The 57,671-nt window shown below is 58.9% G+C and carries 46 protein-coding genes (2 of these 46 running past the window's edge); 19 read left to right on the top strand and 27 right to left on the bottom strand.

Features of this window, described 5'->3' with window-relative positions; translation table 11 throughout:
- The 5 genes from HDF09_RS00275 to HDF09_RS00295 form a co-directional block, all read right to left on the bottom strand.
- On the bottom strand, positions 1-819 hold the 5' end (the start) of the coding sequence (locus HDF09_RS00275) for a beta-glucosidase family protein (protein WP_183760159.1). 1,401 nt of this gene lie to the left of the window's left edge; only the first 819 of its 2,220 coding nucleotides appear in the window; the start codon lies at positions 817-819; its stop codon lies off the left edge, out of view.
- 183 nt (positions 820-1,002) lie between these two features.
- A complete protein-coding gene (locus HDF09_RS00280) occupies positions 1,003-1,425 on the bottom strand; it encodes a VOC family protein (protein ID WP_260180830.1) in 423 nt (140 codons plus the stop codon).
- A gap of 52 nt (positions 1,426-1,477) precedes the next feature.
- Complete coding sequence (locus HDF09_RS00285; RefSeq protein WP_183760163.1) at positions 1,478-1,816, bottom strand: hypothetical protein; 339 nt, start codon at positions 1,814-1,816, stop codon at positions 1,478-1,480.
- A gap of 137 nt (positions 1,817-1,953) precedes the next feature.
- Positions 1,954-3,420: an ATP-binding protein gene (locus tag HDF09_RS00290; RefSeq protein WP_183760166.1), complete on the bottom strand. Its 1,467-nt coding sequence runs from the start codon at positions 3,418-3,420 to the stop codon at positions 1,954-1,956.
- A 22-nt stretch (positions 3,421-3,442) separates the two neighbouring features.
- Positions 3,443-5,089 (bottom strand): response regulator, encoded by a 1,647-nt coding sequence (locus tag HDF09_RS00295; protein WP_183760168.1) that lies wholly within the window; start codon positions 5,087-5,089, stop codon positions 3,443-3,445.
- Between the two features lie 240 nt (positions 5,090-5,329).
- On the opposite strand from HDF09_RS00295, the gene HDF09_RS00300 reads away from it, so the two are divergent.
- Positions 5,330-5,986, top strand: a complete 657-nt coding sequence (locus HDF09_RS00300) for a response regulator transcription factor (protein ID WP_183760170.1) — start codon at positions 5,330-5,332, stop codon at positions 5,984-5,986.
- Between the two features lie 57 nt (positions 5,987-6,043).
- Here the strand turns inward: HDF09_RS00300 and HDF09_RS00305 are convergent, their stop codons facing one another.
- The 3 genes from HDF09_RS00305 to HDF09_RS00315 form a co-directional block, all read right to left on the bottom strand.
- Complete coding sequence (locus HDF09_RS00305) at positions 6,044-6,472, bottom strand: hypothetical protein (RefSeq protein WP_183760172.1); 429 nt, start codon at positions 6,470-6,472, stop codon at positions 6,044-6,046.
- Between the two features lie 217 nt (positions 6,473-6,689).
- The gene (pruA, locus tag HDF09_RS00310; protein ID WP_183760174.1) at positions 6,690-8,330 is read right to left on the bottom strand and encodes an L-glutamate gamma-semialdehyde dehydrogenase; all 1,641 of its coding nucleotides are present in this window, start codon (positions 8,328-8,330) and stop codon (positions 6,690-6,692) included.
- Between the two features lie 135 nt (positions 8,331-8,465).
- The gene (locus HDF09_RS00315) at positions 8,466-12,035 is read right to left on the bottom strand and encodes a trifunctional glycoside hydrolase family 18/polysaccharide deacetylase/glycosyltransferase family 2 protein (RefSeq protein ID WP_183760176.1); all 3,570 of its coding nucleotides are present in this window, start codon (positions 12,033-12,035) and stop codon (positions 8,466-8,468) included.
- A 115-nt stretch (positions 12,036-12,150) separates the two neighbouring features.
- On the opposite strand from HDF09_RS00315, the gene HDF09_RS00320 reads away from it, so the two are divergent.
- The 5 genes from HDF09_RS00320 (at position 12,151) to HDF09_RS00340 (ending at position 16,765) form a co-directional block, all read left to right on the top strand.
- Positions 12,151-13,599, top strand: a complete 1,449-nt coding sequence (locus HDF09_RS00320; RefSeq protein WP_183760178.1) for an ArnT family glycosyltransferase — start codon at positions 12,151-12,153, stop codon at positions 13,597-13,599.
- Positions 13,600-13,604: 5 nt separating this feature from the next.
- On the top strand, positions 13,605-14,831 hold the full coding sequence (locus HDF09_RS00325; protein ID WP_183760180.1) for an ATP-grasp domain-containing protein: 1,227 nt from the start codon (positions 13,605-13,607) through the stop codon (positions 14,829-14,831).
- Positions 14,832-14,949: 118 nt separating this feature from the next.
- On the top strand, positions 14,950-15,276 hold the full coding sequence (locus tag HDF09_RS00330; RefSeq protein WP_311718241.1) for a PilZ domain-containing protein: 327 nt from the start codon (positions 14,950-14,952) through the stop codon (positions 15,274-15,276).
- Positions 15,277-15,279: 3 nt separating this feature from the next.
- The gene (locus HDF09_RS00335; protein ID WP_183760182.1) at positions 15,280-16,065 is read left to right on the top strand and encodes a response regulator transcription factor; all 786 of its coding nucleotides are present in this window, start codon (positions 15,280-15,282) and stop codon (positions 16,063-16,065) included.
- A 310-nt stretch (positions 16,066-16,375) separates the two neighbouring features.
- The gene (locus tag HDF09_RS00340) at positions 16,376-16,765 is read left to right on the top strand and encodes a hypothetical protein (protein ID WP_183760184.1); all 390 of its coding nucleotides are present in this window, start codon (positions 16,376-16,378) and stop codon (positions 16,763-16,765) included.
- Between the two features lie 44 nt (positions 16,766-16,809).
- Here the strand turns inward: HDF09_RS00340 and HDF09_RS00345 are convergent, their stop codons facing one another.
- Positions 16,810-17,367 (bottom strand): DinB family protein, encoded by a 558-nt coding sequence (locus HDF09_RS00345; RefSeq protein ID WP_221269971.1) that lies wholly within the window; start codon positions 17,365-17,367, stop codon positions 16,810-16,812.
- 513 nt (positions 17,368-17,880) lie between these two features.
- Between HDF09_RS00345 and HDF09_RS00350 the strand changes: the two genes are divergently transcribed.
- Positions 17,881-18,648, top strand: a complete 768-nt coding sequence (locus HDF09_RS00350) for a phenylalanine 4-monooxygenase (protein ID WP_183760186.1) — start codon at positions 17,881-17,883, stop codon at positions 18,646-18,648.
- A gap of 125 nt (positions 18,649-18,773) precedes the next feature.
- On the opposite strand, the gene HDF09_RS00355 is transcribed toward HDF09_RS00350, so the two are convergent.
- Complete coding sequence (locus tag HDF09_RS00355) at positions 18,774-19,280, bottom strand: hypothetical protein (protein ID WP_183760188.1); 507 nt, start codon at positions 19,278-19,280, stop codon at positions 18,774-18,776.
- A gap of 499 nt (positions 19,281-19,779) precedes the next feature.
- Here HDF09_RS00355 and HDF09_RS00360 point away from each other — a divergent pair, with 499 nt between their 5' ends.
- Positions 19,780-20,628, top strand: a complete 849-nt coding sequence (locus HDF09_RS00360; RefSeq protein ID WP_221269972.1) for a PEP-CTERM sorting domain-containing protein — start codon at positions 19,780-19,782, stop codon at positions 20,626-20,628.
- A gap of 27 nt (positions 20,629-20,655) precedes the next feature.
- Here HDF09_RS00360 and cobA read toward each other — a convergent pair whose 3' ends face one another.
- The 5 genes from cobA to HDF09_RS00385 all read right to left on the bottom strand — a co-directional run bounded on the left by cobA (position 20,656) and on the right by HDF09_RS00385 (position 28,905).
- Complete coding sequence (gene cobA / locus HDF09_RS00365) at positions 20,656-21,384, bottom strand: uroporphyrinogen-III C-methyltransferase (protein ID WP_183760191.1); 729 nt, start codon at positions 21,382-21,384, stop codon at positions 20,656-20,658.
- Positions 21,381-22,022, bottom strand: coding sequence for a precorrin-2 dehydrogenase/sirohydrochlorin ferrochelatase family protein (locus HDF09_RS00370; RefSeq protein ID WP_183760193.1), 642 nt, complete (start codon positions 22,020-22,022; stop codon positions 21,381-21,383). Before HDF09_RS00370 ends, cobA begins: the two co-directional genes overlap by 4 nt.
- A gap of 9 nt (positions 22,023-22,031) precedes the next feature.
- A complete protein-coding gene (locus tag HDF09_RS00375) occupies positions 22,032-23,756 on the bottom strand; it encodes a nitrite/sulfite reductase (protein ID WP_183760195.1) in 1,725 nt (574 codons plus the stop codon).
- 250 nt (positions 23,757-24,006) lie between these two features.
- The gene (gene phoU, locus HDF09_RS00380; RefSeq protein ID WP_183760197.1) at positions 24,007-24,681 is read right to left on the bottom strand and encodes a phosphate signaling complex protein PhoU; all 675 of its coding nucleotides are present in this window, start codon (positions 24,679-24,681) and stop codon (positions 24,007-24,009) included.
- Between the two features lie 117 nt (positions 24,682-24,798).
- Positions 24,799-28,905, bottom strand: a complete 4,107-nt coding sequence (locus HDF09_RS00385; protein WP_183760199.1) for a sodium:solute symporter family transporter — start codon at positions 28,903-28,905, stop codon at positions 24,799-24,801.
- A 124-nt stretch (positions 28,906-29,029) separates the two neighbouring features.
- Between HDF09_RS00385 and HDF09_RS00390 the strand changes: the two genes are divergently transcribed.
- Positions 29,030-29,326: a BadF/BadG/BcrA/BcrD ATPase family protein gene (locus HDF09_RS00390; RefSeq protein WP_183760201.1), complete on the top strand. Its 297-nt coding sequence runs from the start codon at positions 29,030-29,032 to the stop codon at positions 29,324-29,326.
- Entirely contained in the window at positions 29,275-29,949 is a 675-nt protein-coding gene (locus tag HDF09_RS00395) for an N-acetylglucosamine kinase (RefSeq protein ID WP_183760203.1), read from the top strand. The genes HDF09_RS00390 and HDF09_RS00395 overlap by 52 nt, the downstream gene beginning before the upstream one ends.
- 32 nt (positions 29,950-29,981) lie before the next feature.
- On the opposite strand, the gene HDF09_RS00400 is transcribed toward HDF09_RS00395, so the two are convergent.
- Positions 29,982-31,325, bottom strand: a complete 1,344-nt coding sequence (locus tag HDF09_RS00400; protein WP_183760205.1) for an Hsp70 family protein — start codon at positions 31,323-31,325, stop codon at positions 29,982-29,984.
- A 58-nt stretch (positions 31,326-31,383) separates the two neighbouring features.
- Positions 31,384-33,588 carry a beta-N-acetylhexosaminidase gene (locus HDF09_RS00405; protein ID WP_260180832.1) on the bottom strand — a complete coding sequence of 735 codons (2,205 nt, stop codon included), beginning with the start codon at positions 33,586-33,588 and terminating at the stop codon, positions 31,384-31,386.
- Between the two features lie 249 nt (positions 33,589-33,837).
- Here HDF09_RS00405 and HDF09_RS00410 point away from each other — a divergent pair, with 249 nt between their 5' ends.
- Positions 33,838-35,697 carry a hypothetical protein gene (locus HDF09_RS00410; protein WP_260180833.1) on the top strand — a complete coding sequence of 620 codons (1,860 nt, stop codon included), beginning with the start codon at positions 33,838-33,840 and terminating at the stop codon, positions 35,695-35,697.
- A 418-nt stretch (positions 35,698-36,115) separates the two neighbouring features.
- On the opposite strand, the gene msrB is transcribed toward HDF09_RS00410, so the two are convergent.
- On the bottom strand, positions 36,116-36,679 hold the full coding sequence (gene msrB / locus HDF09_RS00415) for a peptide-methionine (R)-S-oxide reductase MsrB (protein WP_260180835.1): 564 nt from the start codon (positions 36,677-36,679) through the stop codon (positions 36,116-36,118).
- Positions 36,680-36,874: 195 nt separating this feature from the next.
- Between msrB and uxaC the strand changes: the two genes are divergently transcribed.
- From uxaC to HDF09_RS00435, 4 genes are all read left to right on the top strand, one after another.
- Positions 36,875-38,278 (top strand): glucuronate isomerase, encoded by a 1,404-nt coding sequence (uxaC, locus tag HDF09_RS00420; protein ID WP_183760211.1) that lies wholly within the window; start codon positions 36,875-36,877, stop codon positions 38,276-38,278.
- A 382-nt stretch (positions 38,279-38,660) separates the two neighbouring features.
- Positions 38,661-39,896, top strand: a complete 1,236-nt coding sequence (locus HDF09_RS00425; RefSeq protein WP_260180836.1) for a nickel-dependent putative hexonate epimerase — start codon at positions 38,661-38,663, stop codon at positions 39,894-39,896.
- 43 nt (positions 39,897-39,939) lie between these two features.
- Positions 39,940-40,446: a gluconokinase gene (locus HDF09_RS00430; protein ID WP_183760215.1), complete on the top strand. Its 507-nt coding sequence runs from the start codon at positions 39,940-39,942 to the stop codon at positions 40,444-40,446.
- Positions 40,447-40,479: 33 nt separating this feature from the next.
- The gene (locus HDF09_RS00435; protein ID WP_183760217.1) at positions 40,480-41,256 is read left to right on the top strand and encodes an SDR family NAD(P)-dependent oxidoreductase; all 777 of its coding nucleotides are present in this window, start codon (positions 40,480-40,482) and stop codon (positions 41,254-41,256) included.
- A 556-nt stretch (positions 41,257-41,812) separates the two neighbouring features.
- Here HDF09_RS00435 and HDF09_RS00440 read toward each other — a convergent pair.
- The 5 genes from HDF09_RS00440 to larE form a co-directional block, all read right to left on the bottom strand.
- Complete coding sequence (locus HDF09_RS00440; RefSeq protein WP_183760219.1) at positions 41,813-42,064, bottom strand: hypothetical protein; 252 nt, start codon at positions 42,062-42,064, stop codon at positions 41,813-41,815.
- Between the two features lie 59 nt (positions 42,065-42,123).
- Positions 42,124-42,885, bottom strand: coding sequence for a nickel pincer cofactor biosynthesis protein LarB (larB, locus tag HDF09_RS00445; protein WP_183760222.1), 762 nt, complete (start codon positions 42,883-42,885; stop codon positions 42,124-42,126).
- 723 nt (positions 42,886-43,608) lie between these two features.
- Positions 43,609-44,616: an aldo/keto reductase gene (locus tag HDF09_RS00450; protein WP_183760224.1), complete on the bottom strand. Its 1,008-nt coding sequence runs from the start codon at positions 44,614-44,616 to the stop codon at positions 43,609-43,611.
- Between the two features lie 69 nt (positions 44,617-44,685).
- A complete protein-coding gene (gene larC / locus HDF09_RS00455; protein ID WP_183760226.1) occupies positions 44,686-46,044 on the bottom strand; it encodes a nickel pincer cofactor biosynthesis protein LarC in 1,359 nt (452 codons plus the stop codon).
- Positions 46,045-46,049: 5 nt separating this feature from the next.
- Positions 46,050-46,910, bottom strand: a complete 861-nt coding sequence (gene larE, locus HDF09_RS00460; RefSeq protein WP_183763005.1) for an ATP-dependent sacrificial sulfur transferase LarE — start codon at positions 46,908-46,910, stop codon at positions 46,050-46,052.
- A gap of 271 nt (positions 46,911-47,181) precedes the next feature.
- Between larE and glgX the strand changes: the two genes are divergently transcribed.
- The gene (glgX, locus tag HDF09_RS00465) at positions 47,182-49,317 is read left to right on the top strand and encodes a glycogen debranching protein GlgX (RefSeq protein WP_183760228.1); all 2,136 of its coding nucleotides are present in this window, start codon (positions 47,182-47,184) and stop codon (positions 49,315-49,317) included.
- A gap of 171 nt (positions 49,318-49,488) precedes the next feature.
- Here the strand turns inward: glgX and HDF09_RS00470 are convergent, their stop codons facing one another.
- Positions 49,489-53,292 (bottom strand): alpha-amylase family glycosyl hydrolase, encoded by a 3,804-nt coding sequence (locus HDF09_RS00470; RefSeq protein WP_183760230.1) that lies wholly within the window; start codon positions 53,290-53,292, stop codon positions 49,489-49,491.
- Between the two features lie 352 nt (positions 53,293-53,644).
- On the opposite strand from HDF09_RS00470, the gene HDF09_RS00475 reads away from it, so the two are divergent.
- Positions 53,645-54,139: a hypothetical protein gene (locus HDF09_RS00475; protein ID WP_183760232.1), complete on the top strand. Its 495-nt coding sequence runs from the start codon at positions 53,645-53,647 to the stop codon at positions 54,137-54,139.
- A gap of 98 nt (positions 54,140-54,237) precedes the next feature.
- On the opposite strand, the gene HDF09_RS00480 is transcribed toward HDF09_RS00475, so the two are convergent.
- From HDF09_RS00480 to HDF09_RS00490, 3 genes are all read right to left on the bottom strand, one after another.
- Positions 54,238-55,128, bottom strand: coding sequence for an HvfC/BufC N-terminal domain-containing protein (locus tag HDF09_RS00480; RefSeq protein ID WP_183760234.1), 891 nt, complete (start codon positions 55,126-55,128; stop codon positions 54,238-54,240).
- Entirely contained in the window at positions 55,125-56,018 is an 894-nt protein-coding gene (bufB, locus tag HDF09_RS00485) for an MNIO family bufferin maturase (RefSeq protein ID WP_260180837.1), read from the bottom strand. The genes HDF09_RS00480 and bufB overlap by 4 nt, the downstream gene beginning before the upstream one ends.
- A 78-nt stretch (positions 56,019-56,096) precedes the next feature.
- Complete coding sequence (locus tag HDF09_RS00490; protein ID WP_179638355.1) at positions 56,097-56,381, bottom strand: hypothetical protein; 285 nt, start codon at positions 56,379-56,381, stop codon at positions 56,097-56,099.
- A gap of 311 nt (positions 56,382-56,692) precedes the next feature.
- Between HDF09_RS00490 and HDF09_RS00495 the strand changes: the two genes are divergently transcribed.
- Both HDF09_RS00495 and HDF09_RS00500 read left to right on the top strand, forming a co-directional pair.
- Positions 56,693-57,271 carry a peroxiredoxin family protein gene (locus HDF09_RS00495; protein ID WP_183760236.1) on the top strand — a complete coding sequence of 193 codons (579 nt, stop codon included), beginning with the start codon at positions 56,693-56,695 and terminating at the stop codon, positions 57,269-57,271.
- A 153-nt stretch (positions 57,272-57,424) separates the two neighbouring features.
- Positions 57,425-57,671: the 5' portion of a DoxX family protein gene (locus HDF09_RS00500; RefSeq protein ID WP_183760238.1), read on the top strand. The gene runs 227 nt beyond the window's last position; 247 of the gene's 474 nt are visible here — the first part of the coding sequence; it begins with the start codon at positions 57,425-57,427; its stop codon lies beyond the right edge, outside the window.

A 57,671-nucleotide genomic window follows, 5' to 3' on the forward strand; every position in this document is an offset into this window, starting at 1 on the left:
CTTCAAGACTTCGTTGAGCAGATAGTCGTTCTCGCAGGCATGGTCGCCCTCATAGAGGTTGTAAGAGCACATCACCGCCGACGGCTCCGCGATCCCAATCGACACCTCGAAGGCAAGCATGTCCGACTCGCGCAGTGCCTTCTTGTCGAGCAGCGCATTGACGACGGTGCGCCCAGTCTCCTGATCGTTCAGAGCATAGTGCTTGATGTCGCTCATCACATGCTGCGAGAAGACGCCCTTCTCAAGATTGCCCGTCATCGTCCCGGAAAGAATCGGATCTTCCCCTGCGTACTCGAAGTTGCGGCCGTTGCGCGGTTCGCGGGTGATATTCACACCGCCGCCGATCGTCATATTGCTGCCCCACGCGCGAAGCTCGCGGCCAATCACGGAGCCATAAAGAAAAGCCGACTCCGGATCCCAGCTTGAGGCAGCGCCAAGCGTCGAAGGCAGGAGCGTCGCATAACGCGACTGATACGCCGCCATGCGAGCCCCGACCGCGGAGTCCGCAAGATCGATCCCCGGAATCCCAAGCCGCTCGATTCCCTCCATATAACCTGCAGCGAAGTTCGACTTTGCCGGAATCGGGTCACCCGCGCGCAGCACCCCCCAGCCAGTCCCGTGAACCATCCGAATCTTTTCATCAAGAGTCATCTGACCTACCACCATATCGGCGCGCTCATCCGGTGAGAGGCTCTCATTCATCCAAGACATCTTCGAGGTGGCAGGCGTGGTCTGGGCATGTGCCGCCATCGAACTAAACGACACTGCAGTCACCGCCGCAAAGACCGACAAAACGCTGAACCGCTGAAAAAATAACATTCATGCTCCTTCAAGCTAGGTGAGGCTCGTAGTCATAAAACGGACGATCGCTTGTTCATAGACCTTAGAGAGTCTATACGAACTAAAACGATATAGTAAAAGGATTTTCGCACTTTTCCGGGTCGGCGGTTCTCTCTGCGAGGCAAGCAGGACGATTCGCATCTTCGACCCAAGCCCAGTCGATCACTTCGCAAAGAGTTGATTGATGTCAGCGAATGCCTTGAACTCGAGCGCATTGCCCGCAGGGTCAAGAAAGAACATCGTCGCCTGCTCGCCCACCTCGCCCTTGAAGCGAATGTACGGCTCGATCACAAACTCAACCCCTGCACGACGAAGCCGCTTCGCAAGGTTCTCCCACGTCTCCATCGGAAGCACCACGCCGAAGTGTGGAACCGGAACGTCATGTCCGTCGACAGGATTATGGTGAGCCTTGTCCTTCGAAGAGCCAGGCTTCAGATGCGCCACGATCTGATGGCCAAAGAGATCGAAGTCGATCCACTGCGACGAGCTGCGGCCCTCCACACAGCCAAGGGTCGTTCCATAAAAACTACGCGCAGCGTCCAGATCGTCGACGGGAAAGGCGATGTGAAAAGGTGTCAGCGGCAAGGTGATCTCCTGCATCGATCATACGACGCAACTGACCAGCCGCCGTGAAAGACTAGCCGCGATGGAATCCCTGGTCGTAGCCGCGCAGATAAGCTCTCCGAAAGGCATCGCGGTAAGGCTCATACGGCCCCAGCGCCGAGTCGTAGCCAGGAGTGCTGTGAAACTTCCGATCATGCTGCGGATGATAGCCGAATCCGTTGTAAGCATCGCGCCCCCCGTCTTCAGTGCCCGAGCGAAATCCCACTTGATCGGCCCGCTCGATCAACGGCGGAACGCTGTTGTAGCCGGCAGGCGGCGGGGGCGGCGCGTAGTAAGCCGTGTGTGACGCGCATCCGGCCGTCAAGAGACAAGCGGCGGTGACAACAGGCAGAGCAAGATAAGAGAGTTTCATAGCGTCCTCACGATGCGGTTCGCGCGCAACCATTATTGACGCGCGCGTTCGAAGGAGTAAACGCTACTCAGCGAAAAATGTTGCCGTCGGAAAGAGGCACAGCGTATCCGCGTTTTTTATTCGCTATCGCCGGTTTTTTATTCGCTGTCGCTGGGCAGGCGCACGACAAACTCTGTACTTCCGGGTTCAGAACTGAATCGGATCACGCCGTTGTATTGATCCACGATGCGCTGCACGATGCCCAGACCGATCCCCGTGCCAACGCCCACCGGCTTGGTCGTGTAGAAGGGATCGAAGATGTGCTCCTGGCTCTCCAGCGGAATGCCCGAGCCGTTGTCACTCACACTGATGCAGAGGTCCATGTGCGGCTTCTTCGCGTCCCCTTTCGAACTCTCCGCCCAGGTATGTACGCTGATCCGCCCATGCTGCGGCACCGCGTCGATCGCATTGTCCAGCAGGTTCGTCCAGATCTGATTCAGCCCCGTGCACTCGCTATGAAGCGGAGGTAGATCCGTCGCGAAGTTCTTCTCGAGCACGATCTCTTTCTCGCGTAGCTTGTGCCCCAGGATAATCAGCGTCGCATGAATGCTGTTGTTGATGTCGATCGTCTGCTTCTGGCCCTTGCCTTCATAGGCGTAAGACTTCACCGCATGCACCAGATCCGTAACGCGCCCGATGCTCTCTTCGATGGTGCCGACCAACTGCATGCTCGAGGCCATCGCCTCTAGCCAGCCCAGCGCCTCTCCTAGCAATGGACCCTCAAAGCCGCTCTTCATGCGTTCGAGCTCCGTGGCGGTCACGCCGATCGAGACCAGCGTAGGAGCCATCTTCCACGCGTTTTCGATATTGGCCGACTCCATCCACTCCGCCAATGCCTCCTCGGCGTCGCTCTGGTCCAGCGAGTTCATCATCAGCGGCTGCTTCAACGCAAGCGCCTGCTTCTGCATGTCGACTATGCAGTGCTTCTGCTCCCTGGTGAGATCGCGCTCCTTGAACTTTAGAGAGAGTTCATGCATTCGCATCAGGTTGTCGCGCAGTTGCGAGGCGGCACGGCGCGCAGCGGAGCCGGGATTGTTCAACTCATGCATCAACCCCGCGGCCAGCGTCCCCAGCGACGCCATCTTCTCCTGTTGAACCGTTGTGCTCTGCAGCTTTTGAAAACGGTAGGCCATGTTGCCCAGAATTGCCTTCCGAACCTGAGGGCACGTCGTCATTAACTCCCAGAACTGCTCTTCGTCGAGCTCCAGCAGGTGACTTGGCGCCGCCGCTTCCACACTGCCGGAGTTAGGAACATTCGTGAGCAGCGCCATCTCCCCAAAGGTGCTGCCCGCTTCAATCTTGGCCAGAATCATGTTGTCCTGTTCGGCAGTCTTCTGATGCACCCGAAGCTCGCCCTCCAGCAAGATCCAGAAGCAATGCGCCAACTCGCCCTGCCGCGTGATCACTTCGCCCTTATCGATGTGGAAGTCCCGCACGCCAGCAAGACAATGCAGCTGGTCATCTTGCAGCGATGACAACGTGGGGACCTTGCGCAAAAGCGCAATCAGATCCTCACTGACTTTTTCCACGACGTGACTTTGGACGGTTTGGGTTTGTTCGCTCATCGGGTTATTGGTTGGTTGCCTTTCAAAGCGTAGCTAAATACTGGTGCACAAACTGAATTGCGATCGAACCTTCGCCAACGGCGGAAGCGCATCGTTTGACCGAGTTGAATCGTACATCGCCTGCAACAAAGATGCCGGGAACGCTCGTCTCCAGCAGATACGGGTCGCGCTCCAGCTTCCACGACTTGGGCGACTGCGCCTTCAGGTCGGGACCGGCAAGAATGAATCCCTTGCTGTCTCGACAAAGCTCCTCCGGCATCCAGTCCGTCTTCGGCGCCGCGCCGATAAAGATAAACAGGGAACTGGCCTGCCGAGCCTCTTCGCCGCGAGGTGTCTTCAGAGTCAGACACTCCAGGTGACTCTCGCCCCCCATCGCAATCACCTCGGTGCCGGTCTCGACCGTGATGTTCGGAGTCGCCTCAATCTGGTCGATCAGGTACTTCGACATGCTGTTCTCAAGCGACTTCCCGCGGACCAGCATGTGAACATGATCGGCGTAACGGGAGAAATGCATAGCCGCCTGGCCCGCCGAGTTCGCCCCGCCCACAATGTAGACCGCCTCTTCCTTGCACGACATCGCCTCGGTCAGCGCCGCGCCATAGTAGACGCCCGCTCCGCTGAGCTTATCGGCCCCAGGCACATCCAGCTTGCAGTAGTCGACCCCCGTAGCCAGCAGGCACACATGGCAGGTCACCTCCTGCCCGTCGGCCATTGTCAGAATGCGGTACTGATTCTCCGACCGGATGCAGGAGACCTTCTGCGTCAAAAACTCCGCCCCCAGCCGGTTCGCCTGCAGGAAAGCCCGCTTGGCCAGCTCCTCCCCGCTGAGTCCCTCCGGAAAGCCGAGGTAGTTCTCAATCTTCGAGCTCGAACCCGCCTGCCCACCAGGAGCCGCTGCCTCGATCACAAGTGTACGCAGCCCCTCAGAGGCCCCATACACGCCCGCCGCAAGCCCCGCAGGCCCCGCGCCTACCACCACCACGTCGTAGAACTCCTGCTGCGCCTGCGTCCGAAGCCCGACCTTATTGGCCATCTCCGTCGAAGTTGGCTGTACCAGCGCGGTCCCGTCGCCAAACAGGATGACCGGCAGCTTGGCGTCGTCGATGCCCTTCTCCTTCAGCAGAGCCAGCGCATCCGGATTCGTCTCCGGATTCAACCATTGGTACGGAATGCGGTTCCGCGAAAGAAAGTCCCGCACTGCATGGTCCAACGCCGACCAGCGCACCCCCACCACCCGGATCCCCTCAAACGGAGGCTTGTACCCCTCCTTCCAGCTCCCCAGCAGGTCGTCCAGCACCGGATAGAGCTTCTCCTCCGGCGGATCCCAGGGCTTATTCAGGTAGTAGTGAATCTTGGCCGAATTGATGGCCCGAATCGCCGCTTCCGTATCGGCATACGCGGTCAGCAGAACGCGTTTTGCATTCGGGTAGATACACATGGCCTGCTGAAGAAAATCAACCCCGGTCATCCCAGGCATACGCTGGTCGGAGAGGAACAGTGCAACCGTGTCTTTTCTTTCCTTGAGCTGGCGGCAGATATCCAGGGCCGCAGCGCCGGAGGCAGCACGGACGATGCGGTAGTCCTGGCCGTAGTGCCGACGCAGATCCTGGACCACCGCTTCCAGAACGCTGGTGTCGTCATCGATAGCTAGCAAAATTGGCTTAGGCATATCCCTTTATACTGCGTTGACGTGGTTAGAGACACCCCACGTACAATTCGATTAGATCGAAGCCCACAAGTTTCAGAAAGTTAGGCCCCCGGAACGACCCTGTTCTGCCTCGAAAGTGCCATCGACAGCCCAAGTTGTCCGAATTGTAGACATTGCCTCCTCCCCGCTGCAATCCACCGATAAGGGAATAGCCAGAGGGATTGCGGGTCGTTTGCGCCCGGCAGGAGATCACACACACCTATGAACCGAATTATTCTCGCTGACAACCAGGCTATCTTTCGTGCAGGCGCAGCCAGAATGCTGTCGCTCGAAGAAGACATGCGGATCGTCGCCCAGTGCGAAGACGCGCCAAAGCTCCTGATCGCAATCGACGGGCTGCGCGGCTCGATCGTCCTTCTCTCCTCCAGTCTGCGTGTCGAACTGAAAGATCTTCTCGCCCGCACCCAGACCGCAGGCAGCCGCACCGTTCTGGTGGCCGAGAACTCAGAGCTTGTCCCGGAAGAGATCGCCACGCTCTTCGACGGAATCCTCCATCGCAACGTCGGCGGCAGCGTGCTGGTCGACTGCATTCGCCGGGTCGCTCGCGGCCAGCGCTTTGTGCAGCGGGCCAACGTCACCACCATGCAAAACTCCGACAGCGTCGGCGCCCGCGTCCGCGACCGGCTGACCCCGAAAGAGATGCAGATCGTCGCGCTGATCGTTCAGGGCTGCAAGAACAAAGACATTGCCCAGCAGCTCGGAACCAAGGAGCAGGTCATCAAGAACTACCTCCGCAGCATCTACGACAAGTCAGGCGTCTCCGACCGGCTCGAACTCGCCCTCTTCACCATCCACCACCGCGTCCTGGCCGAAGCCGCAGCCAAGGCCGGTCACCTCATCCAGATGAAGTCAGCCTGACGGCCGCAGAATAATCAGCAGAACAACGTCAAGTTGCAGCAGTAGGCTTTGCAAAGCCTAATTGCCTTTTTCTTGTTCTTCAATTCGCTTTTTGAACTCATCAATATCTAGGCGCGTTTGACTATGAAACGGCTTGTTCTTAGATACAGACCAGAGTTCATTATTAGCTTGGTCGCGTACAGAGAAAACTACGGGGGTAGGTGATACGTCTATATCATTGCCTGGTGGGGTGGGTCTGCCATTGGTGTTTGTTGTGAACCGAAGGACCAAATCGGCGTCCTTTGCGTCCTTCAAGATTTTGAATCGCCCCCACTTACTTAATTCATCGTAGGCTCGGTCTGCAATCTCTGAGTGGCCCGTTTGATTGTCAATGTACACGGTTTTTGCAGCTATCACGCTGGTCGGGAGCGGAGCAAGTTTGTCCTTCGCATGAATCGGGGACACGACGAGAACGAGGGCAAGTGCTACTGTGCTTGCTGCTTTCATGCGATCTCTCCTCAGAGAACTATATTCCACAGATTTGTGCAGCACACTCACTGAAACCACATAGCAGGCGATATCATTGGGGCCCGTCATGACCAAGGCACAGATACCAAACTCGATTCCGTACACCGCGCCACAGTGCGGACAGCGGGAGTAGTCGCGGTCTAACTGGACGTGGTCTCGCGGTGGATTTCCTTCTCACAGGTCCCAGGCCCCGTCTTTACATACCCATCTGATCCGCCTGCTTCTCCTCCGCCGCACTAGCATGCCCAATCTTCTCCGCAATGCTCTTGGCCTGCGTAAACAGCAGCAGATAGTCCGGACCGCCAGCCTTCGAATCCGTCCCGCTCATATTGAATCCGCCAAACGGATGTGCCCCCACCATCGCGCCCGTGCACTTCCGGTTGAAGTACAGATTGCCAACGTGGAACTCCTCCCGCGCCCGATCCAGCTTCTCCCGCGAACCCGTATAAATAGCCCCTGTAAGCCCATACTCCGTGTTGTTCGCAATCGTCAGCGCATCGTCGAAGCTCTTCGACTTGATCACCGCCAACACCGGCCCAAAGATCTCCTCGAGCGCAATCCGTGCCGTCGGAGCCACATCCGCAATCACCGTCGGAGCGATGTAATACCCACCCCCCGGCGTCTCAATTGCGTGGCCGCCGTTCAACACCGTGCCTTCCTTTTTGCCGATCTCGATGTAGTCCAGCGTCTTGCGATAAGCCTTCTCGCTGATCACCGGCCCGGTATAAACGTTCTCCGCCGGATCCCCCGTCTTGATCTTCGCCACCCGCTCCTGCAGCCGATCGCAGAACACGTCATAGATATCCGCCGCAACGATCGCCCGCGAACAAGCCGAGCACTTCTGCCCGTTGAACCCAAACGCGCTGGCAACCACACCATCCACCGCAGCGTCCAGATCGCAGTCCCCCTCCACGATGATCGAGTCCTTCCCGCCCATCTCCAGAATCGTCCGCTTGATGAACACCTGTCCCGGCTGTGTCTTCGCCGCGCGCTCATGAATCTCCAGCCCCACCGCCTTCGACCCCGTAAACGCAATGAACCGAGTCTGCGGATGCGCAACAACCGCACTGCCAAACTCCGGCCCTTCCCCCGGGCAGAGGTTCACAACCCCATCCGGCAGCCCAGCCTCTTCCAGCAACTCAAAAAACTTCGCAGCAATCGTCGGAGCATCCACCGAAGGCTTCAAAATCACAGTATTTCCGGTCACAATCGAAGCCGCCGTCATCCCCGCCATAATCGCGAAAGGGAAGTTCCATGGCGGAATCACCGCACCCACCCCCAGCGGAACATACCTCAGCTGGTTGCGCTCGCCAGGAAACTGAATCGGCGTCTTCGCCTCACTCAGCCGCAGCGCCTCGCGCCCATAGAACTCCAGAAAGTCGATCGTCTCACCCACATCCGCGTCCGCCTCGCCCCAGTTCTTTCCTACCTCGAACGTCAGCCACGCGCAGAACTCAAAGCTCCGCTCACGAATCAGCTCCGCCGCACGAAACAGCAGCGCAGCCCGTTCAGCCACAGGCACCTTGCTCCAGCTCAAAAACGCCGTCTGCGCCGCCTTCATCGCGCCTTCCACATGCTCGGCAGCCGCCCGCTGATGGATTCCAATCACCTCCGCCGGCCGCGCCGGGTTCTTCGAGACGATCTTCCCCTCAGTCTTCAAGCGCTTTCCGCCGATGACGATGTCATACTCGCGGCCAAGCTCGCTCTCGACCCGGGTCAGCGCCTCCTCCATCCTGCGCTTGTTCTCAGCCGTCGAAAAGTCGACAAAAGGCTCGTTGGAAAATGGTGTCTTCGGCAAAGTCGCCGGGGCGGAGTGGGTGAGATTCATAGTAGCCATAGCGCGTCGATTCTAGCGCGAGTCGTACTCCCTCGTCGCTCGTGAGATAGGGATAATCACAGTGCGTCTCCTATTGGATGCACTGCACAAAGAGTTCGATGGAGCTGCCAGCTTCGGGCAAACGCCCAAAACCAGCTAAGCTCCTTCCGTAAGCTTCTCCGTCGCCTTCGACATCTGCGCCGTCCGCTCCAGCTTGTCCCAGTTGAACGGCTTGCCGTCGATGGCGCGCTTGACCGTCTTAAACAACACCACAGAAAACAGCTGCCGATAGGTAAACCGCTGAATCCAGATATGGAACAGCAGCCACCCATCGCCCTTGCTTGCCGGATGCTTCCGCTCCAGCGCAAACGCCAGCGCCGAAGCCGCGAAATCGATCACCAGGAACGCCGCAAAGAAGGCCAGCAGCTTGTAGAAACTATCCGTCGAGGCCGTCTCCGGATGAAAATGTTTATCGATGATGTAGTGAAACACCCCAACCACAAACATCAGGTCGATCAGCGGCGACACCAGCGGCAGAATAATCTGGAAGATCAGAATATTTGGCAGCGCAAATAAACCCATCGCCCTATGTTTGCTGATCGCACCCTTGTGCTTATAGATCGCCTGCAAGATCCCGAACGACCACCGGAACCTCTGCCGCGTCAACCCATCCGCATCCACCGGAGCCTCAGTAAACGCCAACGCCTGGTCCTCATAAATAACGCAGTATCCCTGCTCCAGCAGATTCATCGTCAGGTCAGCGTCTTCAGCCACCGTATTCGAGTGGTACCCTCCGCCAGCCTTCACCGGCGCCGTTCGCCACGCTCCAATCGCCCCCGGAACCACCATCACCACATCGAACAGATCCAGCGCGCGCCGCTCGAAGTTCTGGCTCGTGATGTACTCCAGCGCCTGCCACCGAGTCCAGAGATTCACCCGATTGCCCACCTTCGCATTGCCTGCCACCGCCCCGATCTTCGGATTGGCAAAGTGCGGCACCAGCCGCGCAATCGCATCATGCGCAATCACGCCATCGGCATCGATGCCGACATAGATCTCCTCGTCTATCCGCTCCAGCGCATAGTTCAGCGCATCCGCTTTGCCCCCGTTTGGCTTGCTCATCACCGTCAGCCGCCCCGAGGCGATATCCGCCGGATAAGCATCACGCGCCACATCGAACGTGTTGTCCTTCGACCCGTCGTCGATCACGATGATGCGAATGTTCTTGTAAGTCGACATCATCACCGAACGAATCGTTCGAACGATCACCTTCTCTTCGTTGTACGCCGGGATCAACACCGCAACCCTCGGCTGATACTCCGGCGTCGCAAAGTTCTTCCTCTTGCGGAAGCGGTCGATGATCGCAAACACGCCGATGATGATCAACCGCGCACTCATCAAAACATCGCCGACAAAAAACACAGCCACAACCAGATAGTGCAAAAAACTGTAGAAAAAGAACGTAAGCGAGTCAGCGCGAGCCTGCCAGCGCTGGCGAGGCGTCAGCTCCGGCATCACCTCGGCGCGCGTCTTGCCCACCAGCTCCGACACCGGAACAATCTCATACCCCTTGGCCTTCAACGCTTCGATCAGCACCGGCAGCGCCGCAATCGTTGCCGAACGGTCGCCCCCTCCATCGTGCAGCAGAATCACCGAGCCGCGATTCCACGGCCTCGTCTTCATGTCCTCGATCTGTTGAAAGACGCTGTCGGTAATCTCCTGCGGAGACTTGCGCGGATGCTCATCCCAGTCATTCGTGTCGATCTTGTTGCCCACGATCACATAGCCAAGCCCCTGAATCTTCTCCACCGGCGCAGCCTGGTCGTTCGTATCCGGCTCCTGATCGATCGAGTAAGGCGGACGGAAGTAAAGCGGCTGTACCCCAAGCTTCGAAGCAAACAACCGCTCCGTCAGGTTCAACTCCAGATCCACCTGCCGGTTCGAGATTTCGCTGATGTCCGGATGCGACCACGTATGATTGCCGATCTCGTGGCCCTCGCGAAACACCCGCTGCATCACGCCAACGTAGTCCTCGGCCACCTCGCCGATCATGAAGAACGTACCCTTCACGTTGTACTTCTTCAGGATGTCCAGAATCTTCGGCGTCCATTCCGGATCGGGCCCGTCGTCAAAGCTCAGCGCAACCTTCTTGTCGTTATACCCGTACTGCTCGACCGTATACGAGAGCGGATAAGACGACATCGACTCCTGCGTCACCATCCGGTACTCCAGTGGCACCGAGTCGTCATCGTCCAGCGTCACCACGCGATTGCCCGATTGGGGTTTGCGCGTCACGCGAAGAATGTCGCCCTGACCCTCCGTATCGACGTCATACCCAGGCTCAACCTGCGCCAACTCCTTCACCGGGTCCACCTGCAGCGGATGGTCCCATATCTTCCACATGGAATTGTCTTCCTGCCCAAGCCGCCACAGCGCGTACGTCTGAATCCCCAGCATTCGCGCAGCGCGCATCTGGTTCAGGATCGTGACCGAGTCGAGAAACCACACCTGATGACGAACCTGGGCGTCCTCATCGTCGTACGCAAAGTGCACGTTCATCGAGTCGTCGTCGAGATCGATCTGAGAGTCCGAGTCCGACGCCGCCTGCCACGCATCCTGCGTCGAAAGATCATGCGCAGACAGGACCTTTTCAGCGGCAGGCTGCTGCTTCTTCGCGTGCGCCTTCCTGGCCCCCGGTTTGCCCACAGGCTCCGGTGGTGGCAGCGCCGTCGTCCAGTCATAGCCGTAGTTGCCCAGCGCACAGATAATCTTGTCCTTCGGAACCGTCTTCAGCACGTTCTTCAAGTTGTCGATAAACCAGTCCTGCGACGCGATCGGTCCCGGCCCGCTATCGGTCTGGTGCTCGTCATAGTTCATCAGCAGCAGACCATCTGAGTGGTCCGCCATGAACTTCAGATCCCAGTCATCGTCGCCCACCGGCGTGTTCACATACAGCCGCAGATTACGCGGATGGAAGTCGGCGTACAGCGCCGCAATCAACGACCGGAAGCCGGGCTGCGCGTTCGTGGGAATCTCTTCGAAGTCCAGCGAAAGCCCGCGATAGCTCGGGTTCCCAGCCAGAAAACTATGGATCTGTTGAACGAAAGAAGCCCGCCCGGTATCGCTCGAAAGAAACCCGCCCACCTCCGGCGCCCATAGTCCCCTCTTCGCGTCGTAGTTATTCACCAGCGGAAAGATATCCAGGTTCACATGGTTGGCTGCCACCGTTCGCGCTACCTTGCCCTCGCGATCCACCTGGTGCACTCCGCCGCGGTCCACCACGTCGTACGCACGATTATCCTGCGTATAAGAGACCACCTCGCCCGTCGTGTTGACCACATGCAGCCACTCCGGAAACAGCAGGTCCACCTGGGCAATATGCTGCTTCAGCGAAGAGTAGCTCGCCGGATCGTCCTCCACGTAATACGCTGCACGCAGACCTTCGCCCGAGTTCAACGGAACGTCTCCCGGCTTCACATCCGTCTTCCGGTGGGCCGATCGATGCAGCTTCTGCCCCGGCTTCAACTGCGGAGTCGTCTGGTTCGCCAGAGCCCGGTAGTTGCGCTTCTGCGCCCGCAGAAACAGCTCCGGCAGAGGCTTCATCCGCATCAGCCCAATGACGAAGATGGTCCCCAGCACAAGTCCCAGCAGGGCGAGTACATCAAAAATTCGGCGCAGCCGCTTCCAGCGCTTGCGTTGTGGATCGTAGAAGACTTGTCTATTCATTGAGGAGTACTGGCGACTCTGCGCATGCGGCTATGTCCCATCGTATGCAGGCGAAACCCCCGAGTCAACGCGTCCCGCGAGAACCTTCGCCCCCGAGCAGTATGATGCAAAAGACATGACCAAAGGAAGGTTGAAGACGGTTCTCTGGGCGGTGCTCCCGCTCGCAGCAGGGCTCGCCTTGCGTCTTTGGTATGTGCTGCATGCAGGCCGCATCGAAGGCGACGCGCTCATCTATGGAGGCATCGCCAAAAACTGGCTGAGATACGGCATCTACGGGTTCACCCTCGGCACAGACCTCCCGAAGCCAACGCTGATCCGCCTCCCAGGCTACCCCCTCTTTCTCGCCCTCTGCTTTCGCATCTTCGGCTTCGACCGCTACGTCGCCATCATGTACCTCCAGTGCGCGATCGACCTCGGCACCTGTCTCCTGATCTCCGCGCTCTCAGGCCGACTCTTCGGCCGCCGCTCCGCCAAAGCCGCTCTATGGCTCGCAGCCCTCTGCCCCTTCACCGCCATCTATGCCGCGGCTCCGCTCACCGAGACCCTCACCCTCTTCACCATCGCCCTCACCTTTTACAGCCTCGAGCGTTGGCAAAGCGCCAGCGCACCGTTCAACCGCTGGCTCCTCGCGATCACCGCCGCCATGGCCTACTCCGTTCTGCTGCGTCCCGAGCAGGGCCTCCTCCCCGCCACCGTCATCCCCGCGATGGCCTGGATCGTCTGGCAAAAGTCCGTCAGGCAAAAGCCGGTCTGGCAAAAGTCCGCACGCCGGCTCTCTCTCCTCTGCTTCCGCCCTGTCGCAATCGCAGCCCTCTGCGTCGTCTTGCCGCTCGCGCCCTGGGCCATCAGAAACTGGCGCACCTTCCACGTCATCCAGCCACTCGCCCCACGCAGCGCCACCGACCCCGGCGAGACCGTCCCCACAGGCTTTCAGCGCTGGTATCGCACCTGGGCCATCGACTTCGCCTCCACTGAGCAGGTCTACTGGAACTACGACAGCACCGACCTCAACATCGACGATCTCCCCACCCGAGCCTTCGACTCCGAAGACCAATACCAGCGCACCGCCGAGCTACTCTCCGACTACAACCAGAACGCCAACGCCACCCCCGCCTTCGATCAGCGCTTCCGTGCCCTCGCCGAGCAGCGCATTCACACCCACCCGCTGCGCTGCTACATCGCTCTCCCCGCAGCCCGCCTGGCCAACATGCTCTTCCGCCCCCGCCCCGAGATGATGCAGATCGGCCTCGACTGGTGGAACTGGCACGAGTACCGCGGCAAGACCCTCCTCGCCTACGCCTCCGCAGCCCTGAACCTCGCCTACTTCCTCCTCGGAGCCATCGGCCTCTGGCTCTGGCGCAGTCGCGGCTGGCGTCCCTACACCGCGCTGGCCTCTGCGATGGTCGGCTTCGTCGTTCTCCGATGTGCCTTGCTCCTCACCCTCGACAACTCCGAGCCCCGCTACACTCTCGAGCTATTCCCCCTCTTCATCGTCTGGGCAAGCTGCGTCTTCCGCTCCCACACCGATCAGCCAGCCTTACCAAGAAAACAACAGCTACACTAGCTCCCATGCTGCAGCCCTATCGCGACCGCTTCAACGCGCAGTTCACCTCAGCCGGATACGAAGACCTCCTCGCCCAGCTGAACCGCCGCACCCGAACCACCATCGACTTCCGCGTCGCCGAAACCCCCTGCTTCTTCCCCAGCTCCCTCATGCAAGAGCTCGCCCAGACCGGCGCCCAGCTCACCCACCAGCTCCTCGACAACCCCGCCTACCTGCAGGCCTCCGAGCAGTGCGTCCCCGCGCAGTACCGCATGCCCAACCAGAACCCGCAGCCCAACTTCATGACCGTAGACTTCGGCCTGACGCGCAACCCCGACGGCACCCTCAGCCCAAAGCTCGTCGAACTCCAGGCCTTCCCCTCCATCTACGGCTATCAGGACATCCTCTCCCGCCAGTACCTCGCAACCTACAACCTCGACCCCGCGCTCACCTGGCACCTCGGCGGCCTCAACGAGCAGACCTACTGGCAGCTCCTCAGCAAAATCATCCTCAACCACCACGCCTCCGAAAACGTAGTCCTCCTCGAGATCGACCCCGACCACCAGAAGACCCTCCCCGACTTCCACATCTACGAGGACAAGCTGGGCATCGCCACCGTCGACATCACCACCCTCATCAAACGCGGCAACCGCCTCTTCTACCATCGCAACGGCCGCGACATCCCCATCCACCGCATCTACAACCGCGCCATCGTCGACGAGCTCGAGCGCAAGCAGATATCTCTCCCCTTCGACTACCGCGACGACCTCCAGGTCGAGTGGGCCGGCCATCCCAACTGGTACTTCCGCATCAGCAAGTTCTCGCTCCCCTATCTCGACCACCCCTCCGTCCCCAAGGCCGTCTTCCTCAACGACTGGGACGCCCGCCGCACTTCCGCCGGCCTCCCCTTAGACCTTCCCGAAGACCGCCAAAAGCTCCTCCTCAAGCCCCTCTACTCCTTCGCAGGGAAGGGAATTCAGTTCGCCCCCACCGACGACGACCTCAACGCCATCGCACCCGACCAGCGCCATCTCTATCTCTTGCAGCAGCGCATCGCCTTCGAGCCCGTCATCCAAACTCCCCACGGCCCCACCCAGGCCGAGATCCGCATCATGTACCTCTGGCCCGACGGCGAAGCCCTCCAACCCGCCATCGCTCTCGTCCGCCTCGGACGCGGTCTTATGATGGGCGTCGACCACAATCGCAACCAGTTATGGGTAGGCAGTTCCGCCGCCCTGTGCCCGCCGGTGTAACCCTCTACTCACAAAAAAGCTGGCGCTTGGGAAAAGGTGGGGTAAACTCCACAGTGTCAGTCATTGGCGGGTTTGCGTATCCATGTCCTATCTGCAATCCAGGTCCGGAGGAGGTCGAGTGGCTCAGTGGCAGATGCCAAATGGGGAAAATCCAGTTCGCACCGCAGTACGTTTCCCGATGAGACTTCCCATAAGGGTGCTGACAGAGAACGGCGAACTGGAAGCCATGACCGAGAACATCTCGGCCAACGGGCTGCTCTTTGTAAGTGATCAGTTACCGCGGGTGGATAGCAGAATCGAGTTCACGATCGCAATGCCCGCTGCCGTCATGGGTGCCGCAAACGATGTCACCATACACTGCATTGGCCGCGTCGTACGCCACTATTTGCAGAATGGAACGAAGAAAGCCGCCGCTGTGATCGACGAATATTCTCTAAAGGCTTGATCTATGACAGTAGTCAATTTTGACCCAATCCGAAGCAACGAAGACCTGCCGGAAGAGGACTCAACTCCCTCCGCAGGAATTCGTGTCATCCTCGCAGACTCGCAGGCCATCTATCGCGTGGGAATGAAGAAAGTCTTCGCGCTCGAAGACGACATCCGCGTCGTCGCTCAGGTGGAAACGCTCCAGAACCTCTACGCCGCTCTCCAGCGCTACCCCACCGACGTCGTTCTCCTCGAAGGCCAGCTCATCTCCGGAACCATCGACGCCATCCCCGAGCTCGTCCGTCAGGCCCCCGAAGCCAAGCTCATCGTCCAGGTCACCGAATCCGACGAGTCCAACACCGTCGAGCTCTACCGCCGCGGTGTTCGCGGTGTCGTGCCCCGCTCCATCTCCCCCGACCTCCTCGTTAAATGCGTCCGCAAGATCGCAGAAGGTGAGACCTGGATCGACAACCAGTCCATCAGCTGGGTCATCGAGGCCTACCGCTCCCAGGCCACCAGCCTCACCGACCCCAAGGTCCAGCCCAAGCTCTCCAAAAAAGAGCTCGCCATCATCAGCTGCATCACCCGCGGCATGCGCAACAAAGAGATCGCCTACCAGATCGGCACCACCGAGCAGGTCATCAAGAACTACCTGCGCAAGGTCTACGACAAGCTCGGCGTCTCCGACCGGCTCGAGCTGGCTCTCTACTGCCTCCACCACGAGCTGCTGAAAAAATATCTCGTCGACGCCGAAGGTCAGATGGCCCCCCACACCGAGCCCTCGCAACCCCTCCGCGCCAAGATGTAACTGCTCTCGCTACCGCAGTTGAAGTAGCTGCGACTTGTTGTTGCATCTGCTTCTTTTGCTATTGCAATTGCCGCTGCTCGTTTTTCTTAACCCAACCCAAACCCACGTCATCCTGAGCGAAGGTTGCTCTCGGCTTTTTGTGAGCAACGCAGTCGAAGGATCCCTGTATTTGTCTTTGCCGTTGCTGTTGTTCTTGCCTTTGCCGTTGTCTGCTTCTCCTCGTCTTCCAGAAGACCCGCATTTGCCCTCGCCGCCGCTTGTCCCCATAGATCTCGCCTGAAGATGGCGTTCCGCCAGCACGGAGACCAAAATGAACCCGAAACAGATCACGCCACAATCGTTATTAGTGGAGCTAGACCGAAGCTGCTTCTTGGTGGGTGTCATCCTGGTAAGCTCCTGGTTCTTCGCGGCGTTCTCTTACTTCTTGTCGAGGAGAACAGGAACCGATTGGTTTAGTCGGTCGGGTTCGGTGATGTGCCTGGTGGGCGCGGCCTCTACGTTCAGGCTCGCCGGGTTCTTGCAGCAAAAGCTCGCGACTGCGCTGAAACAAGGCTTCGCATCCGTAGAAAGAGAGATCGAGCTTATCCTGGACCCGCCCCATCGCTATCAACTGGTGTTGTACGTTGGTTATGCTACGGGCATCGTCGGCACAGTGATCTGGGGCTACGGCGACATGCTGCCTCGACTCCTGGCAAAGTAACAAGAGTGCCTCGCGGAAAAGTCTTCAAGTGAACCCACGCGATCTTACTTCTGTCCCTGGTTAGCCTGTCTTTCGCTGCTTGGGGGAACGATGCCTTTCAAACGTAAATAGGTGACCATGTTCCCGTAGTGTTCATCGGTGTGTGCTGTGTTGATTGAAAGGACAGAAAGCTTGGCCACATCGAAGTTCATCATCTTCACCATCTGACTGCCCTGCGCGTCAGTCATACCGGCAAACGCCTTGTTGCAGTAAGCCACGCCTTCCTTCAGCGCTGCCACAAGGTCTGCCTTCGAGGTCTTGGTTTTTTCGATCGCTTTCACGGGATTCGGTTCGCCGAGAGCCGTCGAGCAAAAAAGGTACTGGGCATCCGCCACGTGGCCGACTAATTGGCCAAAACTGCGAACATCCGGCGTTGGCTTGAAAGAGTAGTTTTCTTCCGGCATCTTCTCGGCGGCAGCAACTACTTCGCCGCTGACCACTCCATAAAACCCTTTTTCGCTGGCTGTGATTGGATTAGGCGGTGCGGTCGCCGGCGTCTGTGCGAGTACAGCAACGCAGGTGACCATCAATGCGACGAGCACACAACAAACTCTCTTACTCATGTAGACCTCCCTGATCTTTCATATACTGATTTGCCAGATCCTGATTTGCCAGATCATAGACACCGGCTGAACATAACTTCATCAACTGGAAACATCCACCAGGAACACAAGCGGCTGATTCGTGGGAAGTGACGTCCTTCAGCAGACGCCTACCTCAACCCGGGCAATCCTCTGTCAAGCCCCATGACCCCATAACCCATTCCCCCACAAGCAGATCCCCATGGCGCATTAGTTCCCCTCTACAGCTATACTCAAAGCAGAAAGAAAAAAGCCCCGGCCCAGGTCGGGGTTTGCCCTTTGCCATAAAAAGCTAACTAGCTGAATCAAAGTATTTTAGGAGCAACCCGTTTGGAATGAATGCTTTGCGAGCGTATACCGCCTGTAAGCCATTGAATCAAAGCGTTTTACTCCCAAAATACCCCCACCCCCGGGGGGTACCCCGTATCCAAAGCAACACAAGCGACGTCATAAAGATGTATCCTTCTGCTGGCATAAGGAGCCGAGAAACAACCCATGGGAATCGCAACCTCAACGCTGAATCTGGCCCAAGGCAAACTGAATGTGGCCGCGCCCTACCTCATCGAACAGACCTGGGCCGACTACACCCCCGAGCAGCACGCCATCTGGAGCGAACTCGTAACCCGCCGCATGCCCCAGCTCCGCCAGCACGCCTGCCAGGAGTATCTCGACGGCTTCCAGCAGATCGGCCTCCGCGAAGACCAGCTCCCCAACCTCACCGAGGTCAGCGCCCTCCTCCAGCCCCGCACCGGCTGGCAGTCCACCCCCGTAAGCGGCTTCCTCCCCGCAGACGCCTTCTTCGAGATGCTCGCCGCCCGCATGTTCCCCACCACCACCTGGCTCCGCTCGCGCGACTCCATGGAGTACACCCCGGAACCTGACATCTTCCACGACGTCTTCGGCCACGTCCCCATGCACGCCCACCCAGTCTTCGCAGACTTTCTTGAAAGTTACGGAAAGATCTGCGCCCGTCTCACCGAGCCCCAGGCCCTCGAGCGCATGGGTCGCCTCTTCTGGTTCACCGTCGAGTTCGGCCTCATCCGCCAGAACGGCGAGATCAAGGTCTACGGCAGCGGCCTCATCTCCTCCCACGGAGAGTGCACCCGGGTCCTTGCCGGAGGATGCGAGGTCAAAGACTTCGACCTCGACGCCGTACTCAACCAGGAGTTCCAGACCAGCGAGATGCAGCCCGTACTCTACGCCGTCGAATCCTTCGACCAAATCTACGAAGCCACCAAACAGGCCGAAGGCCGCCTGGGCTGAAACCGCCTCGGACCCGACCATCCGGGAACAGCTGAGGAGAAACCGGATGGCAGTTGAGATTAAAAAAGAACGGCTGCGGACTCTATAGCGCGCAGCCGTTCTTTTATGAGTCGATTGACTAACCGTTACCGGTGTCCGCCACCACCATGACCGCCACCGCCGCCGTGGAATCCTCCACTGCCACCGTGGAACCCGCCGCCGCCACCACCGCCGTGGAATCCGCCACCACCGCCAAATCCACCACCGTAACCGCCATGGTATCCACCGCCGTAACCTCCACGGTATCCACCGCCATAGCCTCCACGGTATCCTACGCCGCCGCGGTAACCGTAGCCGCCGCGATAGCCGTAGCCGCCCCAGCCGCCGCGGTAGCCATAGTAGCCGCCGCGGAACCACGGGCCGGCGCCGATGAAGATGCCGCCGCTAAACCACGATGGACCGTAGTAGCCATAAGGAGCGCAGGCGTAGGGATAGTAGCCGTAGTACCCGTACGAGCAGACCGGAGCCCCATAGCCGTAGCCCTCATAAACAGGGCCACCGATGCCGACACCGACTGAGACCTGGGCGTGGGAGTAAGCCGCTGCCGGAACAATCAGCAAGGCGAGCAGAGCGAAATAGCGTAGAAAGCGCATCTTTAAATCTCCTGAGCAAAGCCCAGTACGCCGTCAGGCGTCAGTGGCTGTGCAGGATCCAGTCCTTTTGAAGAGGCCCGGCATCCTGATGTGTAAGAACGCAAAACGGGAAAAAATGTTGTGCCTATGCGTCAAATCTTGTGCTGTACGTCAATTTTGGTGGTCGACTTGCAATGAATTGCGTAACGGCGACCCGACCTGCCATCTTCGTCGGGCCGACGCCAACTGACAGCCTGACGTCACTACGCCTGCCCCATCCGTGGTGAAAAAGCGTCGACGTCAACAAGAATTCCCATTTGGTAAACAAAAAAGAGAGAAAAAGAGAAAACAATTCGCTAGTGCAGGGTAATATATTCCCAACTGTGCAAAGATTTGGCTTGAATACTGCAACTTCCAGCAGGTTGAACGTGCCTTCTATTTTGGTCCACTGATTGCACTAGCATCAACGTTCGTCCAACAAGGCATTATTTGGATGGACGAGAACTTTCTTAGGGGATTTATGCGTCGCTTTGCCTATCTTTTGCTTCTGGTGATCTTTGTAAGTGTCTCTGCCTCATGCGTAAGCGCATCGACCGACTGCGAGCGTTGGTTTGTCGCCTATCGCCAGGAGCTGGCGCACTCCCGCCAGATCCAGCGTATCGCTGCTGCAAAGCACCGCGCCAAGCTCTACGCTCAGCGCAAGATCCAGCCTCAGCCGAAGCCAAAGCTGATTCCCGCTGTCGCACCGGGCCCTCGCATGACTCGCCCACAGACGCTCCACCGAATCAACCTGGCTTGTGGTGTTCTACCCGACGGCGGCAGCGATGGGCCGCTCCTTGCAGAGGAGACACCAGGCCCTCTCCACACCGAACTCCCTCTCAGTGAGGGTATCGATCTCCTGCCAACCGGATTGGGCGAGCCGATCGCCTCCAACAACGTCCCACCGCCTCCTTCCTATGGAGGTGTCTCCCCCGAGCTTCCGCAGGGCGGCCCACCCGTCTATACGCCAGTCTTCGGCGGAGGAGGCCTGCCTCCCGGCACTCCAGGCAAGGGAGCAACAGCACCGCCAAACTCTCCTGGCACCCCAGGAACCCCCACCTCTCCAGGCACCCCGGGAGCCCCCGGAACCCCAGGAACTCCGGGCGCACCAGGAACACCCGGTACCCCAGGAACACCCGGCACCCCGGGGACACCAGGAACTCCGGGCACCCCGGGAACACCCGATACCCCAGGAACTCCAGGAACCCCTGGGACTCCCGGCACGCCTGCTCCACCGGTCCCGGTTGTTCCAGAGCCTTCCAGCTACGTCCTCGTCCTGACGGGAGTGATCGGCGCAGCTGGTGTAATTCGTCGCAGATTCAAAGCCTAGGAATGTCTCTTAGCCTATTGTGACCTGCTACGGCACTTGAATAGCATTGCCGATCAGCAGGATCACAGGAGCAGGACCCACCGCGCTATCGTCAAGCTGGGCAAGAGTTGTACTGTAAACATGCTCATCCGCCGCAGTTGCCTTGCTGATCGCAACACAAGGCGTCTCACCGGCGATTCCTGAAGAAATAAGATCCTCTGCCAGCGCACGAAACCTGCGGCCCGGCATATAGATCACCAGCGTAGCGTCCTCCGGCAGAGCCTTCGCCCACTTCGGCGTCAGCTCCAGCTTCTCCGCCGCATGGTGCGCTGTAGCGAGAATCAGCTTTGAAGCTGCGCTGCGATCTGTCAGCGGCGTCTTGAGTCTAGCGGCCGCAGCAAACGCAGTCGTAATGCCGGGGACGATCTCAAACGGAATCTTCGCCCCACGCAGTGCGCCGATCTCCTCGCCCGCGCGCCCAAAGATCAACGGATCGCCGGACTTCAGCCGCAACACGGATCGGCCCGCCTGCGCCGCCCCCAGCATAAGAACGTGAATCTCGGCCTGCGTAATGCGCGGCTGCCCACACCGTTTCCCAACCGAGATAACTTCCGCCCCCCCATGGGCCAGCGACAGGATCTCAGCTGAGACCAGATCATCAGGCAGAATCAGATCAGCTGTTTCAAGTAGGCGAAGAACCCGAAGCGTAAGCAGGTTCGGGTCACCGGGACCGGCACCTGCTAGATAGACGGTTCCAGGCTGAGCAGCAGCGTTCACGATTTCTTCTCGGGTAATGGATTCTTCAAAGCATGTTCGCGGGCAAGCAGGCGAGAGGGGCAGGCCTCATAGCCGCACACCTCACGCTGTGCGAGCTGGTGAAGCAGCCACTTCCGCTCTTCATTCAGCGGCTCCGTCTGTGTTACCTCGCGGCGCAGATTCCCGAGGTCGGTCAGCCAGTCGCCGACGTCCAGCGGTAGTTGTCCATTGATCTCTTTGCGCAGCCTCTGTGCCAGCGCCGGGCTAGCCCCTGCGGTCGAAATAGCGATCTGCAGATCACCACGCCGCACGACAGAAGGAAAGTAAAAGTCGCAAAACGGCGGATCGTCCACCGCATTGCAGAGGATGTCTTTCTCGGTCGCCTCTCGGAAGACGGCTCTATTCACCACAGGATTATCGGTTGCGGCAACCACCAGGAACTGCCCCAGTAAATCGCCTTCGACATAATCTCGGCGCAGCCACTCGATCTCGCCTGCCGCCGCCATCTCAACAACACGAGGACGGGCCTCCGGCGCAATCACCATCACCTTGGCGTGAGCGGCCAACAGCGAGTCGATCTTCGCTTCAGCAAGATTGCCTGCTCCAATCACGACGCATGGTCGGCCGGCAATCTTCAGAAAGATAGGAAAGAGATCCATGGAACTAGGCTACTCTCCCGGCGCGTGGCGGCCGGCGCCGACCGGCGGAGCATCGCGTTCCACTGGATCGATCACTGTACCCGCAAGCTGGGCGCGCAGGCTATCGTCATCAGTGCGCGCAAAGTAAGCTCGCAGATCTTCTTCCGGCTGACGAGCCTCAAGATACCCCCGCAACAACCGCTCAATAGCATCCGGGACATCGTCCGCCGCAGCACGATAACCTAATGGTCGCGCAGTCCGAGCGAACTTACCCACCGCTCCTCCCACGCAGAAATAGAAGGCGTCCACCAATCTCCCGTCCTTCTTGATCTTCTTGCCCTCAAGCCCAATGTCAGCGATCCAGTGCTGTCCGCAGCTGTTGGTGCAGCCTGTAACGTGAAGCTTGATCTGCTGGTCGAAGCCCGGCAGGCGCTCTTCCATCTCACTGACCAGCCACTTCGAAAAGCCCTTCGTCTCAGCAATCGCCAGCTTGCAAAACTCCGTGCCGGTGCAGGCGATCGCTCCCCGCCAGAAGGCTGAAACATCCACGTGCAGCTCCAATCCATTCAGCGCCAACACCAGATCGGTCGTCTTCTCGTTCGGCACATTGACGATGAGGATATTCTGCATAATCGTCGTGCGAAGTTCTCCGCTTCCATACTGGTCTGCCAACTCCGCCAGCTGATGGAGTTGCTCCCCCGAGAGGCGGCCACGCAATACGCTCGCGCCCACCGACGACCAACCAGCCTGACGCTGCGGCGCGACGCCGATATGATCACGATAAACATCATCAGGAATCACGTCCGCGGTGACCGGGCTCGGATCCAATTTGTAACCCAGCTTGGCCTCTAATGCCTCCAGAAAAGACTCCGCAGTCCAACCATGCCGCATAAACAGATACTTGATGCGAGCGCGAGTGCGGTTCTCACGCAGCTCCTGTTGTTCGCGAAAGATCTCGGCCGTGGCATGCACAGCCGCATACGCCTGATCCTGCCCAATAAACACAGGGATACGCACCGCAAGGTGAGGTTCCGTCGACAGGCCTCCACCCACCCGCAACGTATAGCCAATCTCTTCCTTTCCGTCGACCCTGCGTCGAATGGCCGTCAGCGCAACATCGTTGATCTCCGGATACGAGCACCACAGCGGGCAGCCGGTGACCGAGATCTTGAACTTGCGTGGCAGGTTATAAAACTCAGGATTGGCCGTGAGTTTGTGCGCAATCTCTACAGCCAGCGGTGAAGCATCGATAAGCTCGTGTCCATCGATTCCAGCCAGCGGACAGCCCGTCACGTTGCGGACAACATCACCGCATGCGCCCTTTGGGCTGAGCCCCACCGCAGTGAGCGCATCCACCACCTCAGGCAACGCCTCGATGGTCAGCCAGTGCAGCTGTATATTTTGCCGCGTCGTAATATCCGCAAGATTCCGAGCGTACTTCTTCGTAAGATCCGCAATCACGCGCAACTGTGCGCTGGTGAGAATCCCGTTCGGCAGACCGATACGCATCATGAAGTACTCGGTCGCCTTCCCCTCGCCACCGACACCTCCGGTGGCTCCCACACCATCGCCCTGGGTATAGATCCCCCACCACTTGAAGTAGAGGCCAGCCCACTCCGGAAGAACAGATTCGCGGCCCTCTTTGGCAAACTGGCGAACCTCCTCCCACGCCTCCCACGGATTCTTCGCCAGCTTCAGGCGTTCCGACTTTTGCGCTTTGGTCTCTTTAACAACGGCTGTGGCTGGAGTGCTCATGAGAAGTATCCTTTTGTGTAGGGCAGAAACAAGAAGGCCCACTTTATTCAGTGGGCGCTGGTGGCTTTGCTAAGAAAAGGGAGACTTATCGGGTAAGTCTACAACTCAGGCAAAGGCAACGGCGCACGCGGTCGTGACAACACGTGCGACAAGCCATTGGCATAAGCTGAGTCAAACTCACCATCCCTCTAAGATAGTTGTCGCAGGACCACACGTCAAGGCTTCTCTATCTGCCCAGCGCACTCATCACTCAATCCGCCTCTGCGAGTGAGAGCTTGTGCCGAACATCCGAACCGCGAACCCAGAAGATTACATCTTCGGCGATATTGGTGGCGTGGTCCGCCGCCCGCTCCAGGTTCCGCGAGATGATGATCGCATTCAACGCCTGCCCGCTCACCACCGGATGCTGTTGCATCACCTCAATCAACTCATTCTGCACATCGCGGTTCATATCGTCGATCTCATCGTCCATAGCAAGCACGGACTCCGCCAGCTTCGCGTCCGCCTCCAGCAACGACTGAATCGCCCGGCGGATCATCACCCCAACCTTCTCGCCCATATCCGGTATGTCGATCGGCAGAGAGATCTTCGGAGAATCCTGCAGGTACTGGGTCCGCGAAGCGATGTTGGTCGCTTGATCCCCAATGCGTTCCAGATCGCCGTTGATCTTAATCACCGACAGGATGAAACGAAGATCGATAGCCATAGGCTGCTCTTTGGCCAGCAGGTCGTACGCCATCTCGTCTACATCACGTTCCGCCGCGTTGATCGCCGCTTCGATCTCCTTCACGTGGTCGCAAAGACTCAGATCCCCGGTAAGATAAGCTTCCAGCGACAACGAAAGAGCCTGCTGCGAAAGCGCAGCCATGGCGAGAAGTTTGTCTTTGAGAGCGACCAATTGCTGTTGAAAGTTGATACGGGGCATTCGGGAGACCTTCGATCTGGGAGCGTTCCACTATTGTGACGTAAATAAGGCGAAGAGACCAAGGAATATTATGACTTCCGGCTCCACGAATGGTACACAATTCGTGTCACAGGCGGATTACTTGTAAAGCAGGTAGGTCTGGCGTTGGCGCTCAAAAGTAGCCAGGTCCGTCGCCCATCCGGCTGCGATCTTATGGGGATCGTCCAGGTTGGTCAGCGCCTGCATCGTATCCACGTTTGTCACCAGGTACGCAGCCTTTGCCAACTGAAACTCTGGATAGAGATGATGCAACGCACTGAGCAGTTCGATCCCCATCTCAGGCGAATTGAAAGCAACTCGGTCCGTCACAGTAAAAGCAATCCCAGGGATCGACTTCCCGTGAGAGGGATAGTGATTGGAGTCCTCTGCAACCGCAAAGTTAGTCGGTGCGAAGCTCACTCCAGCAATCTTTCGCGCGGTCAGGTAAGCTGCCAGCTCCGGCGCATTGATGTAGGGCGCGCCAATATGCTCATAAGGTTTATCCGTTCCGCGGCCAACAGATATGTTCGTCATCTCAGCCAGACCCACAGCGGGATAGAGCGTCGCCGCCGTCGGAGTCCGCAGGTTCGGGCTCGGATTTGTCCACTTCAATCCCGTCTCATCAAAGTACTGTGTGCGAGACCAGTTCTTCATCGGCACCACAACCAGCTGCGCGTGAATGGGAACCAGAATGTTAGGCGAGGTAGGACCCGAAACTCGCCGTTCGCTGTTGAAATAAAGTGCAAGCTCCCCAAGAGTCATGCCGTTGCGCACAGGCATCGGCATGTAATTGTTATAAGACTCAGCCCCTGCATCAGACACTGGTCCCTGCACCGCCACACCCCCGTTTGGGTTCGGACGATCCAGCAGAATAATCTCAATATGTGCCTGCGCCGCCGCCTCGAGAAAGTATCCAACCAGCGCTTCATAGGTGTAAAACCGCACTCCTACATCCTGCAGATCAATCACCACAGCATCAAGATCTTTCAGAGACTCGGGGCTGGGATGGCGCTGTTCAGGCTTCGCGCCATAAAGGCTCAGTATCGGGAGCTTGGTCGCAGGATCCACATCATTGCCGATTTTGACAGTATCCTTCGTCCCCAGAAGACCATGCTCGGGCGAGAACAACGTCTTCAGCTCAACCTCCGGCAAGCTGTGCTGCAAGATGTCGATCGTCCGTCTGCCTTCGCGATCAACTCCGGTCTGGTTCGTCAGCAACCCGAGCCTCAAGTGGTCGCCGTGGCGTTTCGCAGCCTTCGCCAGAGCCTCGAAGTGAGTCGCCTCAAGCACGTCAACTCCCGTGAGCGTCTCCGTGCTGGCAATAGTAGTGGAATGCTCGACGTCAACACGCATCGCACGGGCTGCAGCGGAGGCTACCTGTCCCCGCAAAACTGAGATAGGTGGCGCGCCACGCGGATGAATCGCATTCGACAAAATAACGACAAAGCTGTCGCTCTCCGGATCCATCCACAGTGAGGTCCCGGTAAACCCCGTATGCCCGAAGCTCCCGATCGGAAACATCTCGCCGCGCGGCCGCGAAAACGCCGAATTGATATCCCAGCCAAATCCCCGCACCGCCACGCCGGTTGTTGTCTTTCCATCTGGAGTAAAGATCGTTGCGCCGGTCACCGCGGCAGTCGGCTGCTCCGGCTCTGTCATCAACTTTAAAGTCGCCTGACTCAACGGAAAGTTGCTCGCCCTCCCGGCAAGCCGATCCAACAACCCCTGGGCGAACAGCGCAACATCCGCAGCCGTAGAAAACACTCCAGCATGCCCCGCAACTCCACCCATTCGTCGAGTAGTCGGGTCATGCACAGTCCCGCGCAACATCCGCCCAAAGTCAGGATTCGTAGCCGTACCTTGATCGTCATAAGCGGTAGGCGCGATCTGCGGAATCCACTGTTCGCGCCGCCATCCATCCGATTTGCAAGGATCAAATCCATGGCCGCCGGCGTTCGTCAGCAAACCAGTGCTGTCCGGCAGCGTCCCACATGCTTTATCCACAGGCAGATATCTCGTATGCGTCATCCCCAGCGGCCCGAAGATATGCTCCTGCGCATACTCCTCCAATGGCTGCCCAGTGATCTTCTCCACCAGCGCCCCTAGCGTGATGAAGTTGATATCCGAATACTTGAAGTGCGTCCCCGGCACCGTCTCCAGCGTCGCACTCATCGCGCGCCGAATCCCCTCCGCCTTATCCGGAGCAGCCAACCCCCACGCATCCTTTAGGTCAATATCCTCCGGCAAACCCGAGTAGTGCGTCAGCAACTCACGAATCGTAACCGCCTGCTTCCCATTCACCGCAAACTCCGGCAGATACTTCGCCACCGGATCGTCAAACTGAAGCTTATGCGCCTCATACAGCTTCATCACCGCCGTAGCCGTAACCAGGCACTTCGTCAGCGAAGCCATATCGAAGATCGTGTCTTGCGTCATCGGCTCCACAGCAGGTTCAAGCGCCCGATTCCCATACGCCTTTTCAAACACGGTTCTTCCATCATGGTTGATGAGCACTACCGCACCCGGTATCTTCTTCGCGCTGATCGCCTCATCCACAAGCGTCGAGACCGCGCTGAAGTCATAGCCCTTACTCGTCTCCGCTTGCGTTACTTCCGCAGCCCCTTGCGATGGAAGCAGAAAGGGAAGAGAGAGCGCGATCACCATCCCAGCTACCTTAGCCGCCGATCGTTGCGACTTCCGCTTGGTGCCATCCCCGCGAAACAACAAGCTCCCAACCGACCCAACCGCAAAGGTGACGATCGACCCAATCAGCACATACCAGGTGAACGCAATATGTGGAATCGTGATCGGTCCAACCTTGATCACACCCGGCGAGAGCCAAAGCAAAAGATTCAGCCCAAACCCGCAGATCATCCCCAGAATCGCTCCCGTCTGCGTGGCGTATCGAGTCAGCGTTCCTAGCAGGAACACACCCAGCAAAGCCCCGTAGGCCACCGAGGCAATCGACAACCCCACCTCCACCACGTGTCCCTTCCCGCCAGCAAACACGCTATACATCGCAACCCCAAACAGCACCAGTGCCCAAACGACAGTGCTCGAGCGCGAGATCATCATCCGTTCGCGGTCATCCGCCTCCGGCCGCCAATGCATATAGAAGTCCACCACCGTCGTCGAAGAAAGCGAGTTCAACGCCGCGCTCAAATTCGACATCGCCGCCGCAAGAATCGCAGCCACCAGCAGCCCCGCAATTCCAATCGGCATCTCCCGCACGATGAACGTCGGGAAGATCCGATCTGCCGACGCGAACACCGCCGGATGCAGCCCGTAAAAAACATACAGCCCCACACCGATCAGCAGAAACAGCGTGAACTGCAAAAAGATCACCGCTCCACTCGCCAGCAGCGCCAGCCGCGACTCCCGCAGACTCCGCGCCGCCAGCATCCTCTGCACCATCAACTGATCCGTGCCATGCGACGCCATCGTCAGGAACGTCCCCCCCAACACGCCCGCCCAGAACGTATAGCTCTGCGTCAGGTTCAGCGCAAAATGAAACAGCCGAAACTTACCCGCCGCCGCCGCGACTTCGTGAATCTGCGACCACCCCCCAGGTACATGCGTTCCCAGCGTAAAGATCGCAACCATCGTCCCGCCGATATAGATCGCCATCTGCACCACATCGGTCCAGATCACCGCCGCCATCCCGCCCTCGAACGTATACAGCAGCGTAAGCGCCGAGATAATCCCAATCGACAACACATCCCGCGTCCCAATCGCGATCCCCACCACGATGCTCACCGCGAACACCCGTACTCCCTCCGCCGCCGCCCGAGTCAGCAGAAACAATCCCGCAGTCACCTTGTGCAGCGTATGTCCGAAGCGCTGATCGATCAGCTGATACGCGGTCAACATTCGCCCCTCAAAATATTTGGGCAGAAAGATCAACGCCACCACCACGCGGCCCAGCATGTACCCGATCACAATCTGCAGAAATCCGAAGTCCCCCGCAAACGCCACACCCGGAATACTGATGATCGTCAGCGTACTCGTCTCCGCAGAGACGATCGACAGCGCAATCGCCCACCAGGGAATCGTCTGGTCAGCCAGAAAATAACTGCGCAGCGATCTCGCATTCGGATCTTTCCCGCTCCGAAATCGCAGGCCGAAGAGAGTGATACCGATCAGATAAACGACGATCAAACCGAGATCGAAGGGATGAAGGCGCGTTGGAGTTACGGCAGCATACATTCGTGCCAGTGTATAGCGACACGCCGCCTGCACGCAGCAGACCGCGCCACACCCAGATGCGCCGAACGAAGGTTGCACCCACAGAGGGTTCCGCGTCCCTGCGCCTGACATATCATTTCAAGGTATGGCTCTGTTTCTCGCGATCGACGCAGGCGGTACAAAGACACGTTGTCTCCTTGCCGATGAGACGAAGATCCTGGGCCACGCCATCACCGGAAGCGTAGAGCTCACGCGCGTCAGCGAAGCGGAGGCCTCCTCCCACCTTCGAGCGATGCTGGCGGAGGTCTCTCAGGTAGCCAACGTAAGCCTCGGCGAGCTCTCGCAAACCTGTGTCGGACTCGCCGGTCTATCCATCGATGCCGTTCGCGAGTGGCCGAGCGCGAGATTGGAGCCGTCATCGGTGGGGACCTGCACCTCATAAGCGACGAAGAGATAGCCCTCGAAGGCGCATTCCGCGGCGGCCCCGGCATCCTCATCATCGCCGGCACAGGCTCGAGCATCATCGGCCGCGCCGCCGACAGAGCCATATATCAGGCTGGCGGCTGGGGCCCGTCTCTGGGCGACGAAGGCTCCGGCTTCTGGATAGCACAGGAGGCTCTACGCGCTGGTTTCTGGGCCAAAGATCGCGGTGTCGCAACCACCTTGCTCGCCGAGATCGGCGAGTTCTGGGGACTCAAATCTCTCGGCGAAATCGTCGAGATGGCTAACGCCCGCCCCGGTCCAGACCTCCCAGCGCTCGTCCCAATCATTGTGCGATGCGCAGAGGCCGGTGACGACCTGGCCATCGCTGTCCTCGAGCGCGCAGGCGTAGAGCTTGCCGAGCAGGTGGCTCTCGTCGCCTTGAAGATGAAGGAGTCCGGCGGCAGGCGCAAGATCGAAGCGGCCTGCACCGGAAGTATTCTCGAGCACATCTCGCTGGTTCGCGCAGCAATGGTAGCCGCTCTCAAGACCTCTTCCCCCGGAGTAAAAGTCCTGGAGGGCGTCGTCGATTCTTTGGAAGGCGCGCTCTGGCGGGCAAGGGAAGCAGCCAGAACAGACTCGTAACCCTCCGCCTGAAGTTAGCCTCGGCGATCGCGTTAGTGTCCTCCTAGACGAACCTCTTCGGCTCGCAGCGCAAGCCCCCGCGCCACTGACGTAAATTCATTGCCTGTACGCACACGCGGTGCACCAAACCGGGATTCGAAGATGCGACGCACCGCGGGAACGAAGCTGGTTCCTCCGGTCAAAAACACTCGGTCAACCTCTCCTGCAGGAATGTTGCTTGTAGCCAGCAGGGTATCGACGCACCGTTCAATCGACTGCAACTCTTCCGCGATCCAGCCTTCAAACTCCTTGCGCTCAACCGTCGCGACGAGATCCATGCTTCCATCGCGAAAGTGAAACTCGGCAGACTCGTGATGCGACAGCTCAACCTTCAAACGCTGGACAGCCTGATGTAGCTGATATCCAAGATCCTCTTCGATCAAGTTGATGAGCGCTTCGATCTTCTCCGGCTCCTGCGCCCGCGCCCGTGCGCTCTTCAGAATCTCCGCGACATTTCGCGTCTTCAGAAACGAGAGGTAGTGCCAGCGTTCCAGGTTGGCATAGATCCACGCTGGAGCCGCCGGGATGATGCTCGCCGGCCGGTCCGGAGCCTGCGCGTAAGACCGCTCAAAGCTATCAGAGCCAAGCGCCGGAGAAACCAGCTTACGGACAATCCGAGCGTCGAAGCTGTCACCGGCCAGCCCAAGCCCGCTATTACCCAGAAGATCCTTAGCCGTCCGCCCACGTGCGCGAACGCCGGGACCGACATGCAGCAACGAGAAGTCGCTCGTGCCGCCGCCGAAATCCCCAATCACAATCAGTTCGTCATGATCGAGTGTGGACTCGTACGCGTAGGCCGCCGCAATCGGCTCCAACTCGAACTCTACCGACTCGAAACCAGCATGGACGAACGCCTGTCGCAGTCGCTGCGCGGCAAACTCATCATCTTCTACGCTCTCCGCACCAACGAAGCGCACGGGCCGTCCCACCGTAGCATGGCGCACTGGCCGCCCCATCTGCCGCTCGGCAGACAATCTCAGATCGGTAAGGATACGAGCGATCAGGTCTTCAATGGTGTAACGCCGACCAAACACTTCAGTCCCGGTCAGCGTCCGGCTGGTGAGATAGGACTTGAGAGACTGAATCAGCCGGCCCTTATGTTCAGCACGAAGATAGTGCTCGATCGCCTGTGGCCCACTAAATCCTTTAATTTGCGTACGACTCGCATGCCTCTGCTGCTCCAAATACAGCACAGAGCGGAATGACTCCGTCGTCGCCGCTCCCGCAGGAAAGGAGACCAACTCCACTTCGCCCTTCCCGCAGGTAAACGCGATGGAGCTGTTCGTTGTGCCGAAATCAATTCCGAGTGAGGGGCCGATGGAGTCCGTCGAAAGCATGATCTTCTAGATTGCCAGATCTTCCGACTTCAGCGCCACACCCGTCTCCCCAAAAGACTCACTTCGTAGTCGGAGGAGCAGCAGCAGGAGCCGGCGGCGGTATGCCCACGTCCGCAGCCGGCGGCACGGTGTGAGAATCCGACCACTGACGCTGCGCACTCCGAAGTCTGTCGCTGCGACCCTCCCATATCCCCACCGTGTAGTCGTAGTGTTCAAGCACAGGCCGCAGCGCGTATGCGCGATTCGACCGATACCACGCCTGCTCGTACAAATCCCGCAGCAGGGAATAGGCATCAATGAAATCCTGAATTCGACCGTTCACGCCATTAATATCCGAGAGTTCACGACTCACGCTCATGCGCTGCTTCTTATCCGTCGTGTTCTGCATCGCATAAGCGCGTTGATAACCCTGGGCAATCTCCTCAGACAGCTGAAACTTCAACCCGATCAGATCCATGCGCCGAGCGCCGAGTTCAAGAGCGTCGATAGCCGCAGTCTCCCGAAGCGTCGTAGGCGCGCTTGGATAAGAGTCCGCAGGATCATAAGCCTTAGGCCCCGTCGAAACCGCAGGCAGCGCAGGCGCCGCAGCCCTTGCCTGTGCAATCAGAGTCAACGCCCGCTCCGCATGAAGCCGCAGCTCATGCGCATACGGAAGCACCTGCGCCCCGATCCTGATCCCGTCCTTCGACATCGGGTCCAGCCAGAAGATGCTGTTGGTTCCATCCCCTTCCTTCGCCTGGTCCTTCAACACGGAGTGCGCCAGCATCATCTCCTTCTGCGCCTCATTCAGATCTCCTGTCGCGTCTCCATGAAACACCTGCGCATAGGCGTTCTGAAAGTCAGGAATGGACGACTCACCCTTCTGCCAGGCTGCCGCTGCGCCAAACAGAATCCCATACCAATCCTGATTGAAGAGTCCTTCCCCGTCATCATTCCAGATCGTGTTCAACTGTCCCGTCGCCCCCAGCCGTTGCCCATCGGCCGTAAACCGCTGAATATTCTCCAGCGCATAGTTGTTGTTCGGATAAACCTTCCTGAAGTTGTTCACGCTCGGAGCCACCCACGTCTCCATCCCCGCATTCGTAAACGGCGTCAAAAACCGGTCATACCCACGAGCCTCCGGGCTATAAACCCACGCAACCGCGATCGTCGAATCCTTGAACGACTGCGGTAGGTCCTTCAGCAAATCGGGCGAATCCTGCGCGATATCCCCCCAAAACAGGAACCTGCGATTAAGCGGCTTCAACTCCGTCACAATACGCTGCAGAAAATCCAGATAAACCGGCCCAAGCCCGCGCGTATCCACATCAGCCTTAGTCTGCCCCAGTCCCAGGTCCACCGTCTCATCCGCGCCGATGTGCAAAAACGGGCCAGGATACAGCGCCGCCAGCTCCGTAAACATCTGCTTGATCAGTGCAATCGACCCCGGCTGCCCCGGCGCCAGCACCGCGCCATGCGGAGTCTCCGCCAGCGGCTGATACTGCTCCCACGCCAAATTGTGATGCAGATGCCCAAACGCCTCCTGCTCCGGAACCACATCAATGTGATACAGCCGCGCATACTCCACCAGCTCTCTGGCCTCCTCCGCCGAAACACTCCCCCCCGGCGGAGCCATCAGCGGATTCGAAGGATACTGCTGCGTATGCTCAAAGTAGGGCGAGTACAAGTTGACCTTATAGGCCGCCAGCGTCCGAATCAGGTGCTTCTGAAACTCCAGCGTCGTCACCGGCCCCCGCGACAGATCATCATCCAGCCCCCGATACTTCATCGCTGGCCAATCCCTCACGTTGGCCCAATGCAGCACTGCCCTCCCCCCATCCCCCTCGATCAGCTGCTTAACCGTCTGCACCCCATAAAACAACCCCGCAGCCGAATCCCCAACCACGGTCAACGTGTTCCCAGTCTTCGTAATCACATAGCCTTCGGCCTTCATCTCGTCGGTAAACTTTGCCTCCGGATGAGCACTCGTCCGCGCCAGCTCAATCGCAACTGCCCCCGCCGACCCCACGATGCCGCGCTCCTTCAGCGACGCAGCCAAATCGTCCGCCGCAAAGCGGTCCTCCACACCACAGGGAGCCACGCAAAAAATACCCACCCCATGTGTCAACGCCTCATCCCCCGTCGCATGAATCTCACGCGGCATCGGAATCAACTTAATAGCAGACGGAGCAGACCCATTAACAGAAGACTGAGCCGAACCGACAGAAGCAAAGAGGCCAAAGCCCACCAGGAGAGCGCCAAGACGGTAACAGGACATGAACATAACGGTAAATCAGTTCCGCGACACAAGGGGTTACTCAATTCAGTCCAGCAAAATCAAAAAAATTACCAAAGTTCATGAAATATCCAAAGTGAAACGTATTTTCTCGGTGAATACCGCACAAATTATTCCTCTGTTCACACGACTTTGTGAGCATAACTCAAAGAGCAAAGGAAGAGAGTTGGAGTGGGCCTACAAGCCCCGCACCCTTTCTTGTTGTCCTTGTGCCTTTTCATACTTTTGCGAGGTTCCATGACGAAGCAACTACGAGCGACTATGGCGGCGATATTGGTTATCAGTTCAATATCTCTCCAGGCGCAAACCAGCACGGCAACGAAAAAGACGACCAGCAAGGCGCCAGTTCACAAGAAGGCGCCCGTCGAGAGCCCGTTGGCACGCCAGATCCGCGAGCTGCGTGAGCAGATGCTGAGCCAACAGGCCCAGATCGATGCTCTCAAACAGCAGAATGCCGACAAGGACGCGAAGCTCGCGGCCGCTCAGCAGTCCGCTCAGGATGCCCAGACAGCAGCTGCCAATGCATCGGCCAAGGCTGACAGCCTCACCGCAACGGTTTCGACCAATACCGATGCCGTCTCCAGCCTGAACAGCACCGTGACCGACCTCAAGACCACCAACGTCGGCCTCGCCCAGACCATCAGCGACACCAAGAAGACCATCTCGGACGAACTCGAGTCGCCTCTGGCTATTCACTACAAGGGTGTCGCCATCACCCCCGTTGCCTTCTTCGCGGCTGAATCCGTCTACCGTCAGCGTTCGCTCAACTCCGACGTCAACACGCCCTTCAACTCCACCCCGTACCCTGGCGCAGCGCAGTCCAACACCAGCGAATTCAACTTCTCTGGCCGTCAGAGCCGCATCGGCGCACTCTTTGTCGCCAACCCCGGACCCTTCAAGCTTTCGGGCTACGTCGAAGCTGACTTCCTCGGCGCCGGCATCACCAGCAACGACAACCAGAGCAACAGCTACGTTCTCCGTCAGCGCCAGATCTGGGGTCAGGTCGCCACCAACAAAGGCTTCACTCTAACCGGCGGTCAGATGTGGTCCCTCGTCACCGAAACCAAGAAGAGCACAGATAACCGCACCGAAAACCTCCCAATGACCATCGACGCGCAATACCAGGTCGGTTTCAGCTGGGAGCGTCAGCCCGGTGTCCGGTTCCAGCAGAAGATCGGTGGACTCACCGGTGCAGTCGCGGTCGAACAGGCTGAGTACATCTACTCCGCCTCCAACGCCAACAACAACTTCTTCATCGGCAACGCAGGTACCGGCGGCGGTCTCTACAACGTCTCCACCAACTACTCCAACAACATCGCTCCTGACGTCATCGTCAAGTTCACCTACGATGCCAAGGTTGGTCACTTCGAGGCCGGCGGTCTGGCTCGCTGGTTCCGTGACCGCTACTACCCCAACCAGACCCTCACCGTCCCCTCGGCTGCTGGTGCGGCCAACAACACCAAGGTCGGCGGCGGCTTCTTCGCCAACGCCCGCGTCCCCGTTACGCACTTTGCTGACTTCGGCGTCCACTTCCTCGGTGGCACCGGCGTAGGCCGTTACGGCACCGCAACCCTTCCGGACATCACCGTTCATCCCGACGGAACGCTCGAGCCCATCAAGAACTATCAGGCGTTGGGTTCGCTTGAGTTGCATCCCACCAAAAAGCTCGACGTATTCGGCTACTTCGGTGGCGAGTACGCACAGCGCACCATCTACCTCAGCACGCTCGGCTCCTCCGCTGGCAAGCAGATCGGCTACGCGCCAACGAACGCAGTTGACTCAGGCTGCGGCACCGAAGGCCTGCCCACTGCCACCACGACGAACCCGTTCGCCGGTTCTGCCCCCTACAACCCAGCAGGCGCCGGTAGCTGCGCTGGTGCAACCCGTGCCGTGTTTGAAGGAACGGCAGGATTCACCTACCGCGTCTACACCAACCCCAAGTACGGACGCCTCCAGTACCAGATGCAGTACAGCTATCTCACGCGTGATGCGTGGTCTGGTATCACAAGCGCCACCGGTGCAACCACCACAACCTACGGCAGCCCGAAGGCGACCAACAACATGGTCTTCACCAGCATGCGTTACTACCTCCCGTAGTAGCCTCAGCCTCACAGGAAAAAGGCATCCCTCGGGGTGCCTTTTTTCTGTCTCTAGTGCAACGATGCAGTTGGTGTAGAGTCGTCTTGGCTTTTTGTTCGTCATTCCGGCAGGGAATCTGCGTTTGCAGTCTCTGCACCATCGGGCACTTGCGATAAAAAAGTTCCTCTGCAGGGAGGAGAATTTGTAACACCAATAGTCCGAACTCGTCAGTCCTCGTAACATCGATAGTCTCGGCAGCTCGATGGTTTTTGTGACATCGTTAATCCCTTACGGCTCGTCATCTCGACCGAAGTCGCGCAGTCTTATCCCGCGACGTAGTGGAGAGACCCCTGTATTTCGCATTTGTCTCTACGATTGCGTGTCGTCCGCATCAACCCGAAGAACGCTCTCAGGTGCGATAGGATCGAGCGCCAGCCTAAGCCTTCACAAACTTCATCGAAGCCGAGTTCATGCAGTACCGCAGCCCCGTCGGCGCCGGCCCATCGTCGAAGACATGCCCAAGATGCCCCTCGCACCGCACGCACTTGACCTCAGTGCGCTCCACTCCCAGCGAATGATCTGCGACCTCGGAAACATTCTCCTTCGCAATCGGAGCCCAGAAGCTCGGCCAGCCGGTGCCGGACTCGAACTTCGTCAGCGAGTCGAACAACGCCGTATCGCAGCCGACGCAGCGAAAGACACCCTTGCTATGCTCGTTCAGGCTCACGCCCGAATAGGGCATCTCGGTATCCGCCTCTCTGGCAATCTCGAACGAGTTTTTGCCCAGTTGTCGAAGCCACTCGCCATCGGTCTTCACGATCTTTGCAACCGTCTGCTTCCCCAGATTCTTCCCATCATTGCTGAAGTTGACGATCGTGACCTCGCCCGGTGTTCCATGAATCGCCACGCTGGCCTCGACGCCAGGGGCTCTCCGCATCACCAACACCGCATAAGAGGCTGCAACCGCAGCGCCGCCCGCCACAAACACCCGTCTCGTCATCTTTCGTGACCGGTCGTCCCGGCTCACATCCGAATCAAACATAAGGAAACCCAGGCTTCTACTATGCGACGGCAGCCATCGAAAAAGGTTACAGCAGACCGATTTCTACCTTTTGTTCGAGGTACGGCTAAATCTTTGGTACGCTTCATGGTGCAGGCATTTTCACGCAGGCAGCCATTGCAGAGGTGATGAAGGATGATTCTCGACCCAAACAGGCTCTTTCCCGCTGAAAGCGACGCGCGGTCAGTCTCCGCAAGACTCTATGAGACAGTACGGGACCTGCCGATCCTATCGCCCCATGGGCACACCGACCCGCGCTGGTTCGCCGAGAACGAAGCCTTCGCCAATCCCACGGCTCTCTTCATCCAGCCTGACCACTACATCTTTCGCATGCTCTACTCGCAGGGAATCTCGCTGGAGTCGCTCGGCATCCCTCCTCTCGATGGCACCGCCGCCCCCGTCGACCCGAAAGAGGTCTGGCGCCTCTTCGCAAAAAACTACTATCTCTTTCGCGGCACCCCCTCCCGCCTGTGGCTCGACTACTCCTTCGAGAATCAGTTTGGCCTCACCAAACGTCTCAGCCCCGAGAACGCGGACGAGTACTACGACATCATCGCGCAGAAGCTGCAAACCCCCCAGTTCCGTCCCCGCGCACTCTACGAGCAGTTCAACATCGAAGTCCTCTCCACCACCGACACCCCCCTCGATACCCTCAAGTACCACAAAGCCATCCAGCAGTCGGGTTGGAAGGGTCGCATCCTGCCCACCTTTCGTCCTGACTCCGTCATCGACGCCGACCAAACCGGATTCCTCGCGAACATCCTGAAGCTTGGTGAGATCACCGGAGAAAACACAACCACCTGGCAGGGCTATCTCAACGCACTCCGCAACCGCCGCGCCTTCTTCAAGTCCATGGGGGCCACCGCAACCGACCACGGCCACCCCACCGCCTTCACCGCCGACCTCGACCCAGACACCGCCGCCTCCCTCTTCGGTCGAATCATCTCCGGTCGCTCCGTCCCCCAGGAGCAGGAGTTCTTCCGCGGTCAGATGCTCACCGAGATGGCCGGCATGAGCGTCGAAGACGGACTCACCATGCAGCTCCACCCCGGTTCGGTCCGCAACCACAACCGCCAGCTCTACGAAAGATTCGGCCGCGACAAAGGCGCCGACATCCCCTCCCAGACCGAGTACGTCCGTGCCCTTCAGCCTCTCCTCAATCGCTACGGAAACGACCAGCGACTCACCTTCATCCTCTTCACCCTCGACGAGTCCACCTTCTCGCGCGAACTGGCTCCTCTGGCCGGTCACTATCCGGCGCTCAAGCTCGGCCCGCCCTGGTGGTTCCACGACTCCCCCGAAGGCATGATGCGCTTCCGCGAGCAGGCCACCGAAACCGCTGGCTTCTACAACACCGTCGGCTTCAACGACGACACCCGCGCCCTCCTCTCCATCCCCTCGCGCCACGACGTAGCCCGCCGCATCGACTGCGCCTTCCTCGGCCGTCTCGTAGTCGAACATCGCCTCGACGAAGACGAGGCCTTCGAAGTCATTCAGGACCTCACCGTAAACCTGGTCAGGAAGGCCTATAAGCTCTAAAAACTCACCAGGGCAGGAAGGAGGGATCACGCAGCCGCAAAATCGGATTGACCCTGAAAAGCCAAGGGAAAAAATAGTTCAAAATCGTGGCGCATTTTTCGCGGCCCAAATCAACGCTGTTTTTTCTCCACGTTAGCCACGCATCGCACCACGTTCTCACCAGCAAAACACCACCACAAACGCACCCATTTTCGGTCAACCCCCTGCAAAAAACCCAGCAAAAAGCCACAAAAGCACTGCTCAAATCGGCCAGATTTTTTTTCGCGCAAACAGCATTTTTTAATCTCGTTCCCCTCACCCGTCCAACTCGTTCGAATCTATACCGGGAGTAAGATCAAAGCCCATGAGCCTCTTTTTCGCCGCTGGCAGCGAGACCACGGAGATGTCGCGCACAGAAGTGCAGGCAAACCTCTTCCAGGCCCTGGACAAACTCGGCCAGCGCAACAAAGTCCTCGCAATTCCGCCCGATTTCACGCGGATGCACTCTCAAAGCGGCGTGCTGACTGAACTTGCGTGGCAATACTACAAAGAAAAACTCACCGACATCCTCCCCGCCCTCGGCACGCATAAACCGATGACGGACCAGGAGATTGCAACCATGTACGGCGCAACTCCGCGAACCCTCTTCCGCAACCACGACTGGCGCAACGATGTCGTCACGCTCGGAGAAGTACCCAGCGAATTCATGTACAAGGTGAGCGAAGGAAAACTCGACTACACCTGGCCCGCACAAGTAAACAGACTACTGCGTGACGGCGGCCACGATCTCATCCTCTCTATAGGCCAGGTCGTTCCTCATGAAGTCGTCGGTATGGCGAACTACAACAAGAACGTCTTTATAGGCACAGGCGGCGCCATTGGAATTCACCGTAGCCACTTCCTTGGCGCGGTGTACGGAATGGAGCGCATGATGGGCCGCGCCGATACTCCAGTTCGACGTGTACTGAACTACGCAAGCGAACACTTCGCCAGCCACATGCCGATCGTCTATGTGCAGACGGTGGTAGCGAAAAATGCTGACGGAAAGCTGGTCATTCGCGGCCTCTACATTGGCGATGATGCAGAGTGCTTCGAACTCGCCGCAGCTCTCAGCCTCAAGGTCAATTTCAAGATGATGGATCGAGAGATTAAGAAGGCGGTTGTCTTCCTCGATCCATACGAGTTCAAGAGCACCTGGCTGGGAAACAAAAGCGTCTATCGCACCCGCATGGCGCTCGCGGACAACGCAGAACTGATCGTCCTCGCTCCCGGTGTCCACGAATTCGGCGAAGACGCGGCCATCGATACTTTGATCCGAAAGTACGGCTACTGCGGAACTCCCAAAACACTCGAAGCAGTCAAAGAAGATCCTCAGCTTGCTGGAAATTTGAGTGCTGCCGCCCACCTTATCCATGGGTCTAGTGAGGGGCGGTTTACCATTCGCTACTGCCCGGGTCACCTGACTCGGGAGGAGGTCGAAGGCGTGCACTTCGAGTATGGCGATCTAGCGGAGATGACCGCGAAGTACAATCCTGCCTCGCTGGCAGACGGTTGGAACGTGGTGGATGGGGAAGAGATCTTCTACATCTCCAATCCTGGTCTTGGGCTCTGGGCCTATCGGCGTCGCTTCGAGAGCTAGTTGCGGGTTGTGGTTCGTGTCAGTTGGTAAGAGGGTTTGCTGGATGATTGTGGTGTTGATGGGCGTGAGCGGATCGGGCAAAACGACTATCGGGACGCTGCTGGCGGAGCGCGTGGGCGCGGTGTTTGCCGATGGCGATGACTATCATCCGCTGGCGAACAAGGAGAAGATGGCTGCTGGACATCCGCTCGATGATCGGGATCGCCAACCGTGGCTTGAGGTGCTGAACGGGCTGCTGCGGGACTGGTTTGCGGAAGGGAAGAGCGGCGTTCTGGCGTGCTCGGCGCTGAAGGCTAGTTATCGAGCGACGCTGCAGGCGGGAATGGCGAAGGGCGCGGTAACCTTCGTGTTGCTGGAGGCGTCGAAGGAGATGCTTTCGGCTCGTCTTGCGGAGCGGAAGCATGAGTACATGAATCCTGGGTTGTTGGACAGTCAGCTTGCGACGCTCGAGATGCCGAGCGAGGCAGTTCGGGTTGTGAACGATCGATCGCCGGATGAGGTTGTGAGCCAGATTCTGGCGCAGATTCCATCGAGTGACCGTCGATTTTGACAAGATTTTTGAGACAGAAGAGAGGACGTTTCTATGGGGCATCCGTTGTTTGATTTGAGTGGCAAGTCGGCTGTGGTGGTGGGGGGGACGTCGGGCATCGGGTTGGCGATGGCGGTGGGTCTGGCGGAGGCGGGCGCGGATGTGGTGGCGAGTTCGCGGCGGCTGGAGCAGGTGGATGAGGCGGCGAAGGAGATCGAGGCGATAGGGCGGAGGTCGCTGCGTCTGACCTCGGACGTGGCGGACCGGGCGAGTCTGCAGGCGCTGCTAGATGGCACGGTGAAGGCGTTCGGCAAGGTCGATATCCTGATCAACTGCGCGGGGAAGATCAAGCGGGAGCCTACCCTGACCGTCACGGAGGAGACCTGGAACGGCATCATGGATACGAACGTGACTGGAACGTTGCGGGCCTGCCAGATCTTCGGCAAGCATATGCTCGAGCGCGGCTACGGACGCATCCTCAACATCGCCTCGCTGAATACGTTTGTGAGCCTGAAGGAGGTCACGGCTTATGCGGCCAGCAAGGCTGCGGTTGGAGCGTTGACCAAGTCGCTTGCGGTGGAGTGGAGCTCGCAGGGTGTGACGGTAAATGCGATTGCTCCCGGCGTCTTTCGCACGGCGTTGAACCAGAAGCTGCTGGACGAGAGCGATCGCGGCAAAGAGTTGTTGATGCGGACTCCCATGGGGCGCTTCGGCAAGACCTCTGAACTGGTTGGTGCGGCCATCTTTCTTGCGAGCGATGCCTCGGCGTTTGTCACTGGCGAGATTCTTGTGGTGGATGGCGGTTTCCTCGCCAGCGGCGTGAATCAGTAAGGCCGTTCCGGTGATCGATGGCGAGATGCCTGGTCCCTCCTTTTGCTTTCGGTGGTACCCCCCTCCCCCCTGGGGTATTTTGTACGCAAGTTGTTTGTTTGCATTGGTTTACTGGCACACCCTCCTTGTAAGGTATTCATTCCAAATGGGTTGAAGCTAAAATATTTGAAATCATTGGCTTAGGTGGAGTTTTCCTGCATTAAGCGAGGGAGCTGCGGAGAGATCTCCGCAGCTTCTTTCGTTCTTATTCAAGTATATCGGTTTGGGGGTAACTCATACGCCAGGCGTATGTTGTTGTTATTGGCTCGGGTAGACGGATTTGGGGGTTGACAGGTTTTTGATGGCTAAAGACTTGTGTCCTGCCGGACGGGCGCCCTGCGCGGTCAGCGATCACTTCGTGATGGGTATACCCCTTCGGTTGGCGCTCCCGTTGGTCGCGAGGAAGATGATTCCGACCAACGGGAGGACCACGCGAAGCTCTAAAAAGGCGTGCGAACGCCCGCGCTCCGCGCAGGAGGCCCGTCGGGCAGGACAGTTTCTCAGGTTCTTACGGGGTCTATCGGATGGTGGATTTGGTTGCGTGGCTGTTGCTTGGCTGGTGGTGGGTGGGAAGTATCCAGGGGTAGAGCACGGCTAGGTTGGGCGGGACGATGGTGAGGAAGAGCAGGAAGAGACCGACGACCTCGGGAATGTGAAGCATGTTGCGGCTGTCGAGAAACAGTCCCAGGCAGATCAGTCCGACAACTGTCAGGCAGATGACGGTGCGTGCAAGGGTCTTTGCCCAGGGTTTGTCATCATTGGGAAGCATCGTGGGACCGCCTTTCGTCACGCTTTGATAGCGAATTTTGCTAACAATGCTCCGTTCCTTCAGCTACGCCGGACGGAGGCACGTGCGATTAATACGGCAGTGTAGGCTGCGCCGAAGCCGTTGTCTATATTTACTACGGTAACGTTTGGTGAACAGGAGTTCAGCATTCCCAAAAGTGCTGCGGCACCGTCAAAACTGGCTCCGTAGCCGACCGAAGTGGGGACGGCTATGACGGGAACTCCGACCAATCCTCCTACGACGGAGGGGAGAGCGCCCTCCATTCCTGCGCAGACGATCACGACGTCAGACTGGGTGAGTTGGTCGCGGACGGAGAGGAGGCGGTGGAGGCCGGCTACGCCTACGTCGTAGAGGCGGGTGACTTTGGCGTTGAAGAGCTCGGCGGTGACGGCTGCTTCTTCTGCGGTGGGCTGGTCGCTGGTGCCGGCGCTGAGGATGGCGATGTGGCCGCTGGGGTCTTGCGGCGGGGATTGCTTGAGGGTGATGGCGCGGGCGGAGGGGTGGTGGATGGCTTTGGGGTGGGCGGCGAGGACCAGGGCGGCGGTGGCGTCGTCGGCTCGGGTGGCTAGGACGTCGGTGCCGGCGGCGGCCATGCGGGTGAAGATCTCGGTGGTTTGGTGGGGGGATTTTCCCTGGGCATAGATGACCTCGGGGAGGCCGGTGCGGAGGGTGCGGTGGTGGTCGATGCGGGCGTGGCCGATGTCCTCGTAGGGCATGTCGGCGAGGCGCTGGGAGGCGGCGGCTGGGGTGATGGTACCGGTTTGGACGGCGGCGAGGAGTTCGAGGAGGGTGGTCTTGTTCATCTATCTATCTATTCTTCTCTGCTGGTTCCGGCTTGCAGCTAAGCAGCTGCTCGCCTGGCGAGTAATAACCGCCCAAATTTTCATGGGGCACATGAGGAACAGTTGATTGCTCCACCTCTCGATATACGAGGTGCCTGCTTTCATCCGAGTCCGTCGTGATACTCAGGAGGGTCGCAATTATTTCCGCACCGTCAGCGAAAGTCATGCGAACTCGCTGGTCTTCGAATTTCTTCAAATTCTTAAACTCGTTCAGTGTCATTTTGTTTTCTTGCAACAGAATCATACCGCTGATGGCGCGCGACGAGGATCTCGATATAGAGCCTCTCCATATCGTAGCCACTTAGGGTTCTGTGCGGTGGCTGGTTTTGAAGACTGCGGTTCGCTTCGCGAATGCCCACATCTCAAAATCGAGATATGGGGCACCCGGCACTCGGTGTTTCGTGGACGAAGGAGGAACGGGGGCAAAGACAGAATACAGGGATCTTGACGGATACCGCAGAATGCATCGGTTCGCTGCAACTGAGAGAGGTGGCAGCAATCCACTGCCGGTTCACGATGAGACTGTGAACCGCTTCGGTCGAGATGACGATTGTTGTGGTCATTTTCGTGGTTGCTTCATGGTTGTTCGATGGTGCTTTGTGGTCACTTGATGGTGCCTTGCAGGCACTAGATGGCCGCTTCGAAGATTGTGCTGACATGCTGACTCGCTAACCAGCTGACTTGCTAACCCAGCCACTTGGGGTTTGCCGCGGTGCCGTCGTAGTGGTTGGTGGTTTTGAAGAGTTCGAATTTGCCTTCGCTGGCGGCGGTTGCGGTGCGTGCGAGCAGGGCGCTGATTTGAGTTTGGTCGAGGGGTTTGAAGGTGCGGGCGGCTTCGAAGGCTTGATCGAGGGTTTGCGTGTTGTCGATGCCGGTGATGATGACGGAGACCGGTTGCGTGAGGCCGTAGTGAAGGGCTTCGATGGGTTGGACGGTGTTGCTCTTGAGAATGTAGGGATCGCCGAAGGTCTTCATGGCGAGGATGCCGATGCCTTGTTTGAGTGCGACGGGCATGACCTCTTTTTCGAAGGAGCGGAAGTGCGCGTCCATGACGTTGATGGGCATCTGGACGGTGTCGAAGTGGAAGCTGTGTTTTTGTGCGATCTCGAGCATGCGGAGGTGGACGGCGGGGTCTTTGTGGCCGGTGAAGCCGATGTAGCGGATCTTACCTGCGCTGCGGGCGGCGATGGCGGCTTCGATGGCTCCGCCGGGGGCGAAGATGCGGTCGGGGTCTTCCATGCGGATGACCTCGTGGAACTGGACGAGGTCGATCATGTCGGTCTGGAGGCGGCCGAGGGACTGTTCGAGCTGCTTGTTGTACTCGTCGGCGGTGCGGCCGTCCATTTTGGTCATGAGGAAGACTTTTTGGCGGTTGCCGTTGCGCAGGGCCTGGCCCATGCGGACCTCGGAGATGCCGTCGTTGTAGTCCCAGCAGTTGTCGAGGAAGGTGATGCCGCGGTCGATGCCGGCGTGGAGGAGTTGGAGGCTCTCGGCGGGGTCCTTTTGTTTGCCGAGGTGATAGCCGCCCATGCCGATGGCGGAGACGCGCTCGCCGGTGGTGCCGAGTTCGCGATAGATCATGTCGGGGGATTCGGGGCGTTTGATGGGCTGGCTGGCGGTTTGTGCGTTGAGGGGGATGGCTGCGCTCATGCCGGCAGCGGTTGCGGTTTTGAGAAAGTCTCTGCGCTCCATGGTGTGCTCCTCGGGTGAGAGTGACTTGTCGATTGGATGCAGTGTTGTGGGGTGAGGGCGTGGCGCGGATTATTTGAGGTAGGCTGCGATGGCTGTTTGTTGGACGAGCTTCAAGGGGACGTTGTGTTTTGTGGCGGCGGCGCGGCAGTCTTCAAACTCGGGGGCGATGTTGCACTGCTCGCCGTTGAGGGTGCCGATCTTTACGCGGATGTCGCCATAGGGTGTGGTGACGGTGGCGTGATGGCGGTCGACGCAGATACGGGTGTCCTGACGGATGCGGAGGCCGAGGGTGCTGGTCTCTCGCAGGATTAATTGCTGGAGGGCGGGGCTGTCGGATGGATTGCAGAGGATGGTGAGGAGGGTGCCGGGGCGGCCTTTTTTCATGATGACGGGAGTGAGCATGACGTCGAGTGCACCTTGTGCGAGTGCGGTCTCGGAGACGTAGGCGAGGATCTGGGGGGAGAGGTCGTCTAGTGCGGTTTCGAGGACGGTTACGATCTGTGAGTCTTGGGCGTGATGTTTGCTGAGCGAGTGCTTTGGGGATGGGGCGGGATGCGTGGAGTCGTCGGCTTCGCCGATGCTTAGGCGCAGGACGTTGGGGAAGTCCTTGGGGTTGCGGGTGCCGGCGCCGTAGCCGATGTGCTCGACTCGCATGGGTGGTTGCGGGCCGAAGGTGGGGGCGAGGGCGCGGAGGAGTGTGGCGCCGGTGGGGGTGACGAGCTCTTTTTCGATGTGGGCGGAGTAGGTGGGGAGGCCGCGGAGGAGGTCGGCTGTGGCGGGGGCGGGGGCGGGGAAGCGGCCGTGGGCGCAGTCGACTGTGCCGCCGCCTACGTTGAGGGGGGAGGAGAACCACCGGTCGATTGCGAGGGCGTGGATGCCGGCGGAGGAGGCGACGATGTCGACGATGGCGTCGACTGCTCCTACTTCGTGGAAGTGAATTTTCTCTACGGGGACGTTGTGGATCTTGGCTTCGGAGGCGCCGAGGAGCTCGAAGGCTTGGATGGCGGTTTGTTTGACTGCGGAGGGGAGAGATGCGGCGGTGATGAGATCGCGGATGACGGTGAGGGAGCGGCCGTGGGCGTGGTTGTGGTCGTGCGTGTGGGGATGGCCGGTCTTGTGCTGGTGCTGGGTTTTGGGGTGATGTTGGTGGGTGTGAGTTTGCTGGTGGGTTTGGTCTGCTTCTTCGTTTTCGTGACGATGGGTTGGCTCGGCGGTATTGCTCTCGGCGAGGCCTGTGCCTTCGTAGACGTGGACCTTGGTGGAGGAGATGCCGCTGCGGTCTACTTTTTCGATCTTGAGGGTTGCGTTGAGATTCAGCGCGGCTACGGCTTCGTGGAGGATGTTGGGATCGAGGCCGGCATCGAGGAGGGCTCCGAGGAACATATCGCCACTGATACCGGCGAAGCAGTCTAGGTAGGCGATACGCATGGGGATTATTGTTTCATGTTCGTGGTTCGGCGTTTATCGGCGGGGAGGATGGCGGAGGCGGCGAGGAGGGTGTCGTTCATGGAGCCGGAGCGGTAGCCTTCGGTGTCGAGGGTGACGTAGAGGAAGCCGAGGGGCTTGATGGCGGCGGTGATGGCTTCGAGGGTGGAGAGGGTGAGGGCGCGGGGGAGATCGTCGCGGGCGATTTCGATGCGGGCGAGATCGCCGTGGTGGCGGACGCGGACCTGGGGGAAGCCGAGGGCGTGGAGGGCGTCTTCGGCCTGCTCGACCTGGGAGAGATTTTCGCGGGTGACGGGGCGGCCGTACTCGATGCGGGAGGAGAGGCAGGCGCTGGCGGGCTTGTCCCAGAGGGTGAGGCCGGCTTGCTGGGCGAGGATGCGGATCTCCTGCTTGGTGAGGCCGGCGGTGACGAGGGGGGCGACGGCGTGGTGGTGGGCGGCGGCCTGCTGGCCGGGGCGGAACTCGGCGCGGTCGTCGAGGTTCATGCCGTAGGCGATGTGGGCGAAGTTGCGGGCGGCGCGGGTCTGCTCCATCTGCTGGAAGAGTTCGTCTTTGCAGTGGAAGCAGCGGAGGGCGTCGTTGCGCTGGTAGTCCGGGTTTTCTAGCTCGTCGGTGCGGAGGACCTGGATAGGGATGTTGTGGTCAGCGGCGAAGGCGAGGGCGGCGGCGAGTTCGGCGCGGGGGAGGGAGGCGGAGTCGGCGATGACGGCCTGCATGTTGTCGCCGAGGGCCTGGTGGGCGGCGTAGGCGAGGTAGGCGGAGTCGGTGCCGCCGGAGTAGGCGACCAGGACGCTGCCAAGCTGCTGGAGGGTCTCGTGGAGCTTCGCGGATTTGGCGGCAAGGTCCATTAGCTTCATTGTAGGTCAGGTTGGGCGCGTTGGTATCGGCAGGGGTGGAGGGAGTTTTGATCTCTGCTTTGAGTGAGGACGGTTCCCGAGTACAGTTGTGCTTCGAGCCGGCTTGTTCGTTGGTTTGATTCTGAAAAGAGCGGAGCCCTCTTGGGTGATAGTTGTTGTGAAGCTGTGCTGATCCTTCGATCTTTGGAAGCAAGCTGAAAAGTGAATTCGTTTTTGAGCGCATTCCCGGTAACTATGGATCGCTGGCGGCATCGAAAGGGTTATGAAACGCACACTTCTTCCTGGTCGACCGTATCCGCTTGGTGCGACTGTATCGAGCAAAGGCACAAACTTTGCTATTTTCTCAGAGGGTGCGACCCGGGTTGAACTTTGCTTCTTCGATGCCGCGGGAAAGCAGACTGATTGCGTGACTTTGCACGAACGAACGGCTTACGTGTGGCATGGACTTGTTCGTGACATCAAAGCGGGACAGTTATATGGCTACCGGATCGATGGGCCTTGGGAGCCGGAGCGCGGTCGTCGCTTCAATGCACATAAGCTGCTGGTTGACCCGTATGCGGAGGCGCTCTCGGGGCAGGTTGATTGGAAGAAGCCGATCTTCGCGCATGACGTTGCGTCGGGAGACGATCTGAAGATGGATACGCAGGACAGTGCGGACGGCGTTCCGAAGTGTGTTGTGGTGGATAGCAAGTTTGATTGGGGAGACGATTGTCCGCCTGAGACGCCACTGGCCGATTCGGTGATCTATGAGATGCATGTGAAGGGCTTCAGCATTCGAAATCCCCAGGTTCCGGAGGAGCTTCGCGGGACCTACGCAGGGCTCGCGTGTGAGACGAGCATCAGCTACTTGAAGAAGCTTGGCGTGACGGCGGTGGAGCTGATGCCGATTCACCACTTCATCGACGAAGGACCGCTGGTTAAGATCGGGCTGGTGGACTATTGGGGGTACAACACGCTCGGGTACTTTGCGCCGACGTCCCGCTACAGCTCGTGCGGGGATATTGGCGGCCAGGTGAATGAGTTCAAACGGATGGTGAAGGCGCTGCACGCGGCAGGCATCGAGGTGATTCTCGACGTGGTCTACAACCATACCTGCGAAGGCAACCAGCTGGGCCCGACCTTGTGCTGGAAGGGAGTTTGTAACACTACCTATTACAGAGTGAATGAGGAGAATCCCCGGTACTACGTGGACTACACGGGGACGGGGAATACGTTGAACGTGCGGAATCCGCAGGTGCTGAAGATGCTGATGGATTCGCTGCGCTACTGGGTTACGGAGATGCATGTCGATGGTTTTCGATTTGATCTTGCCGCGACGCTTGCGCGGGAGTTGCACGATGTGAGTAAGCTGTCCTCTTTCTTCGACACGATTCACCAGGACCCTACGCTGGCGGGCGTGAAGCTGATCGCCGAACCATGGGATGTCGGCGAAGGGGGATACCAGGTGGGGCAGTTTCCTGTTCTGTGGGCGGAGTGGAATGGGAAGTATCGCGATACGGTGCGCCGCTTCTGGAAGGGGGATGGGGGCCAGCTCTCCGATCTTGCCTATCGCCTTACGGGGTCGAGCGACCTCTATCAGTTCGACGGACGCAAGCCGTATGCGAGCATCAACTTTGTGACCGCTCATGACGGCTTTACGCTGTGCGATCTGGTGAGCTACAACCAGAAGCATAACGAGGCCAATGGGGAGAACAACAAGGATGGCTCGGACAGCAATGACTCGTGGAACATGGGCGCGGAGGGGCTGACTGACGATAAGAAGATCAACCTGATGCGCGAGAGGCAGATGAGAAGTTTTCTGGCTACGCTGATGCTCTCGCAGGGCGTGCCGATGCTGAATGGAGGCGACGAGATTTCGCGGTCGCAGAGGGGCAACAATAACTGCTACTGCCAGGACAACGAGCTGACGTGGCATGACTGGGATCTGGATGAACCGCGCAAACGGGTGCGCGACTTTACGAGTCAGCTGATCCACTTTCGTTTGAATCATCCGAATCTGCATCGGCGAAGATTTTTTCAGGACCGCGAGATTCGCAGAAGGGGTGAGGATCTGATTATCAAGGATGTCGCGTGGTTCAACACGGATGGCAAACAGGTCCCCGACGAGGTTTGGAATACGGAGTGGAACCGATCGGTGGCGGTTCTGCTGAATGGGCAGACGCTGCAGGTGACCGATGAGGACGGTTGCCCGGTGATCGACGATAGTTTTTTTCTGGTGGTGAACGCTGCGCAGGATGGCGTCGAGTATGTGCTGCCGGCATCGCCTTCGGGGAAGCCGTGGTGCCAGGTTATCGATACGGAGAATATTGAAGATCCATTTGCCCACGCGAAGATTGACGAGAAGATTATCGTTGGGGGACGGACTTTGAAGCTGTTCAGCGATGGGGCGATCTCTTAGGGGGTATCGACCTGTGAGGTGCCTGACTGCGGGTGATAAAGAACAGACAACGGCGTGAAGATGGTGGGTGAAAAGGGACGAGCGGTCTGGGCAGGACGGAGTTCGTCGGGATCCTTCGCTGCGCTCAGGATGACAGCGAAGGTCTAATACGCTCAGGATGACAGCAAAGGCTTAGGGCGCTTCGCCAGTTGGCTTGGCCGGTTTCTCCGGGGCTGAGTTTTCTTTAAGAGCGAGAGGTGCTTTCGGTTCTGGCGTTGCTTTCGGCGCTGGCGTTGCTTTTAGGGCTGGAGTTGCTTTTGAAACCGAGGCGGTTGTTAGTTCGGGGGCGCTGGTTGGGTCTTCCTCATCTGTTGTGGATGGTTCGGGAGCGAGATAGAGGCCCAGGTTGTAGCCGGATTTTTGTGCGGACTGGCAGGCCATCAGGACAGACGCGTTGAGGTTCGTGACCGAGTCCGCGTCTGTTGGCGATTGCTCTGCAGCTTTGAGGAGCGCGGGGAGTTGGAGCCAGCCGAGCAGCTCTTCAAAGCCTTCTTTGTTGAAGTAGGTGTTGCCGGAAGATTCATTGACTCCGGCGAGCCAGCGAACGTCGGGGTCGGACCAGAGTTTTTCAGTTCTGGTCGCGGCCGGGGAGGTGTCGGTTTGAGAGAGCAGGATTCGTACGCGGGCAGCGGCGCGCCAGGTGTTTTCTCCCTCCATTCCGATGGCCGTGAATGTCTCGGAGAGTGCAGAGCGCAGCTGGAGTTTGTCGAAGAGGTCGGCTTGATCGTGATGAGGAAGACTATGCAGGGTGATCCAGGCTAGAACAGGAGCCCAGAGTTGTTCGGTTGGAAGCGCGGCTTTGCTGCCGGGTAGGAAGTTGCTGACGGTCGGCGGCAGGGTGGTGGAGAAGTTTTTGGAGATCGCGATGAGATGGGTGGCTGCTTTTGCCATCGTCTCGCATAGGGTGAGGTAGGTTGGGGAAGGTGTATCGGCTGCGGCGCGATGGTCCGATGGCGCGGGGGTTTGTTCGAACTCGGCGGGCTGGGCTTGGAGCACTTTCTCGAAGAAGCGTTGACTGCATTTTACGAATGGCTGAAGTCGAGGATCCAACGCGGGGCGTTCGATTGGTGTGGGAGCGGGGCTGGCGGATTTGGTGGTGGGTAATTTCGCGGAGGGCGATGTGGTTTGTACGGCTGCCAGCTCCGCGGCAACGGTTGCGAAGGCGCGGATGTTGTTGTCGCTGAGGGCCTGGCGGAAGGCTTCGTGCAGGGGGCGGAGGCGAAGTTTGGAGAGCGCCTCTTCGACGCTGTAGACGCCGGCTCCGTTGAGTGCGTCGAAGAGCTGGTCCCAGGGCTGTTCGGCGGTGGCGTGGAGCTCGCGCCAGTTGATGAGGACGGCGTACTGATAGCCGCGCAGATCGACGGAGAGGCCGGTGTGGTGGAGATCGGTGCTGCGGCAGAGATATTCGAGGCCGTGGGCGGTGTCGCGATAGGCGAAGAAGGTGAAGTAGTTGTAGGGGAGATCGAGTCCTTCGGAGAGGCTTCTCTGGCGGAGGTGGCCGGTGGCTTTGTCGACCGAGGCCGCGGAGAAGTGGATGGTGCCGCGGGTGCTGCCGTAGCTGTTGTTGTAGAGGATGACGGCGCGCTGGCCGTGAGAGCGGTTGGAGTAGGCGAAGACGTTTTCGTCGACGGTGCCGTGGTCGGTCCAGAAGTCGTAGAGGACGAAGTTGGTGCTCTCGGCGAAGAGCCGGCGGTTTTTGAGGAGCGGTGCGATCTCGTGCTGGTGGCGGGCTACGAGGCTCTCGTTGGGCCACTCTTCCATCTTGGCCTGCTTGAACTCCATGCCGTAGCGCTCGGTGTAGCCTTCGATCTGTCCGTGGCCGAACATGGGTAAGCCGGGAAGGGTGGCTAGGAGAGTGCAGACGCCGAAGTACTTGTCGCCGGAGCCGAACTGGTCGATGGCGGTGCGCTCGTCGGGATTGCTCATGAAGCTGACGTAACGCTTGAGGATGTCGGGGTCGAACTCGATGGTTTTTTTGAGGTAGGAGCGATACTTGGCGTTCTCTTCGTCGCGCAGCATGTTCATGAAGGCGCTGTTGTAGACGCGGTGCATGCCGAGGGTGCGGACGAAGTAGCTTTCGAGGAGCCAGAAGGCTTCGGCGAGCAGGAGAGTGCCGGGGACCTCGACGGCGACTCGGTCGACGACCTCGCGCCAGAACTCGTGAGGCATGAGGGCGTCGAACTCCTCCTGGGTCATGGCGTTTTCGGAGCGCGAGGGGATGGAGCCGCCGGTGCCGGGGAGAGGGAACCAGAGGCGCTGGACGTGGCGTTTGGCGAGGACCATTGCGGCGTCGAAGCGGATGATGGGGAAGAGGCGGGCGACGTGGAGGATGACCTGGATGACGTGCTCGCGGACGGCAGCTTTGGAGTAGTCGAGCTGGGCGGTGTCGTTCCAGGCGAAGGTGGTGCCGTCGTTGCCGTGGTACATGTAGCGGGTGGCTCCATCGCGGTGGTGGCGGAGGCGGAAGACGACGGCAGCGTCGGACTGGTCGTAGTAGTGGTCTTCGATTTTTATCTCGACGCGGCTGTCGGTGGAGAGGTCGGGGCCTTCGAAGCGATAGACGGGGAAGGGGCTCTCCCAGCGGTAGAGGAACCAGTCGGGGTGCTCGATGACCCAGTTGGAGTCGATGCCCATGTGGTTGGGAACCATGTCGCTGGCGAGGCGGATGCCTGTACGGGCGGCGCGGTCGCGGAGGTTCTCGTAGGCGTGGTTCCCGCCGAGGTCGTCGGCGATCTGGTACTCCTTGAGGGAGTAGGCGGAGGCGACGGCGTCGTGATGGCCGCGGAGGCGCTTGATGGTGCGGGAGGCGACGCTGCGCTCCCACAGGCCGATGAGCCAGAGGCCGGTGATGCCACGGTCGGCGAGCAGATGCAGCTCTTCGTCGGGGATCTGGTCGAGGCGGTGGATGTGGCGGAGGTATTTCTTTGAGAGCTGCTCGAGCCAGACGTAGGTGCTCTTGGCCATGAGGACGACGGTGGGCATCCAGGCCTGGTCGGCGCTGAAGGCTTCGTACTCGTTGAGGGGAGCCTGGTAGTCGTGGCCGTAGCGGCGGCGGCGGCCGTCTGGGCCAGTGAAGTACTCGTCCTCGAAGCCGATGTACTCGTCGCCGACGAAGCCTTCGCCTCCTCGGCCGGGGGCTCCGTGGCGGTACTGGTCGGGGCCGGGGGGGTGGAAGCGCAGCCAGATGGCGAGGTCCTCTTCGCGGAGGACGTCGATGGCGAGGAGGACGCGGCGGAGGTCTTCGCCGAGATATTTTGTCCAGTTCTCGCGGATGTAGTCGAGCTGGCCGGTGAGGGAGTCGGGCGAGGCGAGCAGGGGAGCGCGGAGGGCGTCGAGGAGGCTTCCGACCTCGGGGGAGATGGGGGGGCGGGTGATGAAGTAGTCGGGGAAGGCGGCGGTGATTTTTTGATAGATGGTTTGCTGCTTGAGGGTAGTGTCTTCGAAGAGCTCGCGGAAGGGGGTGAAGGCTGGGTTGATGTTTGCCAGCCAGAGGAGGAGGAGCTCTTCGAGGGCTGCTTCACGATTGGGCAGGCCGTCGGTTGTGCCGTTGAGCCACTGGGCTGCGGTGAGATCGCCGCGGTAGACGGCTACGTTGGGAAACTGGATGGTGAAGGCGAGGAGGAGGCGTTCGATCTCGGCGGCGCTGGCATGGCCGGTGAACCAGCGTACGGCTTCGGCGAAGACTGCGGGGTCTATTTCTTTGCGATAACGGGCGATCATCGCGTGGTTGAGCTCATCGATCAGGCCCATGGCGAAGAGAGCGCCGGCGTTGACGACTCGTGTTGGATCAGTCTGCTGGGTGCGCAGATCCTGGAGCTGTTTTGCCAGCTTTCTGCTTGCAGCGACGTTGGCGAAGACGATGTTGCCGGCGTAGTTGAAGAGCAGATCGTCCAGGTCCAGTTTTTCTCGGAGAGCGCGGGAGATATGAAATTCCATGCAGGGTTCCTCGTGCAGAATGCTTCGTCGCGCTCCAATCCTAATGGACCGGATTTGTGTTGTTTAGAGAAAAACGACGGCCACAAAGATTGGCCTGTATCGTCGGAAGCCAGCTGCGACGAAATGGATGCCTCGCCAACAGTTTGGAATAAGGATGACAGGCTTGCTTACGTGTCGCAACCAGCGCATGTTACGGGCTCGGAATTCAGCGTCCGTATGATACGCGCTCGATGATGGAGGTGTATTTCTGGCTGTCCTTATGGTAGTGGGTCAGTTTGGGAGTGAATGCCCGAAGTTTCCGATAACCCGACTTTCCGGGACTTCCCCGATATTTTTCATGGAACACTTGGATATGGCACTTCTTGAGGACGCAGTGCGATTTGGCGGGATGGTCCTGGCTCACGCAGCTTGGATTGCGTCCCAGTTGGAAGACGGGGCGTTGGTATGTCCCTTCGCGGTAATTCAAACCGGTAATCAACGTGAGGTCGTTCCGTTTGAGTCCGACAGCCAAGCTGAATCCATTGAGCGCGGTAAGGCAAGTTTTCAAGACTTCAGCCGAAAAGTCGATCTCTGGAGCTTCGCACGTGAGGGGCTCCGATCTTATCCCGGCTCTGATGAAACCAAAGTTGATGTTCTCACCGTGACAGCTTGGAAACGCGGCTTGGATGAGCCAATCGTTTTGCAGCAAGCTTTTATTCCGCGAGCGACGGGTAAGTTCAAGCTACTCGGATCGCTGGATGTATCCATTCACGGAATGATTCCTCCGGAGCCGATGCATTCAGTACTAAGGACGATTGCGTTGGAGGGCGCCCGGCAGCATCCACAAGGCGACTCATGGACGTTGTAGAGCGTGTTTTAGAGTTTGCTGCCTGAGCACCTTGTGTAGCGGAGTGAAAAACGGGGTTTTCGGCAACTGTGGTTGCCTTGAAGTTCAAACTGACCCACTCAGGACGCTAGCTTGGGGGGTGGCTTGCAGAACCAGCCTAGCTCTGAGGCGTGGGCGAAGTATTCCTGAATCTTCGCGGCCTGCTGCTCGGCGGGGAAGGTGCTTTCGCTGAAGGCGATCTCGAGCGACTGCCCGAGGAGAGTGCCGCTCTGCAGCGCGGAGAGCAGGCGGTAGGCTTCGGGATCGATGCGGCGGTAGTAGACGGAGTTCTCGTAGCGGTGGACGGCGAGATGGATCTGCGAGCGGCGCATGGCGGGGAGGCGGGTTCGCTTTGCCTGCTTGCGCTCGGTGACGGCGTTGCTCATGATGTCGCTGGGTGCGGTCTGGCGGTGGACGGCCAGGACGAGTTCGTCTACGGGATAGCTTAGGTCGAGCAGTTGGAGATGAGGTTGAAGGAAGAGGGGGGATGCTGCGCCGAGATCGCCGAAGTCGGCGGTAGTGAGCGGGGCAAGGTCGGCACTGTCGAAGGCTTCTACGTAGGCCCACTCGAGACGCGCTATATCGAGGAGGAGGGCATGACGCCGGGGAGAGAACTCGGGGTGCGATTCGAGCCACTTCGGAAGCTTGGCACCGAGGTTGCGCAGGGTGAAGGAGGTGGAGGGATTCTCGCGGAGGTAGGCGAGGACCATGCTGTCGAACTTCTTCGCACCGAGGACGGCGCCGAGGGCGGGGAAGTCTTCGGATACGGCTCCGATGACGCGGAACCAGTACTGCCGGTTGTAGATTTCGAGGCGATCGAAGGAGGAGAGGCGGTCGTTGGGCTTGATGTAGCTGCTGGCGAGCTCGTGAGTCGAACGCCCGTTGGGGGTTGCCAGCTGCATCTGAAAGTCGGGTGTGAGAGGACGCGTTACGTCTTCGGCCATGCGGCGTTGCAGTTCGAGGAGGTTCACGAGTGCACGACCTCTCTGGCGTTTTCCTGCACAGCGCTTTCGGAAGGGATGAGAACTTCCTTTGGCGTCAGATACTGCGTCGCCTTGAGGGCTTCGGAGTGAACTTCGTCGAAGGACGGGATGTTATCGTCCCACTCGAGGAGGGTTGCGGTGGGGCCGACGCGCTCGATGGCCCGGGCGTAGAGATGCCATACGGGGTCGAGCACGGGATGATCGTGGGTGTCGAGGATGTACTTTTCGAACTTCGAGTGTCCGGCGATGTGGATCTGCGCGACGCGTTCGGCGGGGACGCTGTTGACGTAGTCGAAGGGGTTGAAGCTGTGGTTCTGCGACGAGACGTAGATGTTGTTGACGTCGAGCAGGATGCCGCAGTCGGCGGCTTCGACGACTTCATTGAGAAACTCCCACTCGGTCATCTGGGACTCGTGAAACTCGGCGTAGCTGCTGACGTTTTCGACGGCGATGGGGATCTCAAGGAAGTCCTGAACCTCGCGGATGCGGGCGGCTGTGGCCCTGACCGCTTCGAAGGTGTAGGGCATGGGGAGGAGGTCGTGGGTGTAACGGCCGTCGACACTGCCCCAGCAGAGGTGATCGGAGAGCCAGGGGGTTTTGGTGCGGCGGGTGAGGGTCTTGAGGCGCTTGAGATGTTCGCGGTCAGCTGGCTGGACGGAGCCGAAGTACATGGAGACGCCGTGCTGGACGACGCGATAGCGTTCGAGGATCTGATCGAGGACCTTGAGCGCGCGGCCGCCGTCGACCATGTAGTTTTCGGAGATGATCTCGAACCAGTCGACGACGGGCTTTTCGGCGAAGATGTGGTCGTAGTGCGGGACGCGAAGGCCGATCCCTACGCCGTAGTCGCTGAATCCGTTGAAGCGATTGGCAGGCATGTCTCCCCTTTTGTTAAAGAATGGTGAAGATATCTGGAGGCTTGAAGAGATGATCAAGCCTCCAGACAGGGGAGTTGCTTAGGCGAGCGAGGGCTTGGAGCCGTCGGTGGCGCATCCGCCCTTGCCTTTGCAGTCGTTCTTTCCGGGGTGCTTGCCGCCGCCCTGACCCTTACAGTCGTTCTTGCCCTTGCAGGAGTGCTTCGGAAGATCGGGCTTGTCCTGGGCGATGAGGACGCCGGCGTGAACGGTGGTGGTCGGCGTGTTGTTGGCTGGCGCGGTCTGTGCATTCATACGGACAGCGGTGCCGCCCAACAGGCCTGCGAACGCGGCGGCCAAAGCGAGAGATTGTGCTGAATTCTTCATAGTGATGAGCCTTTCCTGGTTGAGCCGCACGCGAGAACGCGCCGGACGTGGATGGTGGCTACTCGGATCGTAGCAAGAAGTTAACGGCGAAACTCCCTACTTCGGATTGCATTCGCGGCAAGGATAGTTCGCCGATTTTTTCCTTGCCGCTGAGTTCGACTACGTCAAGGCACAAAGGTTACAGGTACGGCAGAACATCGGAAGGCTATCACTTCTGTAACCTTTTGGCTCGGGGCTACTCAAACCGGGACACGTTGGATAAATCCATGGCGGCGAGGCCGGAGCAATGGCGCGCTTGCCGGAGTTGAAGAATGATCGCGAAGAAATTCCTAGTATTGGCTTTAGGCTTCTTGATGATGGGCTCTGCGCCGTTGACAACTGCGGAGACGCCAGAGGTGGGGCAGAAGGCGCCGGAGTTCCACCTGTCGACTCCGGATGGGCACCCTTTGAGTCTGTCGGAGTTTAGCGCGAAGGGGACCGTAGTGCTGGTTGTGCTTCGGGGATTTCCCGGCTACCAGTGCCCGTACTGCCAGAAGCAGGTGCATGACTTTGTGACGAACGGTGAGAAATTTGTGACGGCAGGCGCGGAGGTGATTCTGGTCTACCCTGGGCCGCCTGCCGACCTTGATCAGCATGCGAAGGAGTTCCTGACGAAAGAGAATCCACTGCCGGGGAATGTGCACCTGGTCATCGATCCGGACTACGCTTTCACGAATCAGTATGGGCTTCGCTGGGATGCGCCGCATGAGACTGCTTATCCTTCTACTTTTTTGATCGACCGCGGGAGCACAGTCTTCTTCAGGAAGGTGAGTCATGGGCATGGTGACAGAACGACTGCGGCGGATGTTCTTGGCGAACTCGAGCGCGATAGGGCTGCGCACTCGCACTAGTTTTATTGACGACGGTGGAGCTGTAACCAATTCCATCGCGGTGGTTCTAAGTAGATGCAGGTCCCAACAGGTTCCTGGCCGAGCCTGCATCAAGATCGGGGCCTGCATAAGATTTATTATTCCGCTCGACGCAGTGGAGAAGAGAGGGTTGTGATGAAAAAACTGCTTGAGCTGTATGCGAAGTTTGCGACGCTGGCCTCTTATTTTCAATCGCCATTTCTGCTGGTGGTGCGGCTCTACTGGGGTTGGCAGCTGGTCCAGAGCGGATGGGGGAAGCTGCATCATCTGGACAAGATCACCGCTTTCTTTACGAGCCTGAATATTCCGTTTCCTGCTGTGAACGCTCCGTTTGTCTCCGGGTTGGAGTTTTTCGGTGGCCTTCTGTTGATTGTGGGGCTTG

This window comes from Edaphobacter lichenicola (assembly GCF_014201315.1).
Taxonomy (GTDB): Bacteria; Acidobacteriota; Terriglobia; order Terriglobales; family Acidobacteriaceae; genus Edaphobacter; species Edaphobacter lichenicola_B.

Coding starts and splice junctions, on each gene's coding strand:
- HDF09_RS00285 (WP_183760163.1), bottom strand. CDS start 1,816: ATGAAACTCTCTTATCTTGCTCTGCCTGTTGTCACCGCCGCTTGTCTC.
- HDF09_RS00290 (WP_183760166.1), bottom strand. CDS start 3,420: ATGAGCGAACAAACCCAAACCGTCCAAAGTCACGTCGTGGAAAAAGTC.
- HDF09_RS00295 (WP_183760168.1), bottom strand. CDS start 5,089: ATGCCTAAGCCAATTTTGCTAGCTATCGATGACGACACCAGCGTTCTG.
- HDF09_RS00300 (WP_183760170.1), top strand. CDS start 5,330: ATGAACCGAATTATTCTCGCTGACAACCAGGCTATCTTTCGTGCAGGC.
- HDF09_RS00305 (WP_183760172.1), bottom strand. CDS start 6,472: ATGAAAGCAGCAAGCACAGTAGCACTTGCCCTCGTTCTCGTCGTGTCC.
- pruA (WP_183760174.1), bottom strand. CDS start 8,330: ATGGCTACTATGAATCTCACCCACTCCGCCCCGGCGACTTTGCCGAAG.
- HDF09_RS00315 (WP_183760176.1), bottom strand. CDS start 12,035: ATGAATAGACAAGTCTTCTACGATCCACAACGCAAGCGCTGGAAGCGG.
- HDF09_RS00320 (WP_183760178.1), top strand. CDS start 12,151: ATGACCAAAGGAAGGTTGAAGACGGTTCTCTGGGCGGTGCTCCCGCTC.
- HDF09_RS00325 (WP_183760180.1), top strand. CDS start 13,605: ATGCTGCAGCCCTATCGCGACCGCTTCAACGCGCAGTTCACCTCAGCC.
- HDF09_RS00335 (WP_183760182.1), top strand. CDS start 15,280: ATGACAGTAGTCAATTTTGACCCAATCCGAAGCAACGAAGACCTGCCG.
- HDF09_RS00340 (WP_183760184.1), top strand. CDS start 16,376: ATGAACCCGAAACAGATCACGCCACAATCGTTATTAGTGGAGCTAGAC.
- HDF09_RS00345 (WP_221269971.1), bottom strand. CDS start 17,367: ATGAGTAAGAGAGTTTGTTGTGTGCTCGTCGCATTGATGGTCACCTGC.
- HDF09_RS00350 (WP_183760186.1), top strand. CDS start 17,881: ATGGGAATCGCAACCTCAACGCTGAATCTGGCCCAAGGCAAACTGAAT.
- HDF09_RS00355 (WP_183760188.1), bottom strand. CDS start 19,280: ATGCGCTTTCTACGCTATTTCGCTCTGCTCGCCTTGCTGATTGTTCCG.
- HDF09_RS00360 (WP_221269972.1), top strand. CDS start 19,780: ATGCGTCGCTTTGCCTATCTTTTGCTTCTGGTGATCTTTGTAAGTGTC.
- HDF09_RS00370 (WP_183760193.1), bottom strand. CDS start 22,022: ATGGATCTCTTTCCTATCTTTCTGAAGATTGCCGGCCGACCATGCGTC.
- HDF09_RS00375 (WP_183760195.1), bottom strand. CDS start 23,756: ATGAGCACTCCAGCCACAGCCGTTGTTAAAGAGACCAAAGCGCAAAAG.
- phoU (WP_183760197.1), bottom strand. CDS start 24,681: ATGCCCCGTATCAACTTTCAACAGCAATTGGTCGCTCTCAAAGACAAA.
- HDF09_RS00385 (WP_183760199.1), bottom strand. CDS start 28,905: ATGTATGCTGCCGTAACTCCAACGCGCCTTCATCCCTTCGATCTCGGT.
- HDF09_RS00390 (WP_183760201.1), top strand. CDS start 29,030: ATGGCTCTGTTTCTCGCGATCGACGCAGGCGGTACAAAGACACGTTGT.
- HDF09_RS00400 (WP_183760205.1), bottom strand. CDS start 31,325: ATGCTTTCGACGGACTCCATCGGCCCCTCACTCGGAATTGATTTCGGC.
- HDF09_RS00405 (WP_260180832.1), bottom strand. CDS start 33,588: ATGTTCATGTCCTGTTACCGTCTTGGCGCTCTCCTGGTGGGCTTTGGC.
- HDF09_RS00410 (WP_260180833.1), top strand. CDS start 33,838: ATGACGAAGCAACTACGAGCGACTATGGCGGCGATATTGGTTATCAGT.
- msrB (WP_260180835.1), bottom strand. CDS start 36,679: ATGACGAGACGGGTGTTTGTGGCGGGCGGCGCTGCGGTTGCAGCCTCT.
- uxaC (WP_183760211.1), top strand. CDS start 36,875: ATGATTCTCGACCCAAACAGGCTCTTTCCCGCTGAAAGCGACGCGCGG.
- HDF09_RS00425 (WP_260180836.1), top strand. CDS start 38,661: ATGTCGCGCACAGAAGTGCAGGCAAACCTCTTCCAGGCCCTGGACAAA.
- HDF09_RS00430 (WP_183760215.1), top strand. CDS start 39,940: ATGATTGTGGTGTTGATGGGCGTGAGCGGATCGGGCAAAACGACTATC.
- HDF09_RS00435 (WP_183760217.1), top strand. CDS start 40,480: ATGGGGCATCCGTTGTTTGATTTGAGTGGCAAGTCGGCTGTGGTGGTG.
- HDF09_RS00440 (WP_183760219.1), bottom strand. CDS start 42,064: ATGCTTCCCAATGATGACAAACCCTGGGCAAAGACCCTTGCACGCACC.
- larB (WP_183760222.1), bottom strand. CDS start 42,885: ATGAACAAGACCACCCTCCTCGAACTCCTCGCCGCCGTCCAAACCGGT.
- HDF09_RS00450 (WP_183760224.1), bottom strand. CDS start 44,616: ATGGAGCGCAGAGACTTTCTCAAAACCGCAACCGCTGCCGGCATGAGC.
- larC (WP_183760226.1), bottom strand. CDS start 46,044: ATGCGTATCGCCTACCTAGACTGCTTCGCCGGTATCAGTGGCGATATG.
- larE (WP_183763005.1), bottom strand. CDS start 46,910: ATGGACCTTGCCGCCAAATCCGCGAAGCTCCACGAGACCCTCCAGCAG.
- glgX (WP_183760228.1), top strand. CDS start 47,182: ATGAAACGCACACTTCTTCCTGGTCGACCGTATCCGCTTGGTGCGACT.
- HDF09_RS00470 (WP_183760230.1), bottom strand. CDS start 53,292: ATGGAATTTCATATCTCCCGCGCTCTCCGAGAAAAACTGGACCTGGAC.
- HDF09_RS00475 (WP_183760232.1), top strand. CDS start 53,645: ATGGCACTTCTTGAGGACGCAGTGCGATTTGGCGGGATGGTCCTGGCT.
- bufB (WP_260180837.1), bottom strand. CDS start 56,018: ATGCCTGCCAATCGCTTCAACGGATTCAGCGACTACGGCGTAGGGATC.
- HDF09_RS00490 (WP_179638355.1), bottom strand. CDS start 56,381: ATGAAGAATTCAGCACAATCTCTCGCTTTGGCCGCCGCGTTCGCAGGC.
- HDF09_RS00495 (WP_183760236.1), top strand. CDS start 56,693: ATGATCGCGAAGAAATTCCTAGTATTGGCTTTAGGCTTCTTGATGATG.